This window comes from Collinsella sp. LCP21S3_C7, from assembly GCF_052118485.1.
In the GTDB taxonomy this organism is placed as follows: domain Bacteria; phylum Actinomycetota; class Coriobacteriia; order Coriobacteriales; family Coriobacteriaceae; genus Collinsella.
Map to the genome: position 1 here is coordinate 228,000 of NZ_JBQKHC010000001.1, position 40,862 is coordinate 268,861.

The 40,862-nt window shown below is 58.6% G+C and carries 31 protein-coding genes and 2 rRNA genes (1 of these 33 only partly in view); 4 read left to right on the top strand and 29 right to left on the bottom strand.

Features of this window, described 5'->3' with window-relative positions:
• The 24 genes from ACTQ1E_RS01125 to uvrA form a co-directional block, all read right to left on the bottom strand.
• Positions 1-509 carry the 5' portion of an ABC transporter ATP-binding protein gene (locus tag ACTQ1E_RS01125; protein ID WP_154517437.1) on the bottom strand. 583 nt of this gene lie to the left of the window's left edge, so only the first 509 of its 1,092 coding nucleotides appear in the window; it begins with the start codon at positions 507-509; the stop codon falls past the left edge of the window.
• A 2-nt stretch (positions 510-511) separates the two neighbouring features.
• Entirely contained in the window at positions 512-1,402 is an 891-nt protein-coding gene (locus ACTQ1E_RS01130) for an ABC transporter permease (RefSeq protein WP_370450642.1), read from the bottom strand.
• Between the two features lie 59 nt (positions 1,403-1,461).
• The gene (locus ACTQ1E_RS01135) at positions 1,462-2,499 is read right to left on the bottom strand and encodes an ABC transporter permease (protein ID WP_441068957.1); all 1,038 of its coding nucleotides are present in this window, start codon (positions 2,497-2,499) and stop codon (positions 1,462-1,464) included.
• A 157-nt stretch (positions 2,500-2,656) separates the two neighbouring features.
• Positions 2,657-4,333, bottom strand: coding sequence for a peptide ABC transporter substrate-binding protein (locus ACTQ1E_RS01140; RefSeq protein ID WP_441083172.1), 1,677 nt, complete (start codon positions 4,331-4,333; stop codon positions 2,657-2,659).
• Between the two features lie 294 nt (positions 4,334-4,627).
• Positions 4,628-4,882, bottom strand: coding sequence for a preprotein translocase subunit SecG (gene secG / locus ACTQ1E_RS01145; protein WP_006236144.1), 255 nt, complete (start codon positions 4,880-4,882; stop codon positions 4,628-4,630).
• A 166-nt stretch (positions 4,883-5,048) separates the two neighbouring features.
• Positions 5,049-6,602 (bottom strand): 2,3-bisphosphoglycerate-independent phosphoglycerate mutase, encoded by a 1,554-nt coding sequence (gene gpmI, locus ACTQ1E_RS01150; protein WP_441564413.1) that lies wholly within the window; start codon positions 6,600-6,602, stop codon positions 5,049-5,051.
• Positions 6,603-6,607: 5 nt separating this feature from the next.
• Entirely contained in the window at positions 6,608-7,375 is a 768-nt protein-coding gene (gene tpiA / locus ACTQ1E_RS01155; RefSeq protein WP_441564414.1) for a triose-phosphate isomerase, read from the bottom strand.
• A complete protein-coding gene (locus ACTQ1E_RS01160) occupies positions 7,368-8,558 on the bottom strand; it encodes a phosphoglycerate kinase (protein WP_304212190.1) in 1,191 nt (396 codons plus the stop codon). The genes tpiA and ACTQ1E_RS01160 overlap by 8 nt, the downstream gene beginning before the upstream one ends.
• 140 nt (positions 8,559-8,698) lie before the next feature.
• Positions 8,699-9,724, bottom strand: a complete 1,026-nt coding sequence (gene gap, locus ACTQ1E_RS01165; RefSeq protein ID WP_154517458.1) for a type I glyceraldehyde-3-phosphate dehydrogenase — start codon at positions 9,722-9,724, stop codon at positions 8,699-8,701.
• A gap of 193 nt (positions 9,725-9,917) precedes the next feature.
• Positions 9,918-10,847 (bottom strand): DNA-binding protein WhiA, encoded by a 930-nt coding sequence (gene whiA, locus ACTQ1E_RS01170; protein ID WP_441564415.1) that lies wholly within the window; start codon positions 10,845-10,847, stop codon positions 9,918-9,920.
• 6 nt (positions 10,848-10,853) lie between these two features.
• Positions 10,854-11,774 (bottom strand): RNase adapter RapZ, encoded by a 921-nt coding sequence (rapZ, locus tag ACTQ1E_RS01175; RefSeq protein WP_427718645.1) that lies wholly within the window; start codon positions 11,772-11,774, stop codon positions 10,854-10,856.
• A 99-nt stretch (positions 11,775-11,873) separates the two neighbouring features.
• Positions 11,874-12,560: an N-acetylmannosamine-6-phosphate 2-epimerase gene (locus ACTQ1E_RS01180; protein ID WP_154517496.1), complete on the bottom strand. Its 687-nt coding sequence runs from the start codon at positions 12,558-12,560 to the stop codon at positions 11,874-11,876.
• Between the two features lie 70 nt (positions 12,561-12,630).
• Complete coding sequence (locus tag ACTQ1E_RS01185) at positions 12,631-13,596, bottom strand: ROK family protein (RefSeq protein ID WP_427728775.1); 966 nt, start codon at positions 13,594-13,596, stop codon at positions 12,631-12,633.
• A gap of 170 nt (positions 13,597-13,766) precedes the next feature.
• Positions 13,767-14,687 (bottom strand): dihydrodipicolinate synthase family protein, encoded by a 921-nt coding sequence (locus tag ACTQ1E_RS01190; protein WP_427718650.1) that lies wholly within the window; start codon positions 14,685-14,687, stop codon positions 13,767-13,769.
• A gap of 68 nt (positions 14,688-14,755) precedes the next feature.
• A complete protein-coding gene (locus ACTQ1E_RS01195) occupies positions 14,756-15,607 on the bottom strand; it encodes an acetylxylan esterase (RefSeq protein WP_154517502.1) in 852 nt (283 codons plus the stop codon).
• On the bottom strand, positions 15,600-16,577 hold the full coding sequence (locus ACTQ1E_RS01200) for an acetylxylan esterase (protein WP_427718656.1): 978 nt from the start codon (positions 16,575-16,577) through the stop codon (positions 15,600-15,602). The genes ACTQ1E_RS01195 and ACTQ1E_RS01200 overlap by 8 nt, the downstream gene beginning before the upstream one ends.
• A gap of 80 nt (positions 16,578-16,657) precedes the next feature.
• Positions 16,658-17,485 carry an ABC transporter ATP-binding protein gene (locus ACTQ1E_RS01205; protein WP_154517508.1) on the bottom strand — a complete coding sequence of 276 codons (828 nt, stop codon included), beginning with the start codon at positions 17,483-17,485 and terminating at the stop codon, positions 16,658-16,660.
• Positions 17,486-19,501 carry a dipeptide/oligopeptide/nickel ABC transporter permease/ATP-binding protein gene (locus ACTQ1E_RS01210; RefSeq protein ID WP_154517511.1) on the bottom strand — a complete coding sequence of 672 codons (2,016 nt, stop codon included), beginning with the start codon at positions 19,499-19,501 and terminating at the stop codon, positions 17,486-17,488.
• 3 nt (positions 19,502-19,504) lie between these two features.
• Positions 19,505-20,461 (bottom strand): ABC transporter permease, encoded by a 957-nt coding sequence (locus tag ACTQ1E_RS01215; protein WP_370450641.1) that lies wholly within the window; start codon positions 20,459-20,461, stop codon positions 19,505-19,507.
• Positions 20,462-20,618: 157 nt separating this feature from the next.
• On the bottom strand, positions 20,619-22,226 hold the full coding sequence (locus tag ACTQ1E_RS01220) for an ABC transporter substrate-binding protein (RefSeq protein ID WP_154517514.1): 1,608 nt from the start codon (positions 22,224-22,226) through the stop codon (positions 20,619-20,621).
• A gap of 364 nt (positions 22,227-22,590) precedes the next feature.
• Positions 22,591-24,477: an excinuclease ABC subunit UvrC gene (gene uvrC / locus ACTQ1E_RS01225; protein ID WP_154517564.1), complete on the bottom strand. Its 1,887-nt coding sequence runs from the start codon at positions 24,475-24,477 to the stop codon at positions 22,591-22,593.
• Between the two features lie 60 nt (positions 24,478-24,537).
• Positions 24,538-26,835: a murein biosynthesis integral membrane protein MurJ gene (gene murJ, locus ACTQ1E_RS01230; protein ID WP_441564416.1), complete on the bottom strand. Its 2,298-nt coding sequence runs from the start codon at positions 26,833-26,835 to the stop codon at positions 24,538-24,540.
• 3 nt (positions 26,836-26,838) lie between these two features.
• Entirely contained in the window at positions 26,839-27,339 is a 501-nt protein-coding gene (gene ybaK, locus ACTQ1E_RS01235; protein ID WP_154517518.1) for a Cys-tRNA(Pro) deacylase, read from the bottom strand.
• A 134-nt stretch (positions 27,340-27,473) separates the two neighbouring features.
• Entirely contained in the window at positions 27,474-30,353 is a 2,880-nt protein-coding gene (gene uvrA, locus ACTQ1E_RS01240) for an excinuclease ABC subunit UvrA (RefSeq protein WP_427728763.1), read from the bottom strand.
• A gap of 193 nt (positions 30,354-30,546) precedes the next feature.
• On the opposite strand from uvrA, the gene ACTQ1E_RS01245 reads away from it, so the two are divergent.
• From ACTQ1E_RS01245 to ACTQ1E_RS01260, 4 genes are all read left to right on the top strand, one after another.
• Positions 30,547-32,700 carry an LTA synthase family protein gene (locus tag ACTQ1E_RS01245; protein ID WP_441564417.1) on the top strand — a complete coding sequence of 718 codons (2,154 nt, stop codon included), beginning with the start codon at positions 30,547-30,549 and terminating at the stop codon, positions 32,698-32,700.
• A 145-nt stretch (positions 32,701-32,845) separates the two neighbouring features.
• A complete protein-coding gene (locus tag ACTQ1E_RS01250; protein ID WP_427718672.1) occupies positions 32,846-33,676 on the top strand; it encodes an Mrp/NBP35 family ATP-binding protein in 831 nt (276 codons plus the stop codon).
• Complete coding sequence (locus ACTQ1E_RS01255; RefSeq protein ID WP_441564418.1) at positions 33,677-34,948, top strand: NAD(P)/FAD-dependent oxidoreductase; 1,272 nt, start codon at positions 33,677-33,679, stop codon at positions 34,946-34,948. It abuts the gene before it with no gap.
• Positions 34,949-35,028: 80 nt separating this feature from the next.
• Positions 35,029-36,669, top strand: coding sequence for an NAD(P)/FAD-dependent oxidoreductase (locus ACTQ1E_RS01260; protein WP_441564419.1), 1,641 nt, complete (start codon positions 35,029-35,031; stop codon positions 36,667-36,669).
• A gap of 65 nt (positions 36,670-36,734) precedes the next feature.
• Here the strand turns inward: ACTQ1E_RS01260 and uvrB are convergent, their stop codons facing one another.
• The 5 genes from uvrB to ACTQ1E_RS01285 all read right to left on the bottom strand — a co-directional run.
• Positions 36,735-38,975: an excinuclease ABC subunit UvrB gene (gene uvrB / locus ACTQ1E_RS01265; protein WP_441068935.1), complete on the bottom strand. Its 2,241-nt coding sequence runs from the start codon at positions 38,973-38,975 to the stop codon at positions 36,735-36,737.
• Between the two features lie 51 nt (positions 38,976-39,026).
• Positions 39,027-39,608 carry a lytic transglycosylase domain-containing protein gene (locus ACTQ1E_RS01270; protein WP_427795966.1) on the bottom strand — a complete coding sequence of 194 codons (582 nt, stop codon included), beginning with the start codon at positions 39,606-39,608 and terminating at the stop codon, positions 39,027-39,029.
• Positions 39,601-40,242, bottom strand: coding sequence for a dephospho-CoA kinase (gene coaE / locus ACTQ1E_RS01275; protein ID WP_441564420.1), 642 nt, complete (start codon positions 40,240-40,242; stop codon positions 39,601-39,603). The genes ACTQ1E_RS01270 and coaE overlap by 8 nt, the downstream gene beginning before the upstream one ends.
• Before the next feature lie 198 nt (positions 40,243-40,440).
• Positions 40,441-40,556 (bottom strand): 5S ribosomal RNA (gene rrf, locus ACTQ1E_RS01280).
• A gap of 144 nt (positions 40,557-40,700) precedes the next feature.
• Positions 40,701-40,862 (bottom strand): 23S ribosomal RNA (locus ACTQ1E_RS01285); the annotation flags it as partial.

Sequence of the window (40,862 nt, forward strand, 5' to 3'; positions counted from 1 at the left end):
GGATACTCATTGACGCGTTTCTCGGGCTCGGGAATGCCAACGAGGTCCAAAAGCTCGGTGGCGCGCTTGAGCGCCTCCTGCTTGGAGTAGCCACGGTGCAGACGAAGGCCCTCACCCACCTGCTTGCCGATCTTATAGACCGGGTTCAAGGAAGTCATAGGATCCTGGAAGATCATCGCGATATCGTTGCCACGAATGTGCTGCATCTCTTCCTCGGTCATCTCGAGGATAGAACGACCGCGATAGCGAACGTCACCGCCCTCAATCTTTCCCGGAGGCATCGAGATAAGACCCATGATGGTCATGGCGGTCACGGACTTACCGGAGCCGGACTCACCGACGACACCCAGGGTCTCGCCACGATCGAGCGTGTAGGACACACCATCGACAGCGCGAACGACGCCATCCTCGGTGTGGAAATACATCTTAAGGTCATCAACCTCGAGCAGATGCTGGCCCTCGGGAACCGGCTGGTCCTTCAGGTCCACATAGTTCTTGTTCTTCTTCATCCTTATGCGTCCTTCATCTTGACGTCGAGGGCGTCGCGCAGACCGTCACCCAGCAGGGTGAAGGCGAGCACCGTCGAGAGAATTGCCAGACCGGGCATGATCATCATCCAGGGAGCAGTCAGAAGATACTGCTGGCCGTCCTGAATCATGGAGCCCCACGAAGGCGTAGGCGGAATAACGCCCATGCCGAGGAAGGACAGAGCGGACTCGGTCAGAATGGCGCCACCAATGTTCATAGTCGCGTAGACCACGATGGAGGCAACGGAGTTCGGGAAGATGTGACGCACGACGATACGAGCATCAGATGCACCCATCGCGCGCGCAGCGTCAACATAGTCGTTTTCCTTGACCGTCAAGATCGCGGATCGGAAGACGCGCGCAATCGAAGGCCAGCCAAGAATACCGATGGCGATAAAGACGTTCTGAAGACCACGGCCGATAACGGCGATCATGGCGACAACGAACAGCACGTACGGGAACGCAAGGAAGATGTCCGCACAGCGCATGATGATCGTATCCCAGATGCCGCCGTAGAAACCGGCCAGAGCGCCCATGACCAGACCAATCACCGTGGAGATCGCAGTGGCCATAATGCCGACGGACAGCGAAACGCGTGCACCGTAGATAACGCGGACGAGAATGTCACGGCCAAGGGAGTCGGTGCCAAACGGGTGCTCTGCACACGGAGCCAGCAGCGACGTCTCGGCCATGGTGGTCGAATCGGAAGCCGTCGGCGAACCGAGCCAGGGCTTAGCCCACAGATCTGCGGTCAAGGCAACCACAACGACGATAATGATCCAGCAGACACCGATAACGGCGAGCTTGTTCTTACGAAGACGCTTAAAAGCGTCGCCCCACAGCGTGCGAGACTTGGCGGGAGCAGATGCGGCCATGGTGGCGGTAGCCTGCTCCTGAGACTGAGAATCAGTTTCCTGCATGAGACGTACCTCCCTTAGGCCTTATCCGACGGACCGCCAAGGCGGATGCGCGGGTCGAGGAATGCATAGCTAATGTCGACGAGCAGGTTGATCACCATGACGACGACGACGATGAGGGTAACGCCGCCCATAACGATGGGCCAGTCACGCATGCTAATGGCGCGATAGACCTCATAGCCGATACCGGGCCAGTTAAAAACCGTCTCGGTCAGGATGGCGCCCGAAAGCATGGCACCGAAGTCGACACCAATATAGGTAACGACGGGGATGAGCGCATTCTTAAGCGCATGCTTGATGATGATCGCGCGATTGGAGAGACCCTTGGCCTTTGCCGTACGGATGTAATCCTGGCTCATGACGTCAAGCAGCTGCGAGCGCATAATGCGGGCGGCATAAGCGGTCGAAACCGAAGCCAGCGTAATGGTCGGAAGCACATAGTGCATCCAATCCTGATACTGAGAACTGGAACCACCGGCACCCGAGATCGGCATGGAGAATGCACCGCCCGTGGCGTCCTTGAGAATGACGCCAAAGAACAGCTGCAGCAACATACCGAGCCAGAAGGCCGGGACGGCAACGAGGATCGACGTGGTGAGCGTTACCAAAATATCCCAGAAGGAATAACGCTTTACCGCCGAAATGATACCCGCACCGATACCCATGATTGCCTCGAGTACGATGGCGCACGCGGCAAGTTTGACCGTATACGGATACTTCTGGGCAAAGATTTCCGTAACCGGCAGCTTGCGCTGATAGGAATTACCCAGATCGCCATGAAGCAGGCCGTTCATGTAATAGAAGTAACGGTCCACGAGCGACGTTTGAACGGGGTCGCCGTTCTCGTCAAGGATCGCGTTGCCGTCCTCGTCCGATTGGACCAGGTGATAGCGGACGCGAAGCTGAAGCTCCACCTCGGGGGACAGAGCCTTGTCTCCACCGATCAGCTTGATCGGATCTCCCGGCACGATATTCTGGAGGGCGAACAGAATCAGCGTAACGCCCAAAAATACCGGGATGAACTGAAGCACACGTTTAACGATGTACTTACCCATACCACTCCCCTATCTAGGGATTAACTTAAATGGGATGCCGATCGCCAGACCGGCATCCCAAAATTACCATCAGCCAGTTTACCCCAGGTTAGGGAGAACTGTATGTTTCCCATGAGGTCTACGTAAATACTTGACCCTCACGGAAGCTGCAAAACTCTTAGGCGAGCTCAGCGGTACCCAGATCGGCGTGCTTCTGCGGATCGACATAGAGGTACTTGATGCGATCGGAGCCGGCGATGGTGTGCGTGTAGAACATCAGCGGGATGACCGGGCAGTCAGCAGCGACCATTGCGTCGGCCTCCTGCATCTTAGCGACGCGCTCTTCGTCGTCAATCGTGGTACGGGCCTCGTCGACCTTGGCGTCGAACTCGGGGTTGTTGTAACCAGAACGGTTGTCGCCACCGAGGGAGTCGGAGTGGAACAGCGGATACAGGAAGTTGTCCATGATCGGGTAGTCGGCAATCCAGCCCAGACGACCGAACTGATAGTTGAGGTTCTGGTACTGCTCGAGCAGGGCAGACCACTCGGGGGTATCGGAGACGGCGGTAACGCCAACCTTGGCAAGGTCACCGATGATGGACTCCATGATCTCCTTGTGGCCACCGTCCTGGTTGTAGGACAGAGTCACGTTAATGCCACGATCGCCGTTGGCGTCAGCGGGAGCAACCTTGTCGAGGTACTCGTTAGCCTTGTCGACGTCGTAGGCGCAGAACTCCCATGCGCCCTCCTTGTAGCCATCGATGCCCGGAGGAACAATGCCGTCAGCGGGGGTGCGGGTACCCTTGAAGATGGTCTTGCAGATGGCCTCACGGTTGATGGCCAGGGAGATACCCTTACGCAGATCGGCGTTGTTGAACGGCTCGGCCGTGGTGTTGCAGGTCAGGTAGTAGGTGGAAGGCTCGGCACCGAGCAGCATGCGCTCGCCGTCGCCCATGGTGTAGCCGTCCTTGGACTCGCCGCGATCCTTCTTGGCGGCGTCGATCTGGGCAACGGGAACGTCGCAGATGTCAAGGTTACCGGCCTGGAACTCCTTGTAAGCGGTCTCCACGTCCTTGATGACCTGGAAGTGGATGCCATCGATTTTGGCCTTGTCGCCATAGTAATCGTCGAACTTCTTGAGGTTGATCTCCTGACCATCCTCCCACTTGCCGTCCATCATGAACGGGCCGTTACCGATCGGGGCAAGGTAGAAGCTCTTGACATCGGACTCGGCGCACTCGGGAACCGGGGACAGAGCCGGATGAGAGGCGACGAAGGGGAAGTCGGCGTAAGCGGAAGTCAGCTTGACGACGAGGGTCTCATCGTCAGGGCAGGTAACACCGCTGAGCTCAGTAGTGTTACCGGCAAGCAGATCGTCATAGCCCTCGACCATGGAAAGGTGATAGGAGACCTCGGAAGGACCATACTCTTTAGCGACAGCGGACTTGGTGCTGACCAGACGCTCCCAACCGAGCTTGAAGGACTTGGAGGTAACGTCATCACCGTTGTGGAACTTGGCCTTCTTGATCTTGAAGGTAAACTCGGTGGCGTCGTCGTTGGCCTCGAAGGACTCGCAAGCCAGCGGAACGATCTCGCCCTTCTCGGCGTCATAAGAGGTCAGAGCGTCAAAGAGCTGGTACTCGACCTGAGTGCCCTGGTCCTCCTGGACATTGTAGGGGTCGATGCAGACCGGGTTATTGATGTAGAAGTTCAGCGTCGAACCGGACTCAGAACCGGAAGCGTCGCCGCCCTTCTTGCCGCATGCGGCAAGAAAAGCCATGGAGCTCGCAGCAAGGGTACCGCCGACAAAGGCTCGACGACCCATAACGGGCTGGTGGAACATAGAATCAGCCATGCCATCCTCCTTATGAGATAGGACAAAGAAACGTTCAGTCGGACATATGTCGAGACAATCCGATCCGAACTATCGAAACGCCGCCCGTTGCTATGGCTGGTTATGCACAACAGGCCAACGTTTTCAATACAGTAGCGCATTTTATGCACGGTTTGGGGCTAATTCCGGTTAACGGTCGAGAATTTCTTTAGTTGGGCGCAGTATGTGGTGATATTCTGGCTCTGTTACAAGTCTGTAAACAAAAAGGGCCCCGTACATGCGGGACCCTTTTTAATTTTTTTATGCGACTCGTGCTTAGTAGCCCACGATGCCCTGCGGGAAGAAGAACATGCAGAGCACGACGCACACGGCAAACACGACAGCCATGATGACGGTCAGGCGGTCAAGGTTCTGCTCCATAACGCCCGTGGCAGAGCTGGAGTTATACAGCGAGCTGGCAATCATATCCGAAACGCCGGTGCCCTTACCGGAATGCATCAGGACGAGAATCGTCAGCGCCACGGCAGAGACAGCCCAAACTACAAACAGCAGAATCTGAAACGGACCCATAGAGAAGCTCCTTAATAGAACAATTCAAACTCCAGTACTGTACCACAACCCCCGACACTCCCCACCTGCCATTTGGGGACGAGGTAGAAATGGCAGAAATACCAAAAAAAGGGGGGTTGCCCGAATATGGTCAACCCCCTTGCAAAGAAACGCTTGGCGTTTTCTCTTAGGCCTCGGTCGCGAGCACGCGGCCCGTCATCTCGGCGGAAGGCTCCAGACCAGCCATGGTGAGCATAGTCGGGGCGATATCGGAAAGTCGACCGTCCTCGATACCGGTGAGCTGTGCCTTCTCATCAACGATGATGAACGGCACGCGGTTGGTGGTGTGAGCCGTAAACGGATGCTTGGAACCGTCGGAAGCAACGTCAAACATGTGATCGGCGTTGCCGTGGTCGGCGGTAATCAGCGCAAAGCCGCCCTTAGCGAGAATCGCCGGGACAACCTTGGACAGGGCATCGTCAACAGCCTCGACGGCCTTAACGGCCGCGTCGAAGACACCGGTGTGACCAACCATGTCGCAGTTCGCGAAGTTCACGATGTAGAAATCAGCGCGGTCCTCGTTGATGGCAGCGACGAGCTTCTCGGTAACCTCGGGAGCGCTCATCTCGGGCTGCAAATCGTAGGTAGCAACCTTGGGGGAAGCGACGAGCACGCGCTCCTCGCCCTCCTTGGGCTCCTCGATGCCGCCGTTAAGGAAGAACGTCACGTGGGCGTACTTCTCGGTCTCGGCGGTGTGCAGCTGCTTCAGGCCATTGGCTGCGATTACGTCGGCCAGAACGTTCTCGGGGAACGTCTTGGGGAAGGCGACCTCGACGTCAAACGTCGGATCGTATTCGGTCATCGTCACAAAGTGCGAGAGCTTGATCTGCTCGCGCTCAAAGCCGTCGAACTCCTTGTCCGTGAACACGCGGGTCATCTGACGAGCGCGGTCGGGACGGAAGTTGAAGAAGATGGCCGCGTCGCCCTCGTGGATGCCCTCGTTGTGGGCAGCGAACGGCTCAACGAACTCATCGCCGCGCGGATCCTTCTCGTAGTAGGCCTTGATACCGGCAACGGGGTCGGTATCGGCATCGGACGCATTGACCATGGCGTCGTAGGCGCGCTCGATGCGCTCCCAACGGTTGTCGCGGTCCATGGCCCAATAACGGCCCGAGACGGTAGCAACGCGAGCGTCGCAACCAGTCTCCTCGGAGATCTTGGCCAGGAAGGCGCAGAACTCGCTCATGTAGCCGGCACCGGACTGCGGATCGACGTCGCGGCCATCCATAAAGGCGTGAACGCGAACGGTCTTAATGCCATACTGGGCAGCCATCTTGACCAGGGCCTCGACATGGTTCATGTGAGAATGAACACCGCCGGGGCTCATAAGGCCCATGAGGTGCAGGGTCTTGCCCTCGGCCTTGACGTCATCCATAGCCTTGACGAAAACCTCGTTCTTGGCGATGGAGCCGTCCTTGATGGCGTTATTGATGCGCGAAAGCTCCTGAAACACGATGCGGCCGGCACCGATGTTGAGGTGACCCACCTCGGAGTTGCCCATCTGGCCGTCGGGAAGGCCCACGTCCTCGCCCGAAGCACCGAGCGTGGTGTGAGGATACTTCTCGTACAGGCTATCGAGGAAGGGCGTCTTGGCGGCAGCGACGGCGTTCTCGCCGTCGGCCGGAGCCAAGCCGCAGCCATCCATGATGATTAGGAGTGCAGGAAGATGACGCTGTGCCATATGCCCTACTCGCCTGCCTTGACGACCATAGAGGCGAAGTCGGCAGCCTTGAGCGAAGCGCCGCCCACGAGGGCGCCGTCAACGTCGGGCTTGGCAACAAGCTCAGCGATGTTGGCGGGCTTGGCGGAGCCACCATAAAGAACGCGGATGCCGTTGGCGAGCTCCTCGCCGAACATCTCCTTGAGGGTCTCACGGATAGCGCCGCAGACCTCCTGAGCGTCCTCGGCGGTAGCGGTCTTGCCGGTGCCGATGGCCCAGATGGGCTCGTAGGCGACGACGAGCTGCTTGGGGCAGGTGATCTCAAGACCCTCGAGACCAGCCTTGACCTGGTTCACGACATGCTCGACATAGGTGCCGGCCTCGCGAACCTCAAGGGACTCACCGCAGCAGAAGACGGGAACAAGACCGGCGGCAACGAGAGCCTTAGCCTTCTTGTTCTGGTCCTCATCGGTCTCGTGGAAGTAGTCACGACGCTCGGAGTGGCCGATGATGCAGTAGGTGCAGCCAGCGGACTTGAGCATGTCGCAAGAGGACTCACCGGTGAAGGCACCCTTGGCCTCCCAGTACACGTTCTGTGCACCGAGGGCGATGGGGGCAGCCTGAATGCGGTCATGAACCGTAGTAATGTCGATGGTCGGAGGGCAGACGAGCACCTCGACGCCAGCCGGAACCTCGGGCAGAGCCTGGGCCAGCTCGTCGGCGAGCTTGGCAGCCTCGGCGACGTCGTTGTTCATCTTCCAGTTACCAGCGATAAGAAGGGTGCGATTAGGCATCGAGAAGCGCCTCCACTCCGGGCAGGGCCTTACCCTCGACGAGCTCCATGGAAGCGCCACCGCCGGTGGAGATCCAGCTCATCTTGTCGGCCAGGTTAAACTTGTTGACGGCTGCGACGGAATCGCCACCACCGATGATCGAGGTGCAATCAGCCTCGGCGACAGCCTCGGCGATAGCCTGGGTGCCGTGAGCGAAGTTGTCGAACTCAAAGACGCCCATGGGGCCATTCCAGAATACGGTCTTGGCGCCCTTGACGGCCTCGGCGTAGAGCTCCTCGGTCTTGGGGCCGATGTCCATGCCCTCACGGTCGTCGGGGATAGCGTCGGAAGCGACAACCTCGGGGACAGCGTCCTCGCCAAAGTGGTCGGCAACACGGTTGTCGATGGGGAGCAGGATCTTGACGCCCTTCTCCTCGGCCTTCTTGAGCATCTCGCCAGCGCGCTCGACCCAGTCCTCTTCCTTGAGGGACTGACCGACGGTCATGCCCTGAGCCAGGAAGAAGGTATAGGCCATGCCGCCACCGATAATCAGGGTGTCGGCGGAGTCGATAAGGTGATCGAGAACGCCGATCTTGGAGGAAACCTTGGAACCGCCGACGATGGCGACGAAGGGACGCTCGGGCTCGGCGAAGATACCGGTCAGCGTGTCGACCTCCTTCTCCAGAAGGAAGCCAGCGACTGCGGGCAGGTAAGCGGCGGGACCCACGACGGAACCCTGGGCGCGGTGAGCGGTACCGAAGGCGTCGAGGACGAAGACGTCGCCATAGGAAGCGAGGGTCTTGGCGATCTCGGGATCGTTCTTCTTCTCACGCTTGTCAAAACGGACGTTCTCGAGAACGAGGACCTTGCCCGGCTCGACGGCAGCGACGGCCTCGGCGGCCTTCTCGCCATAAGTGTCGGCGACAAAAGCAACATCGAGACCAGAGAGCTCGGCGAGCTTCTTGGCGACGGGCTCGAGGGAAAGCTCGGGCTGGAAGCCGGTGCCCTCGGGACGGCCGAGGTGGCTCATGAGGATAACGCGAGCATTGTGCTCAACGAGATAGTTGATGGTGGGCAGGGCAGCCTTGATACGGGTGGTGTCGCCAACGACGCCATCCTTGATAGGCACGTTGAAGTCAACGCGGACGAGAACGCGCTTGCCGTCGACATCGATGTCGCGGACGGTCTTCTTGGTAAAGGCCATGTTTGCTTCTACCTTTCGTACGTGTCTGCCTCCCATTACGGCAGACGATTTCTTATAAAAAGGGCGCGACCTTAGGGTGTAAGCCCTATAAGGCCGCGCCCTTTTTTAGACGCTCAACGAGCTATTCGCTAAAAGCCAAATTAAGCAACGAACTTCTCGAAGTACTTGATGGTGCGGACCATCTGAGAGGTGTAGGAGTTCTCGTTGTCGTACCAAGAGGTAACCTGAACGAGGGTCTGGCCGTTGCCGAGGTCAGAGCACATGGTCTGAGTGGCGTCGAAGATGGAGCCATGGGTCTCGCCGATGATATCGGTGGAGACGATGTCGTCCTCGTTGTAAGCGAAGGTCTCGGAGATGGTGGCAGCGTAGGCCTTCATAGCGGCGTTGACCTCGTCGGCGGTAACCTTCTTGTCAACGACAGCGTAGAGGTTGGTGAGGGAGCCGGTCGGCGTCGGGACGCGCTGGGCGGCACCGATGAGCTTACCGTTGAGCTCGGGGAGAACCAGGCCGATAGCCTTGGCAGCACCGGTGGTGTTGGGGACGATGTTGACGGCGCAGGCGCGGCTACGACGCTTGTTGCCCTTGCGCTGCGGGCCGTCGAGCGGCATCTGGTCGCCAGTCCAGGCGTGAATGGTGGTCATGATGCCGGACACGATGGGAGCGAAGTCGTTCAGACCCTTGGCCATCGGGGCGAGGCAGTTGGTGGTGCAGGAAGCAGCGGAGATGATGTTGTCCTCAGCGGTCAGCGTCTCATGGTTGACGTTGTACACGATGGTGGGCAGATCGCTGCCGGCCGGAGCGGAGATGACGACCTTCTTGGCACCAGCGTTGATGTGGGCCTGAGCCTTAGCCTTGCTGGTGTAGAAGCCAGTGCACTCGAGAACGACGTCGACGTCGAGGTCGCCCCAAGGCAGGTTGTTGGCGTCGGCCTCCTTGTAGATCTTGATCTCCTTGCCGTCAACGGTGATGGAATCCTCGCCAGCGACGACCTCGTGATCGCGAGCATAGTTGCCCTGCGTGGAGTCGTACTTCAGCAGGTAAGCGAGCATATCGGGAGAGGTGAGGTCGTTGATAGCGACGATCTCGGAGCCCTCATGACCGAACATCTGACGGAAGGCCAGACGACCGATGCGACCGAAGCCGTTAATAGCAACCTTTACTGCCATTGTGTCTCCTTTCGTAAGGCCCCCGCAAGCTACAGCGCCCGCCGTTGAGGCCCACAAACTAACCACTCGCCTAATATACCTTTTTTTTGACTTGAATTTCACGAGAATGCTCGAAATTGAAAATCAAATTTGCTTTAAAACGTTTTAAAGCATAAAACAGCAGTTCAAGTACTATATAAACTGCCGCTTTAAACTACCTGTTCGCTTCAATGAGCTTTTCAAGACGCAAAACACGGTGATATAGGGCCGACTTTGACAAAGGAGGGTCGGCCATCTCCCCCAAATCTCGCAGTGAGAGATCGGGGTAGCGCTCGCGTAAGTCACAAAAGGCCGCCAAGGCATCCGGGAGCGCATCGCGCATGCCGCGTCGCTCAAGCTCCTCGATAAGCGCGAGCTGATGTTGGGCAGCGCCGGCGCTTCTCGTCTGGTTGGCCAGCTCAGCATTCACGCGACGATTTACGTCGTTTTTCACCAACTTGACCGCACGGGCTTCCTCGATTTCGGCAACGCTGCGCTTGGCGCCAATCAATTTGAGCAAATGCTCAATCTCCTCGGCGCTCTTGATGTACACGGCATATGATCCTCGCCGGGCGTTGACGCGTGCATGAACCCCGACCTGCTCCAACAGGTCGCAAAGCCCCTTGGCGTATTGTTCGCCCTGCACCGCAATCTCCAGGTGAAAATCGCCACGCGGGTCTGCCACAAAGCCGCCGGCAATCAAAGCGCCGCGAATGTAGGCGAGCCTGCAGCAGGGCCGGACGACGATATGGCGCGGCACACCGGCGACGAGCCCTCCCCTGCGGTCGAGAATGCCCAGCAGAACCAAAGCCTTATCGAGGTCGGGCTGGTCGGGCAAGGTGATGAGATAGTTTCGCACCTTATGCAAGACCGACTTGCGAACGGTAAACTCCGTTTTGAGCTTGAGGATGCGGTGCGTCAGCGTAATCATCGTGCGTGCAACGGCACCCGTCTCGGTCGCAACCGTCAAACGGTACCGACCAGAGCCCGCCAGCGAAAGCGTGCCACTCACACGTGTAAGTGCGGCAAGTGTCGACAGATCGCAATATTCACATTCGGGTTCGCAGCGCGCAAGCTCGTCACGCACCTCGGCGGTAAACGACATTCAAACCTATGCTTTCGTGTTGGCACGCGACAAGTCGCGGTGAGAAATGCTCACGTGATACTGAGCACCTTCCAGGTATCGGGCCGTAGCCTCTGCAATGGCAACGCTGCGGTGCTGGCCGCCCGTACAGCCGATGGCAATGGAAAGCTGCGGCTTGCCCTCCGCGATATAACCCGGCATGACCGTATCGAGCAACTGCGTCCAAACCTTCCAGAACTCCTGCGTCTTGGGATGGTCCAGGACAAAGTCGGAGACCTTCTTATCGAGGCCGGTCAACGTGCGCATCTCGGGGTCGTAGAATGGATTAGGTAGGAAGCGAACATCGATCATGATGTCTGCCTCGACGGGCATACCATGCTTAAAGCCAAATGAGAAGACGTGGACGTCCATGAGCTGCTGGTCGGACAGCTCTGAAAAAGCCGCACGCAGCTTATTGCGTAAAGCAGAGGTACGAAGGCGGCTCGTATCGATGATCATATCGGCTCGGTCGCGCACGCCCTGGAGTTGTAAACGCTCGCGCTGGATGGCGTCGGCCGTGGTCTCCCCCGGCTTCGCAATGGGATGGCGGCGGCGGTTTTCGCTGTAGCGGCGAATCAGCACCTCATCAGATGCATCGAGAAACACAATGTCACAGCTCATCTCGCGCTCTTCCAAGGCGGCAACGGCGTCAAGCAGCTCATCAAACAGGCCTTGGCTGCGAAGGTCACAGGTAACAGCAAGATGTCTACCCACACCCGTATTGATGCCAACAAGCTCTGCGAGCTGCGCAATCAGGCGCGGAGGCAGGTTGTCGATACAAAAATAGCCCATGTCCTCAAACACATGCATGGCTTGCGTTCGGCCCGATCCGGACATTCCGGTGATGATGACGATATCGGGAATGCGCTCCGTGCGCTCCGCCGCATCCATGGCATCTCCCTTTTGCATGTGCTGCCTCCTAAAATAAGCGCAGGACCCGGCCAGCGGATCCCGCGCGATCAATTGCCTTAGTTGAGTATACCGCCCCAAGCGGATACGAGGCCCGTCTTACGCCTCAAGCGCAGCCTTGAACCAACTCGTAATACTTGTGGGGTGCGTAATGGCAGTGCCAACGACAACGGCCCAGGCGCCGGCGTCAATCGCGGCGCGAGCCTCCTCGGGCGTATGCACACGACCCTCGCAAATAATGGGAAGACCGGGGAACTCCTCGGTTGCCTGGCGCAAAAGCGGCAGGTCGGGGCCGTCTGCCATGGTGCAATCGATGGCGGCGACGCCATGCGAAAGCGTAGTGGAAACCAAATCGAAGCCCATGTCGACCGCGCGGCGGATATCCTCGATCGTGGCGCAGTCCGCCATCAGAAGCACGCCCTCCTCGTGCAGCGGACGAAAAGTGTCCTCGAGCGACTTGCCATCGGGGCGCGGACGATCGGTGGCGTCAATCGCCACGATGTCAGCACCGGCAGCAACGCAGGCGCGGGCGTGACGCAGCGTCGGCGTGATGTAAACGCCCTCGTGTCCATCCTTCCACAGGCCGATAACAGGAACCTCACAACGACCCTTAATGGCAGCAATGTCGGCAAGGCCCTGGCAACGAATGGCGGCGGCGCCACCGAGTTCGCAAGCGCGAGACATTTGAGCCATGGTCTCGGGCGTACGAAGCGGCTCGCCCATATACGCCTGAACGCTCACGATGAGCTTACCCTTCAGGGATTGAATTAAAGGATCGACGGTCATAAGGCTATAACCTTTCTCAGAACAGCCTCCCGAGGCGTGTCGTCTCGGGAGGCTCCTACAGCAGATACGTTTACTTTAACGAGGCAAGAAGATGCTCGGCGGCACCGATAAGCGGTGCGTCGCCCTCCAGAGAACCGATGAGGATCGGCGTGTCCTGAAGCGGATCGAGCGCTTGGCTGGCATAGCCCTCGTGTACCGAATCCTTCCACGTCTGCGAACGCCAATCGGGTCCCTGGTGAATTACGCCACCCGAAAGCACGATGACCTCTGGATCCAGAATGTTGGCGAGCGAGCCCAAGCTAGCGCCCAATGCAAAGCCGGCATCGTGGATGACCTCGGTCGCCTTTGCGTCACCCGCGCGGCACAGGTCGTTCACGTCGCGGCCAACCGAGGGACGGCTGGGGTCAACACGACCGAAGCGCTCGTCGTACATGCGCCCAATCGACGTACCCGAAGCCACCGACTCCAGATGGCCGGAACGCCCGCAGGCGCAGGGAATGCCGGCGGCAGCCGAGCACTCGATGTGGCCCATATGGCCGGCAGCACCATGGAAGCCCTGCATCACGCGGCCGTTCTCGACATATGCGCCTCCGATACCCGTACCGATGCCCAGACACAAGACGGAGAACTTGCCCTTGCCGACGCCCCAATGGGCCTCACCCAGAGCATGAGCCTGCACGTCGCCTACAACGGCAACGGGAAGACCGAGGTCCTCGCGCAGACGCGGCCCCAACTGAACGCCGGACCAGCCGGGCATGATCTCGTTGGCATACGCGATGGCGCCCGTCTTGGGATCGACGACGCCAGCGGCACCGATACCGACGCCAAGGACCTCGACATCGGGATTCGCCTCGAGAGCGGCCTTGATGGACGCCTCGATACGCTGGAAGACGGCCTCACCGCCCTCTTGGGCCTCGGTGGGAACCTCAGCCTCAAATACGGGATGAGGCACGCCGCCATCAGCCGGATATTCCATAATGGCGGTCGCAATCTTGGTGCCACCGATATCAACGGAGCAGATGTACTTGTTCTCCATGTCGCTCTCCTTAGGAGATAAAAACAACTACAGGAAATAAAGGCGGTGTTATCGCCGCAGCTTGCTAAAGGCTTCCCGAGTGCCCGGGGTTGGGGTGAAAGCGGTCGGGCATTGACCTAATGGGTCACGCTCGATCGCTTGAGCCCCAAGATCGGGTGCCCGGGAAAGCTTTACAGGAGACCGTTGTCCTGGAGGACCTTCCTAATCGCCTCGACATTCTCGCCGGTCATGGCCTTCACCGGGCGCGGCATGGTCGGGCTGTCGAAAATGCCCATGAGGTTCATAGCGGTCTTGAAGGCGCCAACGCCACCGGCATAGCCCTGGACGCCCGAGGTGACGTCCCAGATGTGCGAAATCTCATTGAGGCGATCCTGCTCGGCTTTGACGGTAGCCCAGTCACCAGCCTGAGCGGCCTTCCACTGACGCACGTAGCCCTCGGGCTCAACGTTGGCGAGACCCGGGACAGAGCCGTCGGCGCCACCAAGGTAGGCACCGTCGACGACGACCTCATGGCCGGTGAGGATGCTCATCGGATGGCCGTTCTTCTCGTTCTCCTGAACGAGGTAGCGGAACGAGACGTCGTCACCCGAGGAATCCTTGACGCCAGCAAGGACGCCCTCGGCGCCGAGCTTTGCAAGGAGCTTCCAGGGGAGCTTGGTGTGAACGCACACGGGAATGTCATAGGCAAAGATGGGCAGGTCGAGCTCCTCGTGCAGGATGCGGAAATGCTCCTCGACCTCGGTCATGCCCTGCAGGGCATAGAACGGGCAGGTGGCGACGAGCGCATCGGCGCCCAGCTCCTGAGCAACCTTACCGTGCTCAATCATGCGCTCGGTCTCGGTATCGATGATGCCGACCAGAACAGGAACGCGGTGGTCGACGATTCGAACGGCCTCGGCGATGATCTGTCGACGACGCTCGTCGGTGGAGAAAACGACCTCACCCGAAGAGCCCAGGAAGAACAGGCCATCGACGCCGGCGTCGATCATGCGGTTGATGCTGCGCTCAAAGGAGGCAACGTCGAGCTGGTGATCTTCGGTATCGGGAACAACGACGGGAGGAATAACGCCGGTGAATTTCTGAGTTGCCACAAGAATCTCCTTAGTTGTCTGGCGGGTGGCCCTATGCCGCCCACTCTTGTTGGCAGTGTCCAGGCCGTCTAGGCCAAAGAACACAGGTAGAACGCTTGGTTAAAGAAGTCGACGACTTCGTTTTCGAACGCATTGATGCGTTCGTGAGCATATTTGGCATAGATAATATGCCTCCGGTCACACTCAAGACCGTTGAATACGGCAAACTGGCCCTTGGGATCGCTCACGGCATCCATGAGCGATGTACCCATAAGTACCGATCCGCGCACCCGAGACGACAGCGCTTCGAGGCCGCCGGGAAGCGGATTGGCAACCGCCGTGCAGGCAAGGCCCCGCTCGTCCAGAGCAGAAACCGCCAGCGCGACTCCACCGCCAAGGCCCTCGCCCCATGCAAAGATGCGGTCGGGGTCCATGCCGTCAAGATTGCGCGCGACCTTTGCCATTGCACAGCCCCAGCGGACGCGTTCAACAAAAACGGGCGAGGTAACCCCCTGCTTCAGCTCGCTGAGCCCAATCACATCGTCGTCCAGCGCAAGCACGGCATATCCCATGGCGGCAAACCTCGTCATGTGATGCCATCCACGTACGGGTCGGTCGATGTCATGAAACATCAGGCATAGCGGCACAAGCTCGGATGCCCGGGCACAACCTGAGGGCTCAATCAAACGGCCGTGTACGACTTCCCCGGCAAGTTCAAAGGAAACCTCGGAGTAGCGCGCGCACGGATTGGCGAAATCAATCGCCGTGACAGTCAGTCCGCAAACCTCAAGGTCCGAAGCGGCTGCCTCCAACTCGGAAACATCCGCCAAGGCATCGCCGCGCCAATCACGGAAATCGGAGAGCCTTGACGAAACCGTCCCAGAGATCCCCGCAAGCTCGGGGTCAATCAGCTCATTGACATTGCTCTCGCACTTAGACATGAGCCTCCCCTTCCTTGCAGAAAAACGGAATGATCAGATCGTCAAAATCCTGAATCTCCTCGTGGCCAAAACCCTCAAAGAACTCATGGCGCTTCTCACAGGTCAGGTTGTTGTAGACCGCAAACTGCGTCGCCGGTGGACAGACGATATCAGCCGTTCCCGTGCCAAACAGCACGGGGCATTTGACCATGGGGGCAAAGTTCTTGGAATCGAAATACGCCAGCTTGGCATAGGCTTCGTCAATACGAGTCGAGTCCTCGTCAAACCAGCGAGACCAATAGCGCAGGCCCTCGTAGGCAATGTCGTCGGCATCCAAATCCCAGACCAGGCGGAAATCCGACAGGAAAGGATAGAGGATGGCGGCACGATTGATAAGCTCGCTGTTAAGCGCGCAGGTCGCAATGCCCAAGCCACCGCCCTGCGACGCACCGTTCACAAAAACACGGGCAAGATCGATGCCCTCGAGCTCGCGAACAATGCGGCACAGAATGCGGATATCCTGATGCAAGCGTACGTAGTAGAGATTGGCCGGGTCGCCGTCGATACCGGCAACGATATGCCCGGCAACCGTTGTGCCTTCAAATCCACCAATATCCTCGGAGGGGCCACCCTGACCGGGGCAGTCGAGGGCGACAAGCGCCATGCCCATACCCGCAAACGACGCCTGCTCGAACCAGCTGCGGCTTGCGCCCGGATAGCCGTGGAACTGTAGCACCAGCGGCACGGACTCGTCCGAAACCGGCTTGAGATACTTGGCATGCAGGCGGGCGCCACACATGCCCGTATACCAGAGGTCAAAAAACTGGCAGGTCGCAGTATCGGCAATCGATGCCGCCTCGACCGAATAGTCGATCTCGACGGCGTCAGCCTCGGCCATGCGGTCGTTCCAAAAGAGATCGAAATCTGATGGACGAGGCATGGCGCCCCGATAACCACCAAATTGCTGTTGTAGCTCCTGAGCGCTTGGCATGGCTCGTGAACCCAACCTTTCGAAATCGCAACGAGGGTGCGCCCGGCAAGGGAGCCGGGCGCACAGGAGGGAAAGCGAACCTACTCGCCAAGCTTGGGGTGCAGCAGCGACGGCGCAGCACCGAGCAGCATCTTGGTGTAGGGGTCCTGCGGGTTCTGGAAGACCTGCTTGGCCTCGCCCTGCTCGACGATCTTGCCGCCGTTCATGACGATGATGTCGTCAGAGATGTAGCGGACCGTCTGGATGTCATGGCTAATGAACACCATGGCCAGGCCGAGCTCCTTCTTAAGATCGGTCAACAGGTTGAGGATCTGCGCGCGGACCGAAACGTCCAGAGCCGAGGTGGGCTCGTCGGCGATGATGGCGTCAGGGTTCAACGACAGGGCACGGGCAATTGCCACGCGCTGGCGCTGACCGCCCGAAAGCTGGCCGGGAAGAACCTCGGCGGCAGAGCTGGGCAGACCGGTGAGTTCCAGAAGTTCCTTAACGCGCTTCTCCTGCTCGGCCTCGGTACCCAGGTTGTGGACGCGCATGGGATCGAGCAGCTGCTCACGAACGACCATGCGAGGGTTGAGTGCCGTCGCGGGGTTCTGGAACACGACCGAGATGACGCGGCCCATGTGACGACGATCCTCGGCAGTACGCTTGGTGACGTCCTTGCCCTTAAAGTAGACCTTGCCACTCGTGGGGGCCTGCAGGCCGCACATGACATTAGCAGTGGTGGACTTGCCGCAACCGGACTCGCCGACGATGCCAATCGTCTGACCGGGCATGAGCTTAATGGTCACGCCTTGGACGGCATGAACCAGATTGGGGTGCAGGATCGAACCGGTACGGGTCCTAAAGGTGACGTGGACATCGTCAAGGAAGATAATCGGCTCGACGCCGTTGACCGCAGTCTCGCTCATCTACATCACCTCCGCATGAGGGGTCAAACCATTTGCCTTGAGCACCTCATCGGGGAGCTCGGAATAGAAGTGCTCGGTGCCGGGCACGCGCTTGAAGACCGGACGGGTGTCCAGGCCGATGTGCGGATGGCTTGAGCGGGGCGCGAAGCGATCGCCCTTGGGGAAATCGCGCGGGCTGGGGACGGCGCCGGGCACCTGGTGCAGGCGGCCCGAACCGCTCTCGATGGACAGAACGGAGCCCAGAAGACCGCGGGTGTACTCGTGAATCGGGTTGGTGAGCAGCTCCTTGGTGGGCGCCTGCTCGATAACCTGACCGGCGTACATAACCGTGATGTTATGGGCGACCTCGGCGACCAACGCCAGGTCATGCGAAACGAAGATCATGGCAAAGCCGAGCTTGGCCTGAAGATCGTTGAGCAGCTTAATGACCTGCTTTTGGACGGTAACGTCCAGAGCGGTCGTGGGCTCGTCGCAGATGACCAGCTTGGGGTCGCGGGTAAGGGCCATAGCGATCAGAACGCGCTGACGCTGTCCACCGGAAAGCTCGTGCGGATAGCTCTCGAGCGTGCGCTTGGGGTCGAGGCCGACGAGCTCCAGGAGCTCCTCGGCGCTGCGGGTGCCGCCGCGCTTGGTGAGCTGCTTCATCTGGGCGGAGATGAGCATAGAGGGGTTGAGCGAGGACAGGGCGTCCTGATAGACCATGGCGATATCGGTACCGCGCAGGCCGAACCACTCCTTCTTGCTCATCTTGAGCAGGTCACGACCCTCCCAGAGGACCTCGCCGGAAAGATGCTCGTCCTCATCGGTCAGGCCCATGATGGCCAGCGTGGTGATGGACTTACCGCAGCCGGACTCGCCTACCAGGCCCATGGTCTGGCCGGGACGGACGTCAAAGTTGACATGGTCGACCACGTTGATATCACCGTGGTGCTCAAACTGGATGCAGAAATCGCGGACCGAAAGAATCGGCTCAACGGACTCATCGGGCACATGGCGGTCGTTACGCTTGAGCTCGACATCGCGCAGGGCGCCAAGACGGGCGGACAGGGACTGGGCCTGCTCCTTGTAGGCGCGAACGGGGTCGGAGACCAGCAGGTCGGCCTCGCGGCGCTTGGAGGAATCGGTCGGATCCAGGGCGGCGGAAGGAGCAGCAGCCATAGCGTCGGTAATGCCCTCGGAGAGGATGTTGAGCGCCAGGCAGGTGATCATGATGGCCAGACCCGGGAACAGCGCCTGCCACCAACGACCGGCGAGTACGCCACCGCGGGCGTCGGCGAGGATGTTGCCCCACGTAGCAGTGGGCTCCTGGATGCCAGCGCCGATAAAGGTCAGCGAAGCCTCGAAGATGATGGCGTCGGCGACCAGGGTAACGGTGAAGACCATGATCGGGGCAATGCAGTTACGAAGAACGTGCTTGATCAGAATCCACGGAGCCTTGGCGCCGGAGACGATGACCGCGCGGACATAGTCCTCACCGTACTCGGATACGATGTTGGCACGCACGATACGGGCGATCTGCGGGGTATACATAAAGCCGATCGCAAAGATAATCGACGGCACGGAGTTGCCCAGGATGGAAACGAAGACGGCTGCGAGGGCGATACCCGGGACAGACATGATGATGTCCAGGATGCGCATAATCGTCTCGGAGACGGCCTTGCGCGAAACCGCAGCAAGAGCACCGACAACGGAGCCACAGACCAGAGCCATAGCGGTAGCACCAAAGCCGATGATCAGCGAGTAACGGCCACCATAGAGCATACGCGAAAGGATGTCACGGCCCTTGTCGTCGGTTCCGAAGATAAACCCGTTGCCGGGAGCCTGGCGAGCCGTAAAGATCTCGACCGGGCTATAGGGGGCAAGCAGGGGGGCAAGAATCGCAGTCAGGGCGACCAGCACCAGCACGATGGCGGCAATCTTAGAAGACAGCGTCATCTTCTTCCAGCCACCGAGCTTGAGCCCCTTGGAGGCAGCCTTCTCGAGCTGCTCGGTTTGCTTCTCTCGAATCTTTACCATAATCTACACCGTCCTGATGCGCGGGTTGATGAGCAGGTAGAGCATGTCAACCACGATGTTGATGATGATGAAGGCAAGAGCAACGACGATGACGACGCCCTGAACCAGGTTCGCCTCGTTGCCCTGAACGCCCTGCAGGATCGCAGTACCCATGCCGGGGAGGTTGAAGATGACCTCGATGACGACGGCGCCGCCCATGAGATAGCCAATCTTAAGACCGAGGGTGGTGACCGGGGTGATCAGCGCGTTGCGGAGAACGTTGATGCCGACGACGACCTTCTCGGGAACGCCGGCGCCGCGAGCCATACGGACATAGTCCTTGTCGAGCTCCTCGACCATGGCGGTACGCACGATACGAGTCATCTGACCCGTCAGCGGAAATGCCAAGGCGATGGCGGGCATGATCATGCGTCCCAGATAGCCAGCCGGATTCGTGGTGAAGTGCGGCAGGGCACCCGATGCCGGGAGCACCTTAAGGTAGGAAGAGAACAGCAGGATCAACAGAACGGCAAGCCAGAACGACGGGGTTGCCAAGCCGGCGATGGAAAAGACGCGGATCACTTGGTCCGGCCATTTATCGCGATACAGTGCCGCGATGACGCCGAGCAAAAACGATACGACCGCACCGATGGCAAGACCGATGAAGGTCAGCTGCATCGTGACGGGTAGGGCCGTGGAGATGCGCTTGGCAACGGAGTTGCGAGCAGCACCATAGGTGCCCATGTCGCCATGGATCAAATTGCCCATATAGCGCACGTAGCGCACGGGCCAGGGGTCGTCCAGACCATACTTCTCATGGTACTCGGCAACCGCCTCGGGCGAGGCACCGTCACCCAACGCCGTGTAGGCGGGGTCGGTCTTGGAGAACGACATAAGGAAGAACACCAGGACGGTGACGCCCAATGCCATGATCGGCAGCGCCACGAGACGCCTTCCAATCAAACGTAGAAAGTTGTTCACGTTCTCTCCCCTTTCTTTTGTCGGTAGGACCAACTGGTATATGAGTACGGACACTCATTACAAGACCCGAGCGACATCGTTGCCGCCCGGGTCTTTGTTTCAACTATGAGGATACGGTCCCAACGGCCGACATCCTGCATATAGACTCAAGCGAGTCTTACGCCTTGACGGTCGCGACACCCTTAAAGGACATGCTCGTCGTGCCGATGCCCTTGAAGCCATCGAGGGCCTCGCCGTTGGGCGCAGTGGACGGATCGTTCCAGGAAGCGGAGACGGTCTTAACGTGGACAACGGGGTACAGAACGGCGTTGTCGGCGATGATGTCGAAGCACTCGTTCCACTTCTTCTGCTGCTCGTCGCCCTCGGCGGCAAGAGCCTCGTCCATAAGGCCGTGGAGCTTCTGCCACTCAGCGGACTCCTTCCACGGGCAACGGGTCTGCATCCAGACGTTGTCGCCGTACCACCAGTTGAGCAGCAGGTCGGGGTCTGCGCCGAAGCAGGAAGGATCGCCAGGGGCAAGGAGGATATCGTAGGCCTCGCCGCCGTCGATGGCAGCATAGGTGGCCGGCGAAGTATCGGTCTGGATGGTCACATCGAAGCCGAGAGCGTCGAGGTCGTTCTTGACCTGGGCAGCCATGCCCTTGATCTGCTCGTTATCGGTGGTGCGCAGGGTAATGGCGCCCGGGGTGATACCGGACTCCTCGATAAGCTTCTTGGCCTTCTTGGCGTCGGTCTTGTACACCGTGGAGGCCTCATGATAGTTGGTGAAGCTCTTGGGCAGGTAGCAGCTGGCAGCGGTAGCAAGGCCGGCGAAGGTGTTGCTGATCATCTTCTCGGTGTCGAGCGCATACATGACAGCCTGACGGACCTTGACGTCGTTCCAAGGCTCCTTGGCGACGTTGAACATGATGAAGCGGGTGCCGAAGCCCTGGACGTTGTCGATCTTGCAGCCAGCGCCCTCGAGCTGGTCGACGGCGTCAGCGGTAACGAGCTCCATGACGAGCGTGGAGCCTTCCTGCTGAGCGGTGACGCGAGCGGTGGGGTCGGTCAGGATGCTGTACTGGATCTTCTTATCCTCGGCAGCATACTCACCGTTGTACTCGGGGTTGGGAACCAGGGTGATCTCGGTATCGGAGATAGAATCGTACATCCAGGGGCCGGAGCCGATCGGCTGCTTGGCGCGATCCTCCTCGCTCTGGGCGGCAGGAGTAACGCGAATGATGGCCAGACGATCCTTGAGCAGGGAGAAGTTGGGGACCTTGGTCTTGACCGTCACGGTGCTGGCATCCTTGGCCTCGATGGACTCGAAAGGCTGGAAGAACGGAGCGTAGGTGGCAGAAGCGGCGCAAGCGGTGTAGGAGGCGACGACGTCGTCAGCGGTAACCTCGGTGCCATCGGAGAATTTGGCGCCCTTGCGGATGGTGACCTCGAAGGTGGTGTCGTCCACGGACTTGGGATCATCGGTGGCGAGCTCGTTGAAAGTGCTGTAGTCGTGGTAATCGATGCCGTAGAGGCCCTCGATGACGTGCCAGTTAGCGCCCAGGCCCACGGCGGAGCCGGTGCTGGCGGGGTCGAAGCTGGACGGAGCGTAAGCGGAACCGGCGGTGATCACGCCGCCGCCACGGTTGGCGGAATCGGCGGGAGCGGAACCCTCGTCGCTAGAGCTGCCACCGCAGCCAGTGAGACCAAAGCCGGCGACAGCAGCGACGCTGCCGGTGAGGCCGAGGAACGAACGCCTGGACATACCCTTATTGATGATGGCCATGTCTTCTCCTATCAATAGAGAATCTTACCCGGGAGCACCTAAACTTGCCCCCGCGCAACTTGCGGACGATATATACCTTACCTACCGACAAACCCAACTGAGGTGCCGCGCTCGGCGACCGATACATACATACGCTTGAACGGTATTTACTACCGTTCACCGAATTCGTTGACAAACGATACAGCAGACAGTATGTATCGGCGAGGTGAGATATCAGTCTTCGTCAACCCGCAGGATAGCAGGGTTTTCACTTGGGTTAGTCAAACGTTTTAGCGTTAATAAAACCCGAAACCAGCAGGCAATCATGGCGAAATAAATGGTTGAAAATCGCGCAATCATGTATATCAGTTGTTTATGCTCGTGTTTAGCTATCGGAATGGCCAGCCGCGGCCTCGGCGCGCTCGGCATTCCATGCAACGAGCGCCTCGTGGACCGCTTTGGCAACATCGGCAGGTATGCCGCGAACTTCCGCGATCTCTTGCTCACTCGCCGCGCGCAACCGCTTCATCGAGCCAAAATGGCGCATAATTGCACGTTTTCTAGTGGGTCCCACGCCTGGAACGTCATCGAGTACCGAAACCGTCATGGCTTTATCGCGCAATTCGCGATGGAACGTGATGGCAAAACGGTGCGATTCGTCGCGCACCTGCTTGATGAGATAGAGCGACGCAGACCCGGTCGGAAGTACGACAGGAGTCTCGTCCCAAGGCACGAAAACCTCCTCATCGGCCTTTGCCAAACCACAAACTGGTATATCGAGCCCAAGGGCCTCAAGTTGCTTAATTGCAGCCGTCAATTGCGGCTTGCCGCCGTCGACAACGAGCAAATCGGGGCGCGAGCCAAAACGTTCGTCGGTCATCCGCTCGGGAGCATAGCGACGCCCCAAAACCTCGGACATCGAAACGAAGTCGTTCGCCTCGTCCAATTCGGCCTGGATTTTAAAGCGGCGGTACTGGCTCTTGTCGGCGTGGCCGTTGGTAAACACCACCATCGAGGCAACCGTAAAGGTGCCATGAAGCGTAGAGATATCGAAGCACTCGATTCGCATTGGCGGCGCAGGTAGCGCCAAGGCGCTCTCAAGCTCCAGGAGCGCTCGATTGGTGCGATCGTCGGCGTATCCCGTGCGCATCATATAACGCATGAGGGCATGACGCGCATTTTTAGATGCCATATCGAGCAACCGGTGTTTTTCGCCGCGCTGAGGCCTATGGAGATGACAGGAACGCTCGCGCTTGTCCGAAAGCCACTCCCCTAGCGCCTCCGCATCCTCAAGCTCGACGGAAAGGTTCACCTCGGCTGGAATATCAGCCGTCTCGTCGTAATAGCGCTTGAGAAAGCCCGACTGAAGCTCCTCTTCATCGACATCCAGGCCCTTATCGAGAATGAACTCACAGGTTCGAACCGTTCGCCCCTCGCGCACAACAAACACGCAGGCGGCCGAAATGGTCTCTTCTCGATAGAAACCAATCACATCGAGATCGACACTCGACGGAAAAACGACCTGCTGTCGGTCGTCCAGGCCCCTAATAACTTCCAAGCGACGCTTGACGCGCGCCGCCCGCTCAAAATCGAGCGCTTCGGCGGCGTCCGTCATCTCGGATGTAAGCTCATCAACGACATCTTTACGATGGCCCGACAAAAATCGCTCGACGCGTTTAACGTTTTTAGCATAGTCGGCTGGAGAGATCGCACCGACGCATGCCCCCGGACCGCGGCCAACATGGAAGTCAAAGCAGGGACGCCCGTTTTGAGCGCAAATCATATTGACGATATCTTCTTCGCCCTTGTGGGACTCGACGATACGGCGGCATCGACGCCATTCCGCACAAGAAGCCGAGCAGATCGGGATTACCTTGCGCAGCGTATCAATGGTCTCGCGCGCCGCGCGGCTGTCGGTATAGGGACCAAAATAACGCGTTCCCGGCTTATGACGCTCACGAGTATATTTAATAGCTGGGAACAGATCGCTCTTGGTGATAGCGATAAAGGGATAGCTCTTATCGTCCTTAAGGTCGACATTAAAGTACGGATGGTATTGACCGATCAGGTTGCGCTCGAGCACCAGCGCCTCGTGCTCGTTCTCGACAACGATATAGTCAAAGCTCGCAACCAGCTGCATCATCAGTGGAATCTTTTGGCGCTCGTCCTGCAGCGTCACATATTGACGCATGCGCGAGCGCAGATTTTTAGCCTTGCCAACGTAAATGACATCGCCCTTGGCATCTTTCCAAAGGTAGCAGCCAGGCTGCATGGGCACACGCGAAACCTGTTCGGCAAGCGTTGGAATGTTGTCATGACCTGCCACGACTGCCTACCTGCGGCGAAGAAGCGCGGAGACCTCAGGCATCTTAAGAAGGACGGCAAGGCCAAAAGTCACGGCAAGCGAAACCATGCCCGCGATGCAAACATAGCCCAAGGTAATAAGAATCGATCCGCCAAGCGCTCCGACAAAACTCTCGAGCGCCCACAAAACGCCGGCACCCGCTGCGGCACCCAGGCCGCCGAGCAAAAGGCCATAGAAGCAGCCGTGCAGAATAGATTTGACCTGAAGACCCTGCAGACGACGACGCAGCCACCACAGCGAACAGCCGACCAGAATCACATAGTCGACAACATACGAAATCGCAATCGCAGGCATGCCATAGCCCATCACCACACCAAACAGCAGAACCGAACCAGCCTGACCGATGGCAGAGTATAGGCAATAGCGGCTATAGGGCTTCATGTCGAGCAACGCCGAGAAGCTCTTCTGCATCAACACGACCACGCCGTAGAGCGGCAGGGAGAGCGCCAGATAAACCAGAAACTCGGACACAAGCGCCACACCCGACTCGTCAAACTTGCCGGCGCAATAAATCATGTTGAGCGGACGGGCAAACACAATGAGATATAGCGCGAAAGGAATCAGGAAGAAGAGCATCTGGGCCACGCCGCGCGAGATACCAGCGCGCACGCTGTCATAATCCTTTTCCTGGGCATCGTGCGAAAGCTCGGTATAAAGCGCCGTCGAGAGCGAGGCGGCTATCAAGGCATAAGGCAGTGTGTACCAAAGGCGCGCATAGGCAATTACAGAAGGACCGGTCTCGGGCTGCACCACCAGCGCGGCTGCGTTGGTAATGGAAGTCGACACGAACATGCATACCGTAGCGAGCAACGTCGGGACGCCGAGCGCGAGCGTCTGTCGCAGTGCAGGATCCTTGAAGTCGATATGAATATGAGGCCGGACACCATGCTTACCGAGTGCGGGAATCTGGCACGCCATCTGGACAAAAACGCCAAGCGTCGTGCCGAGCGAAATCAAAACGACGCCCGCTTGCTCACCAAAGCAGGCAGATACGGGAGCGAAGCCCATAAAACTCGCAATGACAATCACATTGTTGAGTACCGGGGCGAACGTCGACCAAAAGTAGTCACGATGCGCGTTAAGAACGCCCGAGAACACCGAGCCCAGGCCGTAGAACAAAATCTGAATGGCAAAGAAACGGAACATGAATGCAGCGGTATCCATGCTTCCGCCATCGCCCGAAAGGAACGACTGCGTCCAGATAAAGCCCGGAGCAAACACGGTGCCCAACACCGAAATGCCGCCCAGCAGCAAAAGCAGGATGCCGAGCAGATTACCTACGTATTCGTTTGAGGCGTCGCGACCCTGCTCACGACGCACGCCCATGTACACCGGCAAAAAGGCGGTAACCAACATACCGCCCATCACGAGCTCATAGAGCATATTGGGCAGGTTGTTGGCGACCTGATAGGAAGACGAGAGCAGCGACATGCCGATGGCGGCAGCCATAGCCCAAGTACGGATAAACCCGGTGACGCGCGACACAATGGTCAGTGCAGTCATGAGGCCGGCAGAACGGCCAACCGTAGAGTAGTCCGACGAGCCCATATCATCTACGTCGTCCTGTGATTGGGGGCTGACTTCAGTGTGTTGTCGAGAATCAGCCTCGATATCAGGCTCATCGATTATCGCGAAGGGGTCGTCGACCAAAACGGCATCATCGGCAGAAAAAGCTCCGTCAACAGGCGTGACATCGTTGTCAAACGAAGCGTCATCGTTAGCTGCGGCATTATTACCAAACACCGTGTCAACTTCCCTGGCGGCAGCGGTTCGACCAGAAAACGACAAAGGATCCCAATCATCGTCCTCAACAGCAACGCCCTCGACCGGATCGGTCGAGCCGAGCGGTGACCACTCGTCATCCAAAAGCAACTGCTCGCCATCACCGTCGGTTGCAGGCCTCGCGGGACGATCGGCTGGGACACCCTGCAGTGCGCCCTTTCCCTGAGCCGCCATCAAAAACACCGCCGTCTCATCGGGACGCGGCGCACGAGACGCCCCGGCGTCAGGCATCCGTCCGGCACGGGATTGAGCCGCGGCCAAAAACACCGCCGTCTCATCGGGACGAGCCGAAGAGAGAATCGTACGGGGAGGCACCGTACCGGCACCGGCGGCACGCAAATACACAGCCGTCTCCCCTGGATCTGCAGCAACGGACCAAGCGTTTCGAATCTGGTCATCGACCGAAGAAGCCTCAGGCGCGGGCGTCTGAGAAGCCGAACCCTTTGCAAAGTGAGCTCCGCGCTTCGATTCTTCCTGCGGCATCGCTCAGTCCTCTCTCGTGATCGGGGCAACCGTCGCCCCGCAAAATGCAACTAAGTCGTCGGGGGCAAGCTCAAGTTGATAGCCACGCTTACCGCCTGAGATAAAAATGGTATCCCAAAGGACGCATGTCTCATCGATCAGCGTCCGAAAGCGTTTTTTCATGCCGACTGGACTGCAGCCGCCCCGGACATACCCCGTCGCGGCAAGCAAGTCCTTGACATGCATCATGGTCAGCGACTTTTCACCAGCGGCGCGCGCGGCGGCCTTTAGGTCAAGCTCGTCGGCAACGGGAAGACAGCACACAACGTGTTCGTTGGACGGCGTCACGCAAACCAAGGTCTTAAACCCCTGGCCAGGCTCCTCGCCAAGTTGTTCCAAAATTGCAACGCCTAAACCCACCGACTCATCGCCATCGTCTTCATACGTATGGAGAATATAGGAGATGCCGGCGTTTTCCAGCTCGCGCATCGCATTGGTTTTCGGCGTCTTTGCAGCCTTTGCCATGGCATGTCCCTTCCCTCGCATTCGAACGTAACGCCTAAGTATATGTCCAATTTAGCCGCATACGTCATCTCGACACACAGAAGCGCCACCGAATCGAAAGGAATCGGTGGCGCTTCTCGTACGACGGCGTCTCTTTACTGGGCGTCGAGTTGTGCCTGACGCTCGCGGTCGCGCTTGAGCAGCGGTGCCAAGAACTTGCCCGTGTAACTCTGCGAACATGCCGCGACCTGCTCCGGCGTACCCGAGACCACGACGGTTCCGCCGCCATTGCCGCCCTCGGGACCCATATCGATCAGGCGGTCGGCAACCTTGATGACATCAAGGTTGTGTTCAATCACCAGCACCGTGTTGCCCGCATCGACCAAGCGCTGCAGCACATCGAGCAGCTGGCGGACGTCCTCAAAATGAAGGCCGGTCGTCGGCTCGTCCAAAATATAGAACGTCTTGCCCGTCTGGCGTCGATGAAGCTCCTTGGCGAGTTTCACACGCTGCGCCTCGCCGCCCGAAAGCGTCGTGGCAGGCTGCCCCAAACTCACATAGCCCAAGCCAACGTCATACAAAGTCTGAAGCTTGCGCTTAATCTGCGGGATATTCCCAAAGAAGGCCAGCGCCTCGGTGACGCTCATGTCGAGCACGTCCGAGATGGTCTTGCCACGGTAGGTGACCTCGAGTGTCTCACGGTTGTAGCGTTTACCGCCGCAAACTTCGCAGGGAACGTAGATATCGGGAAGGAAGTGCATCTCGATCTTGATCTGTCCGTCGCCCTTGCACGCCTCACAGCGCCCGCCACTCACATTAAAGGAGAAACGACCCGGCGAGTAGCCGCGCGCCTTCGACTCCGGCGTACTCGCAAACAGCGCGCGAAGATCATCCCACAGGCCAATATAGGTAGCAGGGTTGGAACGCGGTGTGCGGCCAATCGGCGACTGGTCGATATCGATAACCTTATCGATACACTCGATGCCCTCGATTTTCTTATACGGACCCACAGGGCGCGTCGAACGGTGAATAGCATTCGTAAGGGCAGGCGCAATGGTGTCGGTAACCAGGGAGCTCTTGCCCGATCCCGACACGCCGGTAACAACCGTAAGCGTACCAAACTCGATCTTGGCAGTAACGTTTTTGAGGTTGTTAGCTCGAGCGCCCGTAATTTTAAGGCAGCCGCGACCGGGCTTGCGCCGTTCATCAGGCACCCGGATCATTCGTTTGCCGGTCAGATAAGCGCCCGTCATCGACTCAGGACACGCCATGATATCGGCAGGCGTTCCCGCCGCGACTACGTGTCCGCCGTTGACGCCGGCGCCGGGCCCCATGTCGATCACGTAGTCGGCGGCACGGATCGTGTCCTCGTCGTGTTCGACGACGATGACGGTATTGCCGATATCGCGCAGACGCTCAAGGGTCTTGATCAGGCGCTCGTTATCGCGCTGATGAAGGCCGATCGATGGCTCGTCCAAAATGTACAGGACACCCATGAGGCCGGCGCCGATCTGTGTTGCCAGGCGAATACGCTGCGCCTCGCCACCAGAAAGCGTCGCCGAGGCACGATCGAGCGTCAGATAGTCGAGTCCAACATCGACCAGAAAACGCAAGCGCTCCAGGATTTCCTTGACGATGCGCCCGCCGATAAACTGTTGGCGCTCGGTGAGCTCCAGGCCCTCAAAAAACTCGAGCGACTCACGGCACGACAGGCAACAAACCTCGTAAATGGACTTGCCGCCCACGGTGACGGCGAGCATCTCAGGGCGCAAGCGAGCGCCGTGGCAGCTCGAGCACGGTTCCTCGCGAATGTACTTCTCCAAGCGCGCCTTGGTGTTCTCGTTCGTCGTCTCGGTATAGCGTTCGTACAGGATGTTGCGAACGCCCGAAAACTTGGTATCCCACTGGCTACGACGTCCGTCGAGCTTTTGGTAGTCAACCGAGATCTTCGTATCGCCCAGGCCATCCAAGAATGCACGACGCACGCGAGGGGGCAAGTCCTCCCACGGCGTATCGGCGCTTACCTTAAAGTGTTTACAGACCGCAGCAAAAATCTGCGGGTAGTAGTTCGAATTGCCAAACAGGCTACCAAAGACTCCGTCGGCAATGGACTTCGAGGGGTCCTCGATCAGCGCCTCGGCATCAACGGTTTTCTTAAAGCCCAGGCCGTCGCACTCAGGACATGCGCCATAGGGAGCGTTAAACGAAAAATCACGCGGCTGAAGATCGTCAATGGAGTGTCCATGCTCCGGGCACGCCAAGGCCAACGAATACTCCAGCAGCTCGCCCTCGGTCCCCTCGGGAGCATCACGATCGGGCAGCATGTACACATTTACATTGCCGTGAGCCAGCGCGGTCGCCTGCTCAACGGACTCGGCGATACGGCCCAGAGAGTTCTCACGGATCACGATGCGATCGACCACGACCTCGATATCGTGCTTGAACTTCTTGTCCAGATCGATTGGATCGTCGAGCGAGCGCACTTCACCGTCGACACGCACGCGGCTAAAGCCCTCGGCGCGAAGGTCCTCAAACAGTTTGGTGTACTCGCCTTTTCGCCCGCGCACCACCGGTGCCAGCACAAACGCGCGGCGACCCTCCCCCGCCGCCAAGACCTTGTCGGCAACCTGGTCGGTCGTCTGGCGCTCAATGACGCGGCCGCATTCGGGACAGTGCGGGGTGCCCACACGGGCGAACAGCAGGCGCAGATAGTCATAAATCTCGGTTACGGTGCCAACCGTCGAGCGAGGGTTTTTAGACGTCGTCTTTTGGTCGATCGACACCGCCGGCGAAAGGCCGTCGATTGAATCCAAGTCGGGTTTGTCCATCTGGCCCAAGAACTGGCGCGCATAGCTCGAAAGGCTCTCGACGTATCGACGCTGGCCCTCGGCATAGATAGTGTCAAATGCCAGCGAGCTCTTGCCCGAGCCAGAAAGACCGGTAATGACCACGAGTTGGTCACGCGGAATGGAAACATCGATATCACGGAGGTTGTGCTCACGAGCGCCGCGAATAACGATAGAAGAATCAGACATGGAAGCTCCTTGCCTCCTATTGCATCGAATCATACTGCCGATGAGTTTAGCGCACTCGACGCGCACAGATGTTCGTAATACAAGATTCGCAGACCTTTAGCTTTGCGTATCGGGCGCTTTGTTTCTCGAAATGCCGTGGAAAGGTTACAGTAATCTAATACTGAACTTAATTTGCTGTAACAGAGGAACGTCCATGACCGAAGATATCCCCCTTGAAATCACTTCGAGCGACATGGCCAATCTGCCCATATTCATCGCCGTCCTTATCGTGGCCACCGTCGTCGTGCGCGTGTATTTTTCAATCAAACACAATGAAAAGCCGCCCATTGCCCGCGTCTTTTGGTGCGCGACGCTCCTCATCCCGCTCGGCATGGTAGCTGCATGGATTACGAATCAATTGCTCGTAAATGAGGGCAGTTCCCTATGGGTCCTTTCTTATTCGGCGCTCGGTGCTGCCGCCGTCATACTTCTTGTCGAGCCCTTGGTTTCGGGACTTATCGACCAAACCGATCTTGCGACGGGAACGGTTGCCTGTATTTGCCGTGACATCCTTGTCATCGCCGCTGTTTCAGCGCTCTCGTTCGTTTCACTCGAAATTGCCTGCAACGAAACGTTCTATCGCATTCCCGCCAACTCATTCGGGTTTTCCGTCGGGCTGCTCGCGACGGTTCTGCTCTCCCTTTATTTGCTGGGACAGCGTCATGGAGGCGTCATGGTCCTCGTGCCCGTCGTCTGTTGCATCCTTGGCATTGCCGAGCACTTCGTCATAACGTTTAAAGGCGAGGCCATCCTGCCAAGCGATATCTTGGCCCTTGGCACCGCAATGGAAGTGAGCGAGGGATACGAGTTTACCTTTACCGCCGGAATCGTAACCTCTCTAGCCCTGCTAGAGATTTCCCTGGGGCTTCTTTCGCTTATCCGACCGAGAAAGCTCCGTACGCCCACCCATGTCTTCCCCGCAATCGCCGCTAACCTCTGCGCTTTTCTGCTAGTGACCGTTGTGGGGCTCTCGGGCTTTTCCAGCATCGACTTGGAGCAGGCGCTGAATTTTGGATTTGACCGTTGGCAGCCCATCACCACGTATGCGTCTCAGGGTTTTATCACTTCGTTCACCGAAATGGTCAACGAGTTGCCCATTGAGAAGCCCGAAGACTATACGCCCGATGAGGCGCAGAGCATCGAGCAGGAGCTCGCCGCCACCTACGACAGCACGTATGGCTCGAGCGAGCAGCGCGCGGCGGCCGTTGCCCAGTTCAATGAAATCAAGCCGACGATTGTTGCCGTCATGAACGAGAGTTTTAGCGACCTTTCGTGCTTTGAGCAGCTCCAGGCGGCCGGGTACACCGGCCCCGCATTCTACAACTCGCTTCCCGACACACTTGTTCGCGGCACCATGCTCGCTTCGGTCGCCGGTGGCGGAACGGCGAACTCCGAATTCGAATTTTTGACCGGAGCGACAACGGCCTTTGTCGGATTAGGCAAAATCCCCTATCAGCTATATCAGATGAATGGCGTCAACAGCCTGGCAAAGGACCTTAAGGAGCTTGGGTATACCGCTACCGCTATGCACCCGCAAAACCCCGTCAACTACCATCGAGATAAAATCTATCAGCAGCTGGGCTTTGGAGACTTTCTTTCAATCGGCGATTTCGAAGGTGCGCCCTGTTACCATGCCGGCGTATGCGACTACGCCACCTACGACAAGATACTCGACCTGCTTAGAACCGACGAAGCCCCGCAGTTCATCTTTGACGTCACGATGCAAAATCACGGCGGCTACGACTATGGCACCGTTCCCGCCGAAGAGCTGACAAACTATTGGGTCGAGGGAGCCAGCGAGGGCGCCAATAGCGCGCTCAACACCTATCTTACCTGCATCAACGCATCCGACCGGGACCTCGAGTACTTTATCAACGAGCTCCGCAATATCGGCAGACCGGTTGTTCTTGTCTTTTTTGGCGACCATCAGCCGAGCGCCGCAACGACTCTCAACGACGAGCTGTACCCTCAGGAAGATACGGCAAGCCACGCTTTCCGTATCTATCAGTCGACCTATTTCGTCTGGGCTAACTATGAAATCGCCGGCAATACCGAGCTCAACGTCTACGACACCGTCGGGGCAAACGAGATTGCAGCCATTACCCTTAATAAGATCGGCGCCCCGCTCACCGACTATCAAAAGGCTCTGCTTGCAACAAGGTCAGATGTGCCCACCATCAATGTCGCCGGCTATCTTGGTGCCGACGGGCTGCGCTACGATTTGGAAGCTGAAGACAGCCCATACGCCTCGACGATCGACAAGCTGCAGCGCATGCAATACCTCGAGTTCGCCAGCAAAGTTCAGTAAGCCCGCTCATTCGCTTGGGCCCATCGTATTGCAAGCACGCTCGGCCCAAATGCATCACAAATGACTCCCGCTCGCAAACGAGGGTACAATGACGCTCGTGTCACATCACGGGGCTCCGGCCCCAACATATACAAAGGAGTCATACATGGGTTGCGAGCACGCACAGGCCGCCGGCGGACAAACGTCGCCGTCGCAATTTGAGGAGAACACGCTGTCCGAGGTCAAACGCGTCATCGCCGTGCTTTCCGGCAAGGGCGGTGTCGGCAAGTCGTTTGTCACCGGTGCCATCGCCACCGAGCTTGCCCGTCACGGCCACAAGGTCGGCGTCCTCGATGCCGACATCACCGGTCCCTCTATCCCCAAGATGTTCGGTATGAGCGGACGCCACGTCCATGCCCTTGGCAACCTTATGCTGCCCGAAATCTCCGAGCACGGCGTCAAGGTCATGAGCTCCAACCTGCTGCTCCAAAACGAGACCGACCCCGTCCTTTGGCGCGGTCCGGTCATCGCAGGCGCCATTAGGCAGTTCTGGAGCGAGACCTCGTGGGGCCCCATCGACTACCTGCTGGTCGACATGCCTCCGGGAACAGGCGACGTCGCGCTCACCGTCTTCCAGTCGCTGCCCGTCGACGGCATCGTCATCGTCACGAGCCCGCAGGATCTGGTCTCGATGATCGTCGCCAAGGCGGTTAACATGGCCGAGAAGATGAACGTCCCCATTCTGGGCATTGTCGAGAACATGAGCTATATTGAGTGCCCCGACTGCGGCAAGAAGATCGAGGTCTTTGGCAAGAGCAAGCTCCCCGAGGTCGCAGAGCGCTATAACCTCGACATCTTGGGCCAGCTTCCCATTAATCCGGCACTCGCCGAGGCCTGCGATAAGGGCGAGGTCGAGACCGCGCTGCCCGACGGCATGTTGCCCCAGGCCGTCTCTGCCGTCGAGGCCATTGCCCCGCACGAGACCGACGAGGCCTAAGTGAACACGAGCGCCTTCTATGACGTCCTGGTAATCGGCGGCGGGGCTTCAGGCCTCGCCGCCGCCATTACGGCCGCACGCGCTGGCAAAAGCGTCTGCATCGTTGAGCGCGATGTCGCCTGCGGCCTTAAGCTCCTTGCGACCGGCAACGGCCGCTGCAACCTCTCCAACGAATCGATTGAACCACAGCGGTATAACCACCCCGCATTCGTCGAATCCGTCATGGGCCCCCAGCCCGAACAAGAGCTTATGGGTTTCTTCTCCTCGCTGGGCATCATGACAACCTCCGAGGAAGGCCGGCTGTACCCGCGCTCCCTTCGCGCCGAATCGGTACGCGACGCGCTTCTCAACGTTTGCGACCGCCTGGGTATCACCTTAATCTGCGGAGCCAACGTTGCCTCGGCGCACAAAGCTTCCGAAGGCTGGGCACTCCAAATAAACCGTCCAGCGCGGGCACTCAAGGCAAAAAAGCACGACGACCGAAAATCGGAGCTCCGCTCGCTTCGGAAAGCACTCGCCGATGTCCCTCGCAAGAACGAGGCCCTGGAGGCACATGCCGTAATTATCGCCACGGGTGGCAACCCCACCGTTATCGCCGATACGTTTAGCCTCCCCCTCACTTCGCTGCGCCCCATCCTCTGCCCCGTATCGGCAACGGTTGTCGGCGATCGGGCGGCACTCAAGACGTTGGATGGTCTGCGCGTCCGCGCCCGCTTGACGCTCACCCGTAACCATAGTGAGCTCTGGCACGAAGACGGTGAAGTACTGTTTCGAACCTTCGGTATCTCGGGCGTCGCTGTCTTCAACCTCTCCCGTCGTATCCAGCGCGGCGATACGATCCTGCTCGACGTTTTCCCCGACCTCTCTAAAGACGAGTTGCTCGATATGCTTAACAGGCGCGTTAAGCTGCTCGGCGTCTTTTCGCCCCGCGATCCCCGTTGGCTCGACGGCATGCTCGCCCCGCAACTCTCCCGTGTCGTCTGCACAGCGTTCGAGCAGTGCCATCCAGGCTCCAACGATGTCGTCCACCTGGTCTCGATCCTCAAGCACTTTAAGTTGCTCGTCGAGGGAACAGCCGAGGAGCGCTCGGCGCAGGTCACGCGTGGTGGCGTATCTGTCGAGAGCATCTCAACACCCAGTCTACACGCGTGCAGCGTTGTCGACGCCCCGCTTTACGTCTGCGGCGAAGCGCTCGACATCGACGCCGATTGCGGAGGCTTTAACCTTGCGTGGGCCTGGATCTCGGGCATTCGCGCTGCAAGCAGCCTGTAGCCGCACAGTCTATAATCAAAAACGCATTCGGGCCGTCTGGGATACCGGACGGCCTCTTTCTTGCCTCTAAGGAGACCTCGATGATCGAACTCACCCAAGTCAACGCGTCACTCGATGAAGCCGGCGATGAAAATGCCTGCCTCATTGTTGGCAAGCGATTCGCCAAGCGCGTCCTGCGTTGCAAGGACTCCGAGATCAAGTCCATCGAGCTCCACCGCAAGTCAATCGACGCTCGCAAAAAACGAGACGTCCATTTTATCCTGAGCTTTCGTGTTGAGCTGACTAGTCCCCACCTCGAGCGAGAAGCGCTCGACAGCGTTGCCGAGCGTGACCGCTCGCGCGTACGCGCGATAGAAGACGATGAGCCTTCATTCCCCTCCCCCGTCTCCGACGCACCCAAAGAGCGCCCTGTCGTCGTCGGTGCCGGATGCGCCGGCCTTTTCGCCGCACTCACCCTTGCCGAAGCAGGTCTGAAGCCCTTGCTCATCGAGCGCGGCGACCCGGCATTTCGCCGCTCGCAGGCGATCGACCTCTTTCTAAAGGAGCGTATCCTCGACCCCGAGAGCAATATCCAGTTTGGTCTGGGCGGCGCGGGGACCTTCTCGGACGGCAAGCTCAATACGGGAACAAAAAATCCCGCCCATCGCCTCATCCTCGAAACCTTCGTCGAGGCGGGTGCGCCCCGCGATATTCTGTGGGATGCCAAGCCGCACATTGGCTCCGACATCCTTCCCACGGTTGTTACCGCTATATCCCAGCGCATCGAGCAACTCGGAGGTGTCGTCCGTTATCGAACAAAACTCGTCGACATTCGCATCGACGCGTCTGGCGCCATCACCGGTATTGATGTCCAATCATCCCAAGACGCCGCTTACGAGCCAATTGAGACAAAGCACCTCATCCTCGCCTGCGGGCATTCTGCTCGCGATATTTTTGAACTCCTTAAGGACCACGACGTGGCCCTCGCACAAAAGACCTTTGCCATGGGCGTTCGCATCGAGCATCCGCAGCGCGACATCGACCGAGCCCAATATGGAGCCTCGGCGGGACATCCTGCCCTCGGAGCAGCCCCCTACAAACTCGTCGCTCATCTTCCCAACGGCCGCAGCGTGTTCTCGTTTTGCATGTGCCCCGGCGGGCAGGTTGTCGCCGCCTCTTCCGAGCAGGGCCACCTGTGCGTCAACGGCGCCAGCCTCAATGCCCGCGACGGCCGTAACGCAAATGCCGCCCTGCTCGTTAACGTCACGCCCGAGGACCTTCCCGACGATGACCCGCTCGCCGGCATCGAGCTCCAGCGCGCCTGCGAGGCGGCCGCCTATCGCCTGGGCGGTTCCAACTGGAACGCACCGGCACAACTCGTCGGAGATTTCCTCGCAGGACGCGCCAGCAAGGCGCCCGGAAAGGTAAAGCCCACCTATCCGCTCGGTGTGACCTGGACGGCAATTGACGAAGCCCTGCCGCAGCATATCGTCGAGTCGCTCCGCCTGGGACTTCCCCTACTCGGAAAAAAGCTACGGGGCTACGACCGCCCCGATGCCGTTCTTACCGGCGTGGAGACTCGTTCGAGCTCACCGGTCACTGTCACCCGAGACCGAACGTGCCATGCCGTGTCGACCCCGGGCCTCTACCCTTGTGGTGAGGGAGCTGGATATGCCGGAGGCATCATGAGCGCGGCCACCGACGGTATCCGTTGTGCCGAAGCCCTGATCGCAGACCTCTAGCGAACGAATTCCAGCGCGCAAAAGACACAGGCCCCGAGCTCCACAGGGAACTCGGGGCCTGTTCGCTATTTCTTAAACCGTGCACCCTGGCGTTTTCTACCCGATGCGAACGTGGAACCCTTGCGGGCCTGCGAACGTAAGCGCTCGATCGTCTCGTCCTCAGACGCACCCTCGAGCATCGCCCGAATCTGAACGACAGCATCACGCAGGCGCGCCGCCTCCTCAAAGTCCATGGCGGCAGAAGCGTTACGCATATCCTCTTCCATGGTTTCGACGATCCGCACAAGCTCGTCATGCGGTAGTTCTTCCAACTGCTCCGCAAGTGTCTGCTCGGTCGCCGCCGTTTCCGGCACACCGCCCTCGCCCGACTCATCGGGCGTATAGAATGCGCCATGGCCAAGAGAGTCGCCCTTCGAGCGTCCCTTGGAGCCCACAGTTTTTTCGGCCTCGGCAATAAAACTTGAGATGTCGTTGATGGCCTTGCGCACTGTCTTGGGCACAATGCCATGTTCTTCGTTATATGCCATCTGAATCTCGCGACGACGCTGCGTCTCCTCGATGGCCGCTTTCATCGAATCGGTCACAACATCTGCATACATGATGACTTCGCCATCGGCGTTACGGGCCGCACGGCCAATCGTCTGAATCAGCGAACGACGGTTGCGCAAGAAGCCTTCCTTATCGGCATCGAGAATTGCCACCAGTGAGACCTCGGGAAGATCCAAGCCCTCGCGAAGCAGGTTGATGCCAACGAGAACATCGATCTTGCCCTCGCGCAGCGTTCGCAGGATCTCGACACGGTCCATTGTCGCCGTATCAGAGTGCATGTAATTAACCTTAATGCCCGCATCAAGTAGATGGTCGGTCAGGTCCTCGGCCATGCGCTTGGTCAACGTGGTCACCAGCACGCGCTCCTTGCGGGCAACGCGCTCGCGAATCTCGTCCTCAAGATCGTCAATCTGACCGCGAACGGGACGCACGTCAATCTTGGGATCGAGCAGGCCGGTCGGACGAATAATCTGCTCCACGTCGTTTTGGCTCACCCGCAGCTCGTAGTCGCCCGGCGTTGCCGAAACATAGATGAACTGGGGGATTCTCGCCTCAAACTCATCGAAGCGAAGCGGACGATTGTCGAGCGCCGAGGGCAGGCGAAAACCATGTTCAACAAGCGTAACTTTGCGCGATCGGTCGCCTTCGTGCATGCCGCGAATCTGTGGCACCGTCACGTGGCTCTCGTCTATGATGCAGAGCATGTCCTTGGGGAAGTAGTCAATCAAGGTAAACGGCGGTTCGCCCGGCTTACGCCCGTCCAGATGACGCGAGTAGTTCTCGATGCCGTTGCAAAAGCCCATCGTCTCGAGCATCTCGAGGTCATAATCGGTCCGTTGCTGTAGACGTTGCGCCTCGAGCAACTTGTCGGTCGCCTTGAGCTCCGCGACGCGCTTCTCGCACTCTTCACTGATTGACTTCAAGGCCGCCTTGACCTTGGGCTTCTCGGTCACATAGTGCGATGCCGGCCACACGGGAATAGCCTCATACTCACGAAGCATCTCACCGGTAACCTCATCGATTTCGGCGATAAGCTCGACCTCATCGCCAAAGAACTCAAATCGCAACGGATGCTCGGCATAGGGCGGATACACATCGACAACATCACCGCGCACGCGGAAGGTGCCACGCGCCAAGTCATAGTCGTTCCGGTCGTACTGAATGTCGATGAGCGCATGGATAAAGTCATCGCGCTCGAGCGGTACTTTCTTGTCGACATTCGGCGCCAGCCCCGCATAGTCCTCAGGAGAGCCGATGCCATAGATGCAGGACACCGAAGCAACGACGATCACATCGCGTCGAGAAAGCAACGAGGCGGTCGCCTGATGTCGAAGCATCTCGACTTCTTCGTTAATCGAAGCATCCTTCTCGATATACGTATCGCTTTGCGGCACATATGCCTCGGGCTGATAGTAGTCGTAGTACGAGACGAAGTAGACCACGGCGTTGTTGGGAAAGAATTCTTTGAGCTCGCTCGCAAGCTGGGCGGCGAGGGTTTTGTTGGGGGCCATGACCAGCGTTGGCTTACCGAGAGCTTCGATGGTCTTGGCCATGGTAAAGGTCTTGCCCGAGCCGGTCACGCCAAGCAAAACCTGATAGCGGTCTCCGTCCCTCACACCCTGCACAAGCGACTCAATGGCCTTAGGCTGTGAACCTGCAGGCTCATAGGGAGACACGACCTCAAACGGTACCTCAGAGCCCTCAACGCCAAAACGTTTGAGCTCTCCGCCAACACGCTCAACTTCAAAATCCGCCATGGACACTCCTAACTCATACATCTGCAGTATACGCAGGCGGCAGGCATAGTCCTATACGAACCGGTCGGGATAGAGGGTCTTATAGCGAACCCAGGCATTATTGACACGAATCAAATAGGCTTGCGTCTCGGGAAAGGCAATCGCGTTATGGAGCGATGTGTTTTGCTGCGCCCACCCATCGACATTGCCCATTCCGGCATTGTAAGCAGCAATAGCGCTATCCGTCGACCCATTGAAATACGTCAACAGGTATGAGAGGTACGCGCACCCAAATTCGATATTCGAAGCGGGGTCATTCAGGTTATCGGCAGAATACTCATCCCCGTCGACAAGGCCCTTAGCGATCATATCCTGAGCGGTTTCGGGCATAAGTTGCATGAGACCTTGGGCGCCCTGATTTGATTCCGCCTCGGGATCCCAGTTTGATTCCGACTTGATGACGGCACACACCAGATACGGATCGAGATTATGCGAAATACTGGACTGCTTTACATACGCTTCATAGTCAATCGGATAGAACGGTTTAAAGAAAGCGGCGGGAGCACACGAGTAAACGAGCGAGATAAGGCCAAAGACGAAAACGACAACCAGCGGCACAAGGCGATACCACGTAAAGAAACGCGTCTTAGGCATCTGTCGTCTCCTTATCCATAGCATCCATAAGGCCATGGCGAGCAAGCCACGCGTCCAGTTGTTCAAAGAGCGAGCTGTCGCCCGCTGCGTTATCAATCACGGTCGTGGCGAGACTGCAAAGCGAAGACTCATCGGGTTGGCAAGCACAGCGAGCATCAAAATCGGATGGCTCCATACCACGGTGAATAGCGCGTTCGCGACGGACCGCTAAAGGAGCGCTAACAACCATAATTTCATCCACAAGGCCAAAGGCGTCCTCAAAGCCAGTCGGAGCAGATACTTCGACCGCCGCAAAGGGATAGCGGGGAGACGAAACCGTACAGCAAACAGGATCGAGAATCCTCAGCGAAAGCTGCTCAACGAGAACGGGGTGCACAATACTATTGAGCCTTGCAACCGTATCGGGAGAAACAAAAGCTCGAGAAGCGAGGACGTTACGTCGAACACCGCCATCCTCGTCCAAAATATCCCAGCCAAACTCTTCAGCAAGAGCATTGACGATATCCGACCCCGGCACGTACAGCGATTTGGCAAGAACGTCTAAATCGATAAGCAGGGCTCCGCGAGATTCCAGAAAGCGGCAGGCAGTCGATTTACCCGAAGCAATATTGCCCAAAACGAAAACGGTAAACATCAAGCCCTCCCTAACGTCAATGCGAGTAATTATCGCGCAAATACAAAGCGACGGTTCAAAAAACAGCCAAACAGTAAGAGAGTCAAAGGAAGAGTCCGTTCACAAGGCACAGCTTGTATATAGATATAGCGCAAAAAAGGGGGAGGCCGCGAGGCCTCCCCCTTCTCAGTCCAAGCGCACGGCTCGGTGCCGTCCACCGGTCAGCGGCGCCCTGGCCTCCCACGGGCTGGCCCCGCAGTACTCTCGGCGCGATGGGGCTTAGCTTCCGGGTTCGGAACGGGACCGGGCGTGCCCCCCATGCTCTGGCCGCTGACCGGTGGGCGGCGCCCACCGTTACGGTGTCCGGTGTCTCTCTCACGTGCCCTGGGGGCCGCATGGCGCATAGGGGGGAGTGACTCGGGGGCATCCTCGTGCCCGGACCGCGCGTGAGCGCTGGGTCCCGCGGGCCGCGAGGTGCGGTTCCGGAAGAGCTCGGGCGATTAGTGCGGCTCGGCTGAGGCTGTCGCCAGCCTTGCACCTGCCGTCTATCGACCAGGTAGTCTACCTGGGCCCTTACCGGAAGGAGAACTAATCCCTGGAACGGCTTCCCGCTTAGATGCCTTCAGCGGTTATCCGCGCCG

Coding starts and splice junctions, on each gene's coding strand:
- ACTQ1E_RS01130 (WP_370450642.1), bottom strand. CDS start 1,402: ATGGCCGCATCTGCTCCCGCCAAGTCTCGCACGCTGTGGGGCGACGCT.
- ACTQ1E_RS01135 (WP_441068957.1), bottom strand. CDS start 2,499: ATGGGTAAGTACATCGTTAAACGTGTGCTTCAGTTCATCCCGGTATTT.
- ACTQ1E_RS01140 (WP_441083172.1), bottom strand. CDS start 4,333: ATGGCTGATTCTATGTTCCACCAGCCCGTTATGGGTCGTCGAGCCTTT.
- secG (WP_006236144.1), bottom strand. CDS start 4,882: ATGGGTCCGTTTCAGATTCTGCTGTTTGTAGTTTGGGCTGTCTCTGCC.
- gpmI (WP_441564413.1), bottom strand. CDS start 6,602: ATGGCACAGCGTCATCTTCCTGCACTCCTAATCATCATGGATGGCTGC.
- tpiA (WP_441564414.1), bottom strand. CDS start 7,375: ATGCCTAATCGCACCCTTCTTATCGCTGGTAACTGGAAGATGAACAAC.
- ACTQ1E_RS01160 (WP_304212190.1), bottom strand. CDS start 8,558: ATGGCCTTTACCAAGAAGACCGTCCGCGACATCGATGTCGACGGCAAG.
- gap (WP_154517458.1), bottom strand. CDS start 9,724: ATGGCAGTAAAGGTTGCTATTAACGGCTTCGGTCGCATCGGTCGTCTG.
- whiA (WP_441564415.1), bottom strand. CDS start 10,847: ATGTCGTTTACCGCCGAGGTGCGTGACGAGCTTGCGCGCTGCGAACCC.
- rapZ (WP_427718645.1), bottom strand. CDS start 11,774: ATGCAAAAGGGAGATGCCATGGATGCGGCGGAGCGCACGGAGCGCATT.
- ACTQ1E_RS01180 (WP_154517496.1), bottom strand. CDS start 12,560: ATGACCGTCGATCCTTTAATTCAATCCCTGAAGGGTAAGCTCATCGTG.
- ACTQ1E_RS01185 (WP_427728775.1), bottom strand. CDS start 13,596: ATGGAGAACAAGTACATCTGCTCCGTTGATATCGGTGGCACCAAGATT.
- ACTQ1E_RS01195 (WP_154517502.1), bottom strand. CDS start 15,607: ATGTCTAAGTGCGAGAGCAATGTCAATGAGCTGATTGACCCCGAGCTT.
- ACTQ1E_RS01200 (WP_427718656.1), bottom strand. CDS start 16,577: ATGCCAAGCGCTCAGGAGCTACAACAGCAATTTGGTGGTTATCGGGGC.
- ACTQ1E_RS01205 (WP_154517508.1), bottom strand. CDS start 17,485: ATGAGCGAGACTGCGGTCAACGGCGTCGAGCCGATTATCTTCCTTGAC.
- ACTQ1E_RS01210 (WP_154517511.1), bottom strand. CDS start 19,501: ATGGTAAAGATTCGAGAGAAGCAAACCGAGCAGCTCGAGAAGGCTGCC.
- ACTQ1E_RS01220 (WP_154517514.1), bottom strand. CDS start 22,226: ATGGCCATCATCAATAAGGGTATGTCCAGGCGTTCGTTCCTCGGCCTC.
- uvrC (WP_154517564.1), bottom strand. CDS start 24,477: ATGCAGCCTGGCTGCTACCTTTGGAAAGATGCCAAGGGCGATGTCATT.
- murJ (WP_441564416.1), bottom strand. CDS start 26,835: ATGCCGCAGGAAGAATCGAAGCGCGGAGCTCACTTTGCAAAGGGTTCG.
- ybaK (WP_154517518.1), bottom strand. CDS start 27,339: ATGGCAAAGGCTGCAAAGACGCCGAAAACCAATGCGATGCGCGAGCTG.
- uvrA (WP_427728763.1), bottom strand. CDS start 30,353: ATGTCTGATTCTTCTATCGTTATTCGCGGCGCTCGTGAGCACAACCTC.
- ACTQ1E_RS01245 (WP_441564417.1), top strand. CDS start 30,547: ATGACCGAAGATATCCCCCTTGAAATCACTTCGAGCGACATGGCCAAT.
- ACTQ1E_RS01250 (WP_427718672.1), top strand. CDS start 32,846: ATGGGTTGCGAGCACGCACAGGCCGCCGGCGGACAAACGTCGCCGTCG.
- ACTQ1E_RS01260 (WP_441564419.1), top strand. CDS start 35,029: ATGATCGAACTCACCCAAGTCAACGCGTCACTCGATGAAGCCGGCGAT.
- uvrB (WP_441068935.1), bottom strand. CDS start 38,975: ATGGCGGATTTTGAAGTTGAGCGTGTTGGCGGAGAGCTCAAACGTTTT.
- ACTQ1E_RS01270 (WP_427795966.1), bottom strand. CDS start 39,608: ATGCCTAAGACGCGTTTCTTTACGTGGTATCGCCTTGTGCCGCTGGTT.
- coaE (WP_441564420.1), bottom strand. CDS start 40,242: ATGTTTACCGTTTTCGTTTTGGGCAATATTGCTTCGGGTAAATCGACT.